The organism is Enterobacter sp. E1 (genome assembly GCF_016809815.1).
GTDB lineage: Bacteria > Pseudomonadota > Gammaproteobacteria > Enterobacterales > Enterobacteriaceae > Enterobacter > Enterobacter adelaidei.
In genome coordinates, this window is record NZ_JAFBJM010000007.1 from 114,217 (window position 1) to 169,364 (window position 55,148).

At 46.5% G+C, this 55,148-nt stretch carries 57 protein-coding genes, 1 tRNA gene and 1 pseudogene (1 of these 59 running past the window's edge); 26 read left to right on the top strand and 33 right to left on the bottom strand.

All coding sequences use genetic code 11. The features are described from left to right. Positions 1-862: the 5' portion of a trehalose operon repressor TreR gene (treR, locus tag JGF26_RS17375; protein WP_028016499.1), read on the bottom strand. The gene continues 86 nt to the left of window position 1, outside the view; 862 of the gene's 948 nt are visible here — the first part of the coding sequence; the start codon lies at positions 860-862; its stop codon lies beyond the left edge, outside the window. A 388-nt stretch (positions 863-1,250) separates the two neighbouring features. Here treR and mgtA point away from each other — a divergent pair, with 388 nt between their 5' ends. After that, positions 1,251-3,959 carry a magnesium-translocating P-type ATPase gene (gene mgtA / locus JGF26_RS17380; protein ID WP_134708452.1) on the top strand — a complete coding sequence of 903 codons (2,709 nt, stop codon included), beginning with the start codon at positions 1,251-1,253 and terminating at the stop codon, positions 3,957-3,959. 200 nt (positions 3,960-4,159) lie between these two features. Beyond that, positions 4,160-6,544, top strand: coding sequence for a family 20 glycosylhydrolase (locus JGF26_RS17385; RefSeq protein ID WP_134708453.1), 2,385 nt, complete (start codon positions 4,160-4,162; stop codon positions 6,542-6,544). Positions 6,545-6,593: 49 nt separating this feature from the next. On the opposite strand, the gene ridA is transcribed toward JGF26_RS17385, so the two are convergent. The 9 genes from ridA to arcA form a co-directional block, all read right to left on the bottom strand. Continuing rightward, on the bottom strand, positions 6,594-6,980 hold the full coding sequence (ridA, locus tag JGF26_RS17390; RefSeq protein WP_014068687.1) for a 2-iminobutanoate/2-iminopropanoate deaminase: 387 nt from the start codon (positions 6,978-6,980) through the stop codon (positions 6,594-6,596). A gap of 74 nt (positions 6,981-7,054) precedes the next feature. Next, entirely contained in the window at positions 7,055-7,516 is a 462-nt protein-coding gene (pyrI, locus tag JGF26_RS17395; RefSeq protein ID WP_028016502.1) for an aspartate carbamoyltransferase regulatory subunit, read from the bottom strand. 12 nt (positions 7,517-7,528) lie between these two features. After that, entirely contained in the window at positions 7,529-8,461 is a 933-nt protein-coding gene (gene pyrB, locus JGF26_RS17400; protein WP_025759900.1) for an aspartate carbamoyltransferase, read from the bottom strand. A gap of 34 nt (positions 8,462-8,495) precedes the next feature. Then, positions 8,496-8,600: a pyrBI operon leader peptide gene (locus JGF26_RS17405; protein ID WP_022646880.1), complete on the bottom strand. Its 105-nt coding sequence runs from the start codon at positions 8,598-8,600 to the stop codon at positions 8,496-8,498. A gap of 100 nt (positions 8,601-8,700) precedes the next feature. Then, positions 8,701-9,180 (bottom strand): ArgR family transcriptional regulator, encoded by a 480-nt coding sequence (locus JGF26_RS17410; RefSeq protein ID WP_028016503.1) that lies wholly within the window; start codon positions 9,178-9,180, stop codon positions 8,701-8,703. An 80-nt stretch (positions 9,181-9,260) separates the two neighbouring features. Beyond that, positions 9,261-10,664: a YfcC family protein gene (locus tag JGF26_RS17415; RefSeq protein WP_028016504.1), complete on the bottom strand. Its 1,404-nt coding sequence runs from the start codon at positions 10,662-10,664 to the stop codon at positions 9,261-9,263. 46 nt (positions 10,665-10,710) lie between these two features. Next, complete coding sequence (gene argF / locus JGF26_RS17420) at positions 10,711-11,715, bottom strand: ornithine carbamoyltransferase (RefSeq protein WP_028016505.1); 1,005 nt, start codon at positions 11,713-11,715, stop codon at positions 10,711-10,713. A 25-nt stretch (positions 11,716-11,740) separates the two neighbouring features. Continuing rightward, positions 11,741-12,652, bottom strand: coding sequence for a carbamate kinase (arcC, locus tag JGF26_RS17425; RefSeq protein ID WP_134708454.1), 912 nt, complete (start codon positions 12,650-12,652; stop codon positions 11,741-11,743). Between the two features lie 10 nt (positions 12,653-12,662). Beyond that, the gene (gene arcA, locus JGF26_RS17430; RefSeq protein ID WP_008501384.1) at positions 12,663-13,883 is read right to left on the bottom strand and encodes an arginine deiminase; all 1,221 of its coding nucleotides are present in this window, start codon (positions 13,881-13,883) and stop codon (positions 12,663-12,665) included. Between the two features lie 675 nt (positions 13,884-14,558). On the opposite strand from arcA, the gene JGF26_RS17435 reads away from it, so the two are divergent. Next, entirely contained in the window at positions 14,559-15,011 is a 453-nt protein-coding gene (locus JGF26_RS17435) for a YhcH/YjgK/YiaL family protein (RefSeq protein WP_134708455.1), read from the top strand. Between the two features lie 95 nt (positions 15,012-15,106). On the opposite strand, the gene JGF26_RS17440 is transcribed toward JGF26_RS17435, so the two are convergent. The 4 genes from JGF26_RS17440 to JGF26_RS22455 all read right to left on the bottom strand — a co-directional run bounded on the left by JGF26_RS17440 (position 15,107) and on the right by JGF26_RS22455 (position 17,253). Beyond that, entirely contained in the window at positions 15,107-15,559 is a 453-nt protein-coding gene (locus JGF26_RS17440) for a DUF3828 domain-containing protein (RefSeq protein ID WP_028016508.1), read from the bottom strand. A gap of 1 nt (position 15,560) precedes the next feature. Beyond that, a complete protein-coding gene (locus JGF26_RS17445; RefSeq protein ID WP_028016509.1) occupies positions 15,561-15,923 on the bottom strand; it encodes a hypothetical protein in 363 nt (120 codons plus the stop codon). Positions 15,924-16,183: 260 nt separating this feature from the next. Next, a complete protein-coding gene (gene argF / locus JGF26_RS17450; protein WP_134708456.1) occupies positions 16,184-17,188 on the bottom strand; it encodes an ornithine carbamoyltransferase in 1,005 nt (334 codons plus the stop codon). Continuing rightward, positions 17,158-17,253 carry a hypothetical protein gene (locus JGF26_RS22455; protein WP_213014347.1) on the bottom strand — a complete coding sequence of 32 codons (96 nt, stop codon included), beginning with the start codon at positions 17,251-17,253 and terminating at the stop codon, positions 17,158-17,160. The genes argF (JGF26_RS17450) and JGF26_RS22455 overlap by 31 nt, the downstream gene beginning before the upstream one ends. A gap of 99 nt (positions 17,254-17,352) precedes the next feature. Here JGF26_RS22455 and rraB point away from each other — a divergent pair, with 99 nt between their 5' ends. The 5 genes from rraB to JGF26_RS17475 all read left to right on the top strand — a co-directional run bounded on the left by rraB (position 17,353) and on the right by JGF26_RS17475 (position 20,988). Further along, on the top strand, positions 17,353-17,778 hold the full coding sequence (gene rraB / locus JGF26_RS17455; RefSeq protein ID WP_025759886.1) for a ribonuclease E inhibitor RraB: 426 nt from the start codon (positions 17,353-17,355) through the stop codon (positions 17,776-17,778). A 45-nt stretch (positions 17,779-17,823) separates the two neighbouring features. Then, complete coding sequence (gene miaE / locus JGF26_RS17460) at positions 17,824-18,582, top strand: tRNA isopentenyl-2-thiomethyl-A-37 hydroxylase MiaE (RefSeq protein ID WP_134708457.1); 759 nt, start codon at positions 17,824-17,826, stop codon at positions 18,580-18,582. 30 nt (positions 18,583-18,612) lie between these two features. Then, entirely contained in the window at positions 18,613-19,344 is a 732-nt protein-coding gene (locus JGF26_RS17465; protein WP_134708458.1) for a topoisomerase II, read from the top strand. A 106-nt stretch (positions 19,345-19,450) separates the two neighbouring features. Beyond that, positions 19,451-19,535 (top strand) — tRNA-Leu (locus tag JGF26_RS17470). 187 nt (positions 19,536-19,722) lie between these two features. Then, positions 19,723-20,988, top strand: coding sequence for an integrase arm-type DNA-binding domain-containing protein (locus JGF26_RS17475; protein WP_134708459.1), 1,266 nt, complete (start codon positions 19,723-19,725; stop codon positions 20,986-20,988). 530 nt (positions 20,989-21,518) lie between these two features. On the opposite strand, the gene JGF26_RS17480 is transcribed toward JGF26_RS17475, so the two are convergent. Next, positions 21,519-21,944 carry a helix-turn-helix domain-containing protein gene (locus JGF26_RS17480; RefSeq protein WP_134708461.1) on the bottom strand — a complete coding sequence of 142 codons (426 nt, stop codon included), beginning with the start codon at positions 21,942-21,944 and terminating at the stop codon, positions 21,519-21,521. Between the two features lie 166 nt (positions 21,945-22,110). Here JGF26_RS17480 and JGF26_RS17485 point away from each other — a divergent pair, with 166 nt between their 5' ends. The 3 genes from JGF26_RS17485 to JGF26_RS17495 all read left to right on the top strand — a co-directional run bounded on the left by JGF26_RS17485 (position 22,111) and on the right by JGF26_RS17495 (position 23,689). After that, the gene (locus tag JGF26_RS17485; RefSeq protein ID WP_134708462.1) at positions 22,111-22,335 is read left to right on the top strand and encodes a helix-turn-helix domain-containing protein; all 225 of its coding nucleotides are present in this window, start codon (positions 22,111-22,113) and stop codon (positions 22,333-22,335) included. Between the two features lie 225 nt (positions 22,336-22,560). Beyond that, positions 22,561-22,704, top strand: coding sequence for a hypothetical protein (locus JGF26_RS17490; RefSeq protein ID WP_167587211.1), 144 nt, complete (start codon positions 22,561-22,563; stop codon positions 22,702-22,704). Positions 22,705-22,870: 166 nt separating this feature from the next. After that, positions 22,871-23,689 (top strand): hypothetical protein, encoded by an 819-nt coding sequence (locus JGF26_RS17495; protein WP_134708463.1) that lies wholly within the window; start codon positions 22,871-22,873, stop codon positions 23,687-23,689. 184 nt (positions 23,690-23,873) lie between these two features. Here JGF26_RS17495 and tssD read toward each other — a convergent pair whose 3' ends face one another. Genes tssD through JGF26_RS17510 form a run of 3 tightly spaced genes read right to left on the bottom strand, consistent with a single transcriptional unit; the run spans position 23,874 to position 25,159 of the window. Next, on the bottom strand, positions 23,874-24,359 hold the full coding sequence (gene tssD, locus JGF26_RS17500; RefSeq protein ID WP_134708464.1) for a type VI secretion system tube protein TssD: 486 nt from the start codon (positions 24,357-24,359) through the stop codon (positions 23,874-23,876). 21 nt (positions 24,360-24,380) lie between these two features. Continuing rightward, positions 24,381-24,707 carry a DUF1493 family protein gene (locus tag JGF26_RS17505; RefSeq protein WP_134708465.1) on the bottom strand — a complete coding sequence of 109 codons (327 nt, stop codon included), beginning with the start codon at positions 24,705-24,707 and terminating at the stop codon, positions 24,381-24,383. Continuing rightward, the gene (locus JGF26_RS17510; RefSeq protein ID WP_134708466.1) at positions 24,701-25,159 is read right to left on the bottom strand and encodes an STM2901 family protein; all 459 of its coding nucleotides are present in this window, start codon (positions 25,157-25,159) and stop codon (positions 24,701-24,703) included. Before JGF26_RS17510 ends, JGF26_RS17505 begins: the two co-directional genes overlap by 7 nt. A gap of 301 nt (positions 25,160-25,460) precedes the next feature. On the opposite strand from JGF26_RS17510, the gene JGF26_RS17515 reads away from it, so the two are divergent. The 4 genes from JGF26_RS17515 to JGF26_RS17530 are packed head-to-tail and all read left to right on the top strand — an operon-like array spanning position 25,461 to position 32,442. After that, positions 25,461-28,133, top strand: coding sequence for a DNA methyltransferase (locus JGF26_RS17515; protein ID WP_134708467.1), 2,673 nt, complete (start codon positions 25,461-25,463; stop codon positions 28,131-28,133). A 40-nt stretch (positions 28,134-28,173) separates the two neighbouring features. Further along, positions 28,174-30,189 (top strand): DEAD/DEAH box helicase, encoded by a 2,016-nt coding sequence (locus JGF26_RS22580; RefSeq protein WP_203250373.1) that lies wholly within the window; start codon positions 28,174-28,176, stop codon positions 30,187-30,189. Between the two features lie 3 nt (positions 30,190-30,192). Then, positions 30,193-31,455, top strand: a complete 1,263-nt coding sequence (locus JGF26_RS17525; RefSeq protein WP_134708469.1) for a GIY-YIG nuclease family protein — start codon at positions 30,193-30,195, stop codon at positions 31,453-31,455. A 36-nt stretch (positions 31,456-31,491) separates the two neighbouring features. Beyond that, positions 31,492-32,442, top strand: a complete 951-nt coding sequence (locus JGF26_RS17530; protein WP_134708470.1) for a DUF5655 domain-containing protein — start codon at positions 31,492-31,494, stop codon at positions 32,440-32,442. 19 nt (positions 32,443-32,461) lie between these two features. Here JGF26_RS17530 and JGF26_RS17535 read toward each other — a convergent pair whose 3' ends face one another. Further along, entirely contained in the window at positions 32,462-32,641 is a 180-nt protein-coding gene (locus JGF26_RS17535) for a hypothetical protein (protein ID WP_134708471.1), read from the bottom strand. Positions 32,642-33,087: 446 nt separating this feature from the next. On the opposite strand from JGF26_RS17535, the gene JGF26_RS17540 reads away from it, so the two are divergent. Continuing rightward, positions 33,088-34,734: a YfjI family protein gene (locus JGF26_RS17540; protein WP_134708472.1), complete on the top strand. Its 1,647-nt coding sequence runs from the start codon at positions 33,088-33,090 to the stop codon at positions 34,732-34,734. A gap of 491 nt (positions 34,735-35,225) precedes the next feature. Here JGF26_RS17540 and JGF26_RS17545 read toward each other — a convergent pair whose 3' ends face one another. The 6 genes and pseudogenes from JGF26_RS17545 to JGF26_RS17570 all read right to left on the bottom strand — a co-directional run bounded on the left by JGF26_RS17545 (position 35,226) and on the right by JGF26_RS17570 (position 40,854). Beyond that, entirely contained in the window at positions 35,226-35,456 is a 231-nt protein-coding gene (locus JGF26_RS17545) for an AlpA family phage regulatory protein (protein WP_134708473.1), read from the bottom strand. A 328-nt stretch (positions 35,457-35,784) separates the two neighbouring features. Beyond that, positions 35,785-36,426 (bottom strand): inovirus Gp2 family protein, encoded by a 642-nt coding sequence (locus JGF26_RS17550; RefSeq protein WP_134708474.1) that lies wholly within the window; start codon positions 36,424-36,426, stop codon positions 35,785-35,787. Between the two features lie 2,033 nt (positions 36,427-38,459). Further along, positions 38,460-38,984, bottom strand: coding sequence for a hypothetical protein (locus JGF26_RS17555; RefSeq protein ID WP_134708475.1), 525 nt, complete (start codon positions 38,982-38,984; stop codon positions 38,460-38,462). Positions 38,985-38,998: 14 nt separating this feature from the next. Beyond that, positions 38,999-39,823 (bottom strand): ParA family protein, encoded by an 825-nt coding sequence (locus JGF26_RS17560; protein ID WP_134708476.1) that lies wholly within the window; start codon positions 39,821-39,823, stop codon positions 38,999-39,001. Between the two features lie 34 nt (positions 39,824-39,857). Continuing rightward, positions 39,858-40,238: pseudogene (locus JGF26_RS17565) on the bottom strand (replication initiation protein); the annotation flags it as partial. Between the two features lie 358 nt (positions 40,239-40,596). Next, positions 40,597-40,854: a hypothetical protein gene (locus JGF26_RS17570; protein ID WP_134708477.1), complete on the bottom strand. Its 258-nt coding sequence runs from the start codon at positions 40,852-40,854 to the stop codon at positions 40,597-40,599. Positions 40,855-41,312: 458 nt separating this feature from the next. Between JGF26_RS17570 and JGF26_RS17575 the strand changes: the two genes are divergently transcribed. The 8 genes from JGF26_RS17575 (at position 41,313) to JGF26_RS17610 (ending at position 45,549) form a co-directional block, all read left to right on the top strand. Further along, positions 41,313-41,552: a DUF905 family protein gene (locus JGF26_RS17575; protein WP_134708478.1), complete on the top strand. Its 240-nt coding sequence runs from the start codon at positions 41,313-41,315 to the stop codon at positions 41,550-41,552. A gap of 81 nt (positions 41,553-41,633) precedes the next feature. Continuing rightward, complete coding sequence (locus JGF26_RS17580) at positions 41,634-42,452, top strand: DUF932 domain-containing protein (protein WP_134708479.1); 819 nt, start codon at positions 41,634-41,636, stop codon at positions 42,450-42,452. A 134-nt stretch (positions 42,453-42,586) separates the two neighbouring features. Further along, positions 42,587-43,051, top strand: a complete 465-nt coding sequence (locus tag JGF26_RS17585) for an antirestriction protein (protein ID WP_134708494.1) — start codon at positions 42,587-42,589, stop codon at positions 43,049-43,051. A 13-nt stretch (positions 43,052-43,064) separates the two neighbouring features. Next, positions 43,065-43,544, top strand: coding sequence for a DNA repair protein RadC (radC, locus tag JGF26_RS17590; RefSeq protein WP_134708480.1), 480 nt, complete (start codon positions 43,065-43,067; stop codon positions 43,542-43,544). An 8-nt stretch (positions 43,545-43,552) separates the two neighbouring features. Then, on the top strand, positions 43,553-43,774 hold the full coding sequence (locus JGF26_RS17595) for a DUF987 family protein (RefSeq protein WP_134708481.1): 222 nt from the start codon (positions 43,553-43,555) through the stop codon (positions 43,772-43,774). Between the two features lie 32 nt (positions 43,775-43,806). Beyond that, positions 43,807-44,139, top strand: coding sequence for a type IV toxin-antitoxin system YeeU family antitoxin (locus JGF26_RS17600; protein ID WP_134708482.1), 333 nt, complete (start codon positions 43,807-43,809; stop codon positions 44,137-44,139). 65 nt (positions 44,140-44,204) lie between these two features. Next, the gene (locus tag JGF26_RS17605; RefSeq protein WP_134708483.1) at positions 44,205-44,528 is read left to right on the top strand and encodes a TA system toxin CbtA family protein; all 324 of its coding nucleotides are present in this window, start codon (positions 44,205-44,207) and stop codon (positions 44,526-44,528) included. Between the two features lie 241 nt (positions 44,529-44,769). Continuing rightward, positions 44,770-45,549, top strand: coding sequence for a hypothetical protein (locus JGF26_RS17610; protein WP_167587213.1), 780 nt, complete (start codon positions 44,770-44,772; stop codon positions 45,547-45,549). A gap of 422 nt (positions 45,550-45,971) precedes the next feature. On the opposite strand, the gene JGF26_RS17615 is transcribed toward JGF26_RS17610, so the two are convergent. Next, on the bottom strand, positions 45,972-46,844 hold the full coding sequence (locus JGF26_RS17615; RefSeq protein WP_134708485.1) for a hypothetical protein: 873 nt from the start codon (positions 46,842-46,844) through the stop codon (positions 45,972-45,974). Beyond that, a complete protein-coding gene (locus tag JGF26_RS17620) occupies positions 46,834-47,601 on the bottom strand; it encodes a HipA family kinase (protein ID WP_134708486.1) in 768 nt (255 codons plus the stop codon). The genes JGF26_RS17615 and JGF26_RS17620 overlap by 11 nt, the downstream gene beginning before the upstream one ends. A gap of 262 nt (positions 47,602-47,863) precedes the next feature. On the opposite strand from JGF26_RS17620, the gene JGF26_RS17625 reads away from it, so the two are divergent. Next, positions 47,864-48,655 (top strand): helix-turn-helix transcriptional regulator, encoded by a 792-nt coding sequence (locus tag JGF26_RS17625; RefSeq protein ID WP_134708487.1) that lies wholly within the window; start codon positions 47,864-47,866, stop codon positions 48,653-48,655. A gap of 691 nt (positions 48,656-49,346) precedes the next feature. Here the strand turns inward: JGF26_RS17625 and JGF26_RS17630 are convergent. The 4 genes from JGF26_RS17630 to JGF26_RS17645 form a co-directional block, all read right to left on the bottom strand. After that, positions 49,347-50,477, bottom strand: coding sequence for a beta family protein (locus tag JGF26_RS17630; RefSeq protein ID WP_134708488.1), 1,131 nt, complete (start codon positions 50,475-50,477; stop codon positions 49,347-49,349). A gap of 16 nt (positions 50,478-50,493) precedes the next feature. Next, positions 50,494-51,705, bottom strand: coding sequence for an ImmA/IrrE family metallo-endopeptidase (locus JGF26_RS17635; protein WP_134708489.1), 1,212 nt, complete (start codon positions 51,703-51,705; stop codon positions 50,494-50,496). Further along, the gene (locus JGF26_RS17640) at positions 51,705-51,965 is read right to left on the bottom strand and encodes a type II toxin-antitoxin system HigB family toxin (protein WP_134708490.1); all 261 of its coding nucleotides are present in this window, start codon (positions 51,963-51,965) and stop codon (positions 51,705-51,707) included. The genes JGF26_RS17635 and JGF26_RS17640 overlap by 1 nt, the downstream gene beginning before the upstream one ends. A gap of 893 nt (positions 51,966-52,858) precedes the next feature. Further along, positions 52,859-53,728: a phosphorothioated DNA-binding restriction endonuclease gene (locus JGF26_RS17645; protein ID WP_134708492.1), complete on the bottom strand. Its 870-nt coding sequence runs from the start codon at positions 53,726-53,728 to the stop codon at positions 52,859-52,861. 301 nt (positions 53,729-54,029) lie between these two features. Between JGF26_RS17645 and JGF26_RS17650 the strand changes: the two genes are divergently transcribed. After that, complete coding sequence (locus JGF26_RS17650; protein WP_134708493.1) at positions 54,030-54,503, top strand: SymE family type I addiction module toxin; 474 nt, start codon at positions 54,030-54,032, stop codon at positions 54,501-54,503. A gap of 73 nt (positions 54,504-54,576) precedes the next feature. Here the strand turns inward: JGF26_RS17650 and JGF26_RS17655 are convergent, their stop codons facing one another. Both JGF26_RS17655 and JGF26_RS22465 read right to left on the bottom strand, forming a co-directional pair. After that, positions 54,577-54,837, bottom strand: a complete 261-nt coding sequence (locus JGF26_RS17655; RefSeq protein ID WP_229255527.1) for a hypothetical protein — start codon at positions 54,835-54,837, stop codon at positions 54,577-54,579. Beyond that, on the bottom strand, positions 54,783-55,007 hold the full coding sequence (locus JGF26_RS22465) for a DUF6392 family protein (RefSeq protein ID WP_238934291.1): 225 nt from the start codon (positions 55,005-55,007) through the stop codon (positions 54,783-54,785). The genes JGF26_RS17655 and JGF26_RS22465 overlap by 55 nt, the downstream gene beginning before the upstream one ends. Positions 55,008-55,148: the final 141 nt, after the last annotated feature.

Genomic DNA, 55,148 nt, shown 5'->3' on the forward strand with positions numbered 1-55,148 from the left:
CGGACTCGGCGTAGCCCGGGTCGACTGTAATAATTTCCGGGTGCAGAAACTTCATCAGCGGCGTGCTGCCGACGCTCGCGACCTGCAGATCGTCGATGCCCTGTTCCTGCAAATATTTGCTCGCACCCAGCGCCAGGGTATCCGTGGCACACACCAGCGCGGTGGTCTGCGGCGTCAGGACGCTGGCGACCTGCTCGTAGCCCTGCTTCATCCCCAGCCCCGGCAGGGAGGCCACGGCAGAGAGGTTGTGCTTTTTGCAAAATGCCAGGTAGGCTTCGTGGCGACGCTTGCCGGTAGTGACGTCCGCGTGCGGCACGCCGAGGAAACTAATGTGGCGATGACCTTTATCGAATAGTCGCTGCATCAGGGTGATAATCGCGCCTTCGTCGTCATAACAAACGGAGGCAAAACCGTTGGCATCGCGCGCCAACAGCACCAGCGAAGGTTGCCAGGGTTTCAGTATCTCTTCCTGAATGCCGGTAAAACCAAACAGCACCACGCCGTCAATGTTGCGTCGCTGAAGCATCCCCAGATGCTCTTCAACCAGTTGGGGAGAGAACTGGCTCTCCATCATGATCGGATCGTAGCCTTGTTCATAGAAGGCGGGCAGCATGGTCTGAACGGCGAGGTTTTCCGACAGTGAATCCAGACGCGAAACAATAATGGCCACCACCTTGTCACTCTGTCCCCGCATGGCACGCGCAGAGCGGGAAGGGGAAAAACCGTGCTGATTCATCACCGCCTCAACGCGCTCGCGAGTGCGCTCGCTGACGCCACTTTCGTTGTTCAGCACGCGCGACACGGTGGATTTCCCCACGCCGCTTAAACGCGCGATGTCTTTAATCGTAAGGCGGTTCTGCATGCTGTATTCCCTGTAACAACAACAAAGTGGTTAATTGAGCCTAATGACTGAGCACAATTTCGCTATGGGCAAAGTCTGGTTTACGTTCGGTTTATTTGCAGGGGGGTATAATACCGCCCGAATCATCACAAAGGGTACGCTTAAATCCTTATACTGCGCGGCGACACCCTGTTTTTTACTTACCGGAGGCTTCATGGATCCCGATCCCACACCTCTCCTGAACGGGAGAAGACGTTCTTTCCGGTAAGCCAGCCTTTTGCTGTCTCACCGGCGTGAGGCAGCAACGTCATAAACGTTCCTGCTTAAAAAATTAAGTGCCTGCCAGGTACGGCCTTGCCACGCCTGAAGGAAATGCTGCGTCCGCGTTTGCGGATGTGGAGGAATGACTATGTTGAAAAATATTACCCGGCAACTACAGGCCCTGTTAAGCCGCCACCTGCCACATCGCCTGGTTCAGCGCGACCCGCTGCCCAATGCCAAAAACATGGCTGGCGCGGCGATCCCCGCTTCTCTGACCGAGCGCTGCCTGAATGTGGCAGCAATGGATGAAAACGAAGTCTGGCGCGCCTTTGGCGGACACCCGGAAGGGCTGAATGCGGCCGAAGTGGAAAAAATCCGCGCCTTGCATGGCGATAACCAGATCCCGGCGCAAAAACCGTCTCCGTGGTGGGTGCATCTGTGGCTCTGCTACCGCAACCCCTTCAACCTGCTGCTGACCGTGCTCGGCATCATCTCTTATGCCACGGAAGATCTGTTTGCCGCAGGCGTGATTGCCCTGATGGTGGGGATCTCCACGCTGCTGAACTTTATTCAGGAAGCCCGTTCCACCAAAGCGGCGGATGCCCTGAAGGCGATGGTCAGTAACACCGCGACAGTCTCGCGCGTGATTAACGATCTCGGCGAAAACGCCTGGGTGGAACTGCCCATCGACCAGCTGGTGCCGGGCGATCTGGTGAAGCTTGCCGCAGGGGATATGATCCCGGCGGATTTACGCATCATCCAGGCACGCGATCTGTTCGTCGCGCAGGCCTCCCTGACCGGGGAATCCCTGCCTGTAGAAAAGGTGGCGCGCAGCCGTGACCCGCAGCAGATGAACCCGCTCGAGTGCGATACCCTGTGCTTTATGGGCACCACGGTGGTGAGCGGCACCGCGCAGGCGATTGTCACTGCTACCGGGGGCAACACCTGGTTTGGTCAGCTTGCCGGGCGCGTCAGCGAGCAGGAGAGTGAACCCAATGCCTTCCAGAAAGGGATTGGTCGCGTCAGCATGCTGCTGATCCGCTTTATGATGGTGATGACGCCGATCGTACTGCTGATCAACGGCTATACCAAAGGCGACTGGTGGGAAGCGGCGCTGTTTGCGCTCTCCGTGGCCGTCGGCTTAACGCCGGAAATGCTGCCGATGATTGTGACCTCTACGCTGGCGCGTGGGGCGGTGAAGCTCTCTAAACAGAAAGTGATCGTTAAACACCTCGACGCCATTCAAAACTTTGGCGCGATGGACATTCTCTGCACCGATAAAACCGGCACCCTGACGCAGGACAAAATCGTGCTGGAGAACCACACCGATATCTCCGGTAAAACCAGCGAGCGTGTCCTGCACAGCGCGTGGCTGAACAGCCACTACCAGACCGGGCTGAAAAACCTGCTCGACGTCGCGGTGCTGGAAGGGGTGGATGAAGAGTCTGCCCGCACGCTCTCTGGCCGCTGGCAGAAGGTGGATGAGATCCCGTTCGACTTCGAGCGCCGCCGTATGTCGGTGGTGGTGAGCGAGCAGGCGGATGTCCATCAGCTGATCTGCAAAGGCGCGCTGCAGGAGATCCTGAATGTGTCAACGCAGGTGCGCTATAACGGTGACATCGTGCCGCTGGACGACACCATGCTGCGCCGCATCAAGCGCGTCACCGACAACCTGAACCGCCAGGGGCTGCGCGTGGTGGCGGTAGCGAGCAAGTTCCTGCCAGCCCGCGAGGGGGATTATCAGCGTATTGACGAATCCGATCTGATCCTCGAGGGCTACATCGCCTTCCTCGATCCGCCGAAAGAGACCACCGCACCGGCGCTGAAAGCGCTGAAGGCGAGCGGGATTACCGTGAAAATCCTCACCGGGGACAGCGAACTGGTGGCGGCGAAAGTGTGCCACGAAGTGGGGCTGGACGCGGGTGATGTGGTGGTGGGGAGCGATATTGAGCATCTCTCCGACGACGAACTGGCAAAACTGGCGCAGCACACCACGCTGTTTGCCCGCCTGACGCCGATGCACAAAGAACGTATTGTCACCCTGCTGCGTCGTGAAGGTCACGTGGTAGGCTTTATGGGCGATGGCATCAACGATGCACCCGCCCTGCGAGCAGCGGATATTGGCATCTCCGTGGATGGTGCGGTGGATATTGCCCGTGAAGCGGCCGACATCATTCTGCTGGAAAAGAGCCTGATGGTGCTGGAGGAAGGGGTTATCGAAGGGCGTCGTACTTTTGCGAATATGCTCAAGTACATCAAAATGACCGCCAGCTCCAACTTCGGAAACGTCTTCAGCGTGCTGGTGGCGAGTGCATTTTTGCCGTTCCTGCCAATGTTGCCGCTGCATCTGCTGATCCAAAACCTGATGTACGATGTGTCTCAGGTGGCGATCCCGTTTGATAACGTGGACGATGAACAGATCCAGAAGCCACAGCGCTGGAACCCGGCCGATCTGGGGCGCTTTATGTTGTTCTTTGGCCCGATCAGCTCCATCTTTGACATCCTGACCTTCTGCCTGATGTGGTTTGTGTTCCATGCCAACACGCCGGAACACCAGACGCTGTTCCAGTCTGGCTGGTTTGTGGTGGGGCTGCTGTCGCAGACGCTGATTGTGCATATGATCCGCACGCGCCGCATTCCGTTCATCCAGAGCCGTGCCGCGTGGCCGCTGATTGTGATGACGGGGATTGTGATGGCGCTTGGGATCGCGCTGCCGTTCTCGCCGCTGGCGAGCTACCTGCAGCTGCAGGCGCTGCCGCTGAGCTACTTCCCATGGCTGGTGGCGATCCTTGCGGGTTACATGGTACTGACGCAGATGGTGAAAGGATTCTACAGCCGTCGGTATGGATGGCAGTAACGGCAAGCCCGGTGGCACTGCGCTTACCGGGCCTACGATCCGAACGTAGGCCGGGTAAGGCGAAGCCGCCACCCGGCAGCTGGCTTTCCTCTCAAATTCAACAACCTGTGATCTCCGTCGGCGCATTCGCTTGACGACAAATTGAGCGCATGTTAACAGAATGTTTTGCCTTTATTTGGCCCGTCAGATAAGGAACATTCATGTTACGGTACAGTCTCTTAACCGCCGGGCTGATGCTCGGCTTCTCTGCGTTTGCCGCCCCGGCAGGCGATCTCCCCCTGATGCCCTGGCCTGCAAAGGTCGAACGCCCGACAACCCAGGGCACGCTGGTGCTCAGCAACAACGTTTCCATTAGCGTCAGCGGGGACGATCTCGGTGACGCCGTCAACCGCCTTCGCCAGCGCATCGCTCTGCAAACGGGCTGGACGCTCCAGCCGCAGGCTGAAAAGCCGGAAAAACCGACTATCCGCATTGCCATCGCCAGAAAGGTCAAGCCACAACCACTGCCGGACAGCGACGAAAGCTATAAGCTCACGGTGGATGCCAGCGGCGTCGATATCTCCGCCAACACCCGTTTCGGCGCATTGCGCGCCATGGAAACCCTGCTCCAGCTGATGCAGAACGGCGCGGAAAACACCTCGCTGCCGTGGGTTGCCATTGAAGATTCGCCACGCTTCCCGTGGCGCGGGCTGCTGCTCGATTCGGCGCGTCACTTTGTTCCGCTGCCGGATATCAAGCGCCAGATCGACGGTATGGCTGCCGCAAAACTTAACGTATTGCACTGGCATCTGACCGACGATCAGGGCTGGCGCTTCAGCTCGACGCGCTATCCAAAGCTCACTCAGCTTGCCAGCGACGGGCTGTTTTACACGCCTGAGCAGATGCGTGAGGTCGTTCGCTATGCGACCGAGCGCGGTATTCGCGTGGTGCCAGAGATCGACATGCCGGGCCACGCGTCGGCCATTGCCGTGGCTTACCCGGAACTGATGAGTGCGCCGGGGCCATACAAAATGGAGCGTAACTGGGGCGTGCTCAAGCCGGTACTGGATCCCACTAAAGACGCAACCTATGCCTTTGCTGATGCGATGGTCAGCGAACTGGCAGCGATCTTCCCCGATCCGTATCTGCATATCGGTGGTGATGAGGTGGATGACAGCCAGTGGAAAGCGAACCCGACCATTCAACAGTTTATGCGCGACCACAAACTGGCGGACAGCCACGCATTGCAGGCGTATTTCAACCGCAAGCTGGAAACGATCCTTGAAAAACATCACCGCCAGATGGTCGGCTGGGACGAGATCTACCACCCGGATCTGCCAAAAAGCATTCTGATCCAGTCCTGGCAGGGGCAGGACGCGCTGGGGCAGGTGGCACAAAGCGGCTACAAAGGTATTCTCTCGACGGGCTTCTATCTCGACCAGCCTCAGTCCACGGCCTATCACTATCGCAATGAAATCGTCCCACAGGGATTAAACGGTGTGGATGTGATTGCCGACACCGACAGCGTCCAGAGCTGGGCCTTCTCCATGCCGCGTCTGAAAGGTAAACCGGTAGAAGGGAGCTTCACCCTGGTGAAAGGGGAATCTGGCTGGCGTGGGTTTATTGATTTCGCCGGGAAATCCCGCCGCGCGGTGCAGGATATTGAATGGCGTGATGACAGCCAGGTGACGTTTACCGTCGATACCTGGATGGGCGAAACGCGGCCGGTTGTCTCCGTTGAAAACGATAAGCTGAGCGGCTATTTCCTCGTGGGGAATACGCGCTACCCGATTAGCGGCACGCGTCTGGACGACGTGCCGAAAGGCATTCCACCTGTCGTGCCGGACGTAGCGAATCAGGCCAACCTGCTCGGCGGTGAAGCCGCGCTGTGGGCGGAAAACGTGGTGGCGCCGGTGCTGGATATCCGCCTGTGGCCGCGTACTTTTGCAGTGGCGGAGCGGCTGTGGTCCGCGCAGGACGTCAACGATGTCGACAACATGTATACCCGTCTGCAGGCAATGGACAGCTGGTCGACGGTATCGGTCGGGTTGCAGCAGCATACCCAGCAGCAGGTGCAGTTCACGCGGCTGGCGAACAATGCCGACACCTTGCCGCTGCAAATCCTCGCCCAGGCGGTAGAGCCGGCACAGTATTACACGCGTCAGCATCTGAAGTTCCAGGCCGGAAACTATCATCAGTTTGAGCCGCTTAACCGGTTCGCCGATGCGCTGAACGCCGAAAGTTCCACCGTGCGCCAGATGAACAAATGGGCTGACCGTCTGGTCAGCGATGCAGAAGACACGGAAAGTGCTGACGCGCTGCGTCACGTCTTCAACCGCTGGCAGAGCAACACCAGCGATGCGCTGGCATTAAGCGAAAATAGCTACCAGCTGAAGGCGATAAAACCGGTTATCCAGGAGGTGGACAAGCTTGCCTCCATTGGTCTGAGGTTGACGGATCTGGTGGCCCGTCAGGGGACGCTGGATGATAAAGAGATCGCGTCGATTCAACGCGAGCTGGATAACGCGGCGAAAGTTCAGGATGAAGTGGTGATTGCGGCGGTTTATCCGCTGGAGACGCTGCTGCGCGCGACGCGCAATCAATAGCGGGCAACAAAAAAGGCAGCCAGGCTGCCTTTTTTATCGCAAAAGCGAATTAGCGACGAACGGCAATCGCTTCAATTTCGATTTTCACGTCTTTTGGCAGACGTGCAACTTCCACGCAGGAGCGCGCCGGGAATGTCGCGTTGTGCTCGGTGAAGAAGGCTTCGTAAGTGGCGTTAACGGTCGCGAAATCGTTAAGATCTTTCACGAAAACGGTGGTTTTCACGATATCGCCAACTTTCAGACCGGCAGATTCCACAATTGCCTGCACGTTCTCCAGCGACTGACGCGCCTGTGCCGCCACGTCTTCCGGCACAGCGCCGGTTTTCGGGTTCACCGGGATCTGGCCAGAGGTAATAATCATGCTACCCAGATCAACGCCCTGAACGTATGGGCCGATAGCCGCTGGTGCATTTTCCGTCGCGAGTACTTTGGTCATGATTTCTCCAGAATAACAGCTGATTAAATGTTCCCGGCCATTATAGGGAGGCCGGGATCCTTTACCAACCTCAATTAGTTGGCCAGCACCACATAATGAGAAAACTCTTTTTCGCAGTATTTGCATTTGAGTGCGATGTCATCAGCGCGTTTTTTCACTGCAAAACTGGAAGAAACCGGCTCAGCATGACTGATGCAGTTGCTGTTCGGGCAGACCAGCACGCTTTCGATGCGCTCCGGCAGGCTCGGACGGGATTTGCCGACCACTTCATATTCGTCGATGCGGTTGACGGTGGCGTCCGGCGCATACAGGGACAGCTGGTTCACCTGCTCGTCAGTCAGGAAGGTGTTCTCAATCTTGATCAGATCCTTACGACCCATTTCGCCCGACGGCAGGTTCAGGCCGATGGTGATGCGCTGGTCGGTTTCGGTCAGTTTGAACAGCGTCAGCAGCTTAAAGCCTACCTGTGCAGGGATGTGGTCAATCACGGTGCCACGCTTGATGGCTTCAACCTGGAGTTTGTTATCGTGTGTCATTGTCGTTTCCCCTTACAGAGCCAATTCGCGATTCAGAACCAGTGCCAGTAACGCCTGGCGAGCGAAAATGCCGTTCCCGGCCTGCTGGAAATACCAGGCGTGCGGCGTTTTATCCACGTCGGTGGTGATTTCATCAATACGCGGCAGCGGGTGCAGCACCTTCATGTTGTCGCGCGCGCCCTCAAGGTCGCTGGCGCGCAGCACGAACTGCGCCTTCACGTTGGCGTATTCGGACGGATCCAGACGCTCTTTCTGCACGCGGGTCATATACAGAATATCGACGTGGCTCATCACCTCTTCGATGCTCGCATGCAGGCTCCACTGAATGCCTTTCTCGTCCAGCATGTCGAGAATGTACTGCGGCATCGCCAGCGCGTCCGGGGCGATGAAGAAGAAACGGTTGCCGTTAAACTTCGCCAGCGCCTGGGTCAGCGAGTGGACGGTACGGCCATATTTCAGGTCGCCGACCATCGCGATGTTCAGGTTTTCAAGCGTGCCCTGGGTTTCCTGAATGGTGAACAGATCCAGCAGGGTCTGCGTCGGGTGCTGGTTGGCACCGTCACCGGCGTTCAGCACCGGAATGCCACCGGAAAACTCGGTCGCCAGACGCGCCGCCCCTTCTTGCGGATGGCGCATGACAATCGCGTCTACGTAAGTACTGATAACTGAAATGGTATCCGCCAGCGTTTCGCCTTTTTTACCCAGCGACGTGTTGCTGCTGTCAGAGAAGCCGACCACGCTTGCCCCCAGGCGGTGCATGGACGTTTCAAAGGAGAGGCGCGTACGGGTAGAGGCTTCGAAGAAGCAGCTCGCAATCACCTTGTGCTTCAGCAGCTCCGGTTGCGGATTAGCTTTCAGTTTTGCCGCGGTTTCCAGAACCAGTTCCAGCTCTTCGCGGCTGAGGTCGTTTATGGAAATGATGTGTTTTTGATAAAGCGGATTCATGTTTATCTCCTGACGCCGGGCAAAAAAAAGCCCCTCAAATGAGGGGCTCTGGGAATAGGTTTAGCAACGGGAAGAAAAACGGCAGGCCAGCGTCTGATTTCAGACGCGGTAAGACGTTATGTCGTACACGCTTGACCATGCTTCCTCCCGGCAAATTGTCGGGCATTATACGCACCCCGATTTTCGGATCAAGCGATTTAATGCACGCTTTACTCAATGCAAACGGTTCTTTGTGAATATTAATTCGTTCTGAGTAAATAATTAATTTGCTTATGCACCAGCGCGGTACGCTTCACCACCCTGGGAGCGACCCAGACGATACTGCTGCCAGCCACCACGCCTAAAATTTCCGGTAACTGGTGGTAATCCAGAATACGCGCCACCGCGCGGCCATATCCGGCGACAGTATGAATGAGGATAAACTCGCTATTGTGCTCCACGCTCACCACCATTTCAGAAACGGTACGCGCGGCATCGGGGGCAGGGCGCAGCTGGGGATTCAACGAATAAATCTTTAGCCCTTTGGCATTTCGAATTTTTATGACGCCGAGCAATTTCAGCAGACGCGAAACGGTCGACTGGCTGATGCTGTCAAACCCTCTCTCCTGCAAATCGCGGCGAATTTCTTCCTGTGAAAGATAGCTCTTTTCGGCGATCAGACGCTGGCACACCGTTAGCTGCAGTTGTTCTTTGGGAGAGTACGCTTCGTAATCCATCATGTTTCCCATATTAGTTCCTGAAATAACCGGTGGCACTGCACCGATCCGTAAGCCGGATAAGCGCAGCGCCATCCGGCAAATCACAACAAGGCACCCAGGCTTAGCGCCACCATAATCACCACCGTCAGGATCGCCAGCAGCGGCGCAACCCATTTCAGGTAGCGCACGTAAGGCACACGGGCGATAGCCAGCCCGCCCATCACCACCGCTGAGGTTGGCGTGACCAGGTTAACGATGCCGGAGGCCGACTGGTAAGCCGTAACTACCAGGTCGCGGTTGACGTTAGCGAAATCGGCTAGCGGTGCCATGATCGGCATCGTCAGTACGGCCAGGCCGGATGAAGAAGGCACAAGAAACGACAGAACAACTTCCAGCCAGTACATCACGTTGATAAACGCCACCGTGGACAACCCGCTGACCAGACCTTCCGCGCTGTGCAAAATGGTGTGGGTAATCATGCCCTTATCCATGATGACTACGATACCGCGCGCAATGCCGATAATCAGCGCGACACCCAGCAAATCTCGCGCACCGTTGATAAACGTCGACGTCAGCTCCTCTTCGCTCATGCGGGCGATAAGCCCCACGATGATGGCGCTGGCGAGAAACACCGCCGAGATCTCTGCCATCCACCACCCCAGCACCGCCACACCGTAGATCATCACCGCGAAGGCGAGGGCGAAGATCACCAGAATGATTTTGCGCACCGGGGTAAATTCCAGCGATTGTTCACCCTTGTTGCCGAGGAAATGGGCGCGGTTCTCTTCCTGTTTGTCTGCGACGATAGAGAGAGACGGATCCTGACGAACCTTACGGGCGTAGCGCATCACCCATGCCACGCAGATGACCCAGCCGATCACCAGCAGCGCCACGCGCAGGGCAATACCGTGGGTGAAGGGGATCCCGGCGGCGTTGGCGGCGATCACCGTGGCAAACGGGTTAATGGTGGAACCGAGCGTGCCGATCCCTGCCCCGAGCAGCACGGTAGAGGCGGCAACCACCGGATCAAAACGGGCGGCCAGCATGACGGGCACCAGCAAGGTATAGAAAGGCAGTGACTCTTCGGCCATGCCGTAGATCGTGCCGCCTGCGGCAAACAACGCCATCAGGATCGGGATCATCCACTCTTCGCGTCCGCGCAGGCGGGTCGTCACACGTTCGATCCCGGCGTCAATCGCCCCGGTTTTGGTGACGATCCCGAGGAATCCCCCGATGATCAGGATAAACAGCGCCACGTCGATCGCCCCGGCCTGACCGGAAACGGGATCGTACAGCCCGGCGATGGGGGCCATCAGGACGGAAACCAGCCCCTGCGGGTGCGCCGCCACGTGCGCGTACGTTCCGGCAATCGGGACTTCTTTGCCAAGGGTTTCATTCATCGCCATCTGGTACTGACCGGCCGGAACAACCCAGCTCAGCGCCGCCACAACGGCAATCAGAAAAAAGAGAATGGTGTAAGCGGAGGGAAACTTGAACTTGCCCATGATGTTCTCCTGAACCCGGCGCACCCCGTGGCGCGCCGGGCGGTGATTAGTCGCCGAGTGTCGCCACCATGACCGCTTTAATGGTGTGCATGCGGTTTTCTGCTTCGTCAAAGACGATAGAGTTCGGTGATTCAAAGACCTCTTCCGTCACCTCAAGCCCTTTCAGGCCGTAAGCCATCTCAATTTCACGGCCCACTTTGGTGTGCTCGTTGTGGAACGCCGGCAGGCAGTGCATGAACTTGACGTTCGGGTTGCCAGTGGCTTTCATCACCTGAGCGTTAATCTGGTAAGGCTTCATCAGACTGACGCGCTCGGCCCATGCCTCTTTCGGCTCGCCCATGGAGACCCACACGTCGGTGTAGAGGAAATCGGTCCCCTGAACGCCTTCTTCCACGTCGTCGGTGAGGGTGATGCGCGCGCCAGTCTCTTTGGCGATGGCGCGGCACTGCTCAACCAGCCCCGCCTCCGGCCAGAAAGATTTCGGTGCCACGAGGCGGATATCCATCCCCATCTTGGCCGCGCCAACCATCAGAGAGTTGCCCATGTTGTTCCGCGCGTCACCCAGATAGGCAAAGCTCAGCTCCGGCAGGGTTTTCCCTGGCGCATGCTCCAGCATGGTCATCAGGTCAGCGAGGATTTGGGTCGGGTGAAACTCGTCGGTCAGACCGTTCCACACCGGTACGCCAGCGTACTCGCCCAGCTCCTCGACAATCGCCTGGCCGTAGCCGCGATACTCAATGCCGTCGTACATGCGGCCCAGCACGCGGGCGGTGTCTTTCATCGACTCTTTATGGCCGATCTGCGATCCGCTTGGGCCGAGATAAGTGACCTGTGCGCCCTGGTCAAACGCGCCGACTTCAAAGGCACAGCGGGTGCGGGTGGAGGTTTTTTCAAAGATCAGGGCGATGTTTTTCCCGACCAGGGTTTGCTTTTCACGTCCGGCTTTTTTGGCGGCCTTGAGTTCGATGGCAAGGTCGATCAGGAACTGGATTTCTGCCGGGGTATAGTCCAGCAGTTTCAGGAAGTTGCGGTTTTTCAGGTTGATGGTCATGGGTAAATCCTTTTTGAAATTTGAATTAGTTGCGAATCAACGTGCCTTTCTCGCCCGCGAGGATCTCCGCGCCGTCAGCCAGCGCGCCGATCCCGGCAATCCCGTTGCAGGTTTCAACAAACTCGCGGCAGGCGGCCACTTTTGGTCCCATCGATCCGGCGTCGAACTGCATGCCTCTGAGCAGTTCCGGTGTTACCTGTGCCAGCGGACGCTGGGTCGGTTTGCCCCAGTCGAGATACACCGCGTCGGCATCGGTCAGGATCAGCAGGGCATCGGCTTCGATCTGGCGCGCCAGCAGCGCGGCAGAGAGGTCTTTGTCGATCACCGCCTCAATGCCGTGATAGCCGTTGGCGTTTTCCACCACCGGAACCCCGCCGCCGCCGTTGCAGATCACCAGGTGATCGCGCTGGATAAGCGCCGTAATCGCGTCGCTCTCGACGATGCGTTTGGGTTGCGGGGAGGGAACGACGCGGCGGAAGTAGCTGCCGTCGGCCTTAAACACCCAGCCTTTTTCCGCGGCCAGCGTTTTCGCCTGAGCTTCGCTGTAAACCGGGCCGATATATTTGGTCGGGTTGCGGAACGCTGGGTCGGCGGCATCCACCTCTACCTGGGTGAGCAGCACGCTCACTTCGCGCTGAGGAAGATTGTTTTTCAGCGCCTGCTGGAGCATGTAGCCGATCATCCCCTGACTTTCGGCGCCGAGAACGTCCAGCGGGTAGGGCGTGACTTTGTCATAGGCGCTGTTCTGCAGCGCCAGTAGCCCGACCTGCGGGCCGTTGCCGTGCACCAGCACCACGCGCCACTGCTCCGTCAGCCCGGCGATGGTGCGGGCGGCCTGCTCGATGTTCTGGCGCTGGATCTCCGCTTCCAGCGGTTCGCCGCGTTTCAGTAACGCGTTACCGCCAAGCGCCACAACCAGAGTGAGTTTTCGTTCCATGATGACTCCTTTAAATTCCGTCACGTTCCAGTGGGCAGCTCATGCAGCGCGCGCCGCCGCGACCACGTCCGAGTTCGTCACCTGGGATCGGCAGCACGGTGATGCCCGCTTTGTCGTATTTCTCGTTGGTCCAGACGTTGCGCTCGTAGCCAATCACCACGCCCGGGCGGATGGTCAGAACATTATTGGCGTCGTTCCACTGTTCACGTTCGGCCTCAAAGGCATCGCCGCCGGTGGTGATCAGGCGCACCTGGTTAATGCCGAGGGCTTTTTCGATGGCGTGGAGCAGGTCGGTTTCCTGAGTACGCAGCAGACCGCCGCGTCCGTCCGGGGTGAGCGTCCAGCACTGGGCATCTTTGCGCACCACTTCCGGGTAGACGGAGAAGGTGTCCACGTCGATGTGGGTCATCACGGTGTCGAGGTGCATGCAGGAGCGGTGTTTTGGCAATTCAACGGCGATCACGCGCTCGGCCTGGCGGTGTTTGAACAGGCTATTAGCAAGGAATTCCACACCCTGTGGCGTTGTGCGCTCTGACATGCCGATTAATACCGCGCCGCGTCCAATCACTAATACGTCACCACCTTCTAATGTCGCGTGATCGTAATTAATATTCTCGTCGCCGAAATATTTAATAAAATCACCGTCGGCAAACGCAGGATGCCAGCGATATATGGCCCGCAGGTTATTGGTTTCACGCTGGCGAGCCGGTTTGGCCATTGGGTTAATGGACACGCCGTTATAAATCCAGCAGGAAGTATCGCGGGTAAATAAATGGTTAGGCAGCGGCTTCATAATAAAATCATTCGCCGTGTGGGTATCCACCACCATATTTTTAATGGCTGCCGGAATTTCACCGTAGGTTAATCCGCCGCTTAACCGGCGCGCCAGTTCACGGTGCGGCATATCCGCCAGCCAGCCGCGCACATCACCTGCAAAGGTTGGCCCGAGGCGGTAGTCAGAGATTTGGGTTTCGAGAAGCCAGGCTTTTGCTTCTGCAATATCAAGCGTTTGAGTGAGAAGGTCGGTCAACAGCAGGACTTCCACACCCTGCTCGCGCAGTGTGTTTGCGAAAATATCATGCTCTTCACCCGCCCGTTCAACCGAGAGCACATCATCGAAGAGTAATTCCTGACAGTTCGACGGCGTTAAACGTTTCAGACTTAAATTTGGACGGTGCAGCATAACGCTACGCAATTGACCAATTTCAGAACCGACATAATGCTTTTCCATAATTATTCCTTTAACTGTTTTTCAGAATAAAAAGGGCATGCGCCATGTGATGTAATTATTTCCATGGCGGCTAAGCTCAATTGATTTCGAGGTTCATACTAGGCGGTTAAATAATCCGTATTGTGATATTGCTCACGTGAAACCGGATATTAAGCGGTTTGTTTTCATTTGCATGATTCGCATCAGATAATGATTAATTGGATATAATTGTCGGGTGAATAGCTAAGCAGGATACGCTGGGGTTATTTGGAGTTGTTATTATTTTGTGGAATTTAATAATTTGAGATGTTTTGTTATCTAGTTGATTTTAAATGAATAAAAATCATTAATGGAATGGCTATGCAATATTTGCAATTAACTATTTTCAACTTAATGAAAATCAATAAATAATTATGGGATTTAATAGCAAATTATCAAAATGATAAAGTGTGAGCCCGGAGAGAGTTTTGTTGTTAACGCCATACGATCAGTGAGTTAGCTATAGGGCGAGACAACGAAAATCTGAGGTTATGCATAACGACTGCATAAATGCCTGAGAGGGCTTAACAGCAAATTAACACATTTCCCGATAAACATGCGCTGGCGCAAAACCTGTCGTGAAAGCGGTGGTATGGCAGTGAGAATTCTCGTATAAAAGATGAAAGTGAAACGATGTTTTATATTGAGGGTTTGTTTATGATTATCGGCAACATCCACCATCTGCAATCCTGGCTCCCTGACGAATTGCGCCAGGCCATTGAGCACGTTAAAGCCCACGTCACCGACGCCACTCCGCTGGGCAAGCACGATATCGACGGTAACAACCTGTTTTATCTGCTCTCGGAAGACATGACCCAGCCGTTCGCCGAGCGCCGCGCCGAGTACCACGCGCGCTATCTGGATATTCAGATCGTGATGAAGGGGCAAGAAGGGATGACCTTCAGTACTCTGCCGCACGGCACACCGGACACAGACTGGCTGGCGGATAAAGACATCGCGTTTCTGCCGGAAGGTGAGCAGGAGAAAACGGTGGTGCTGAGCGAAGGGGATTTTGTGGTGTTCTGGCCGGGCGAAGTGCATAAACCGCTGTGCGCGGTGGGGGCACCTGCTAAGGTGCGTAAAGTCGTTGTGAAGATTCTGGTGGAGTAAGACCCTCACCCAGGGTTTTGTACGCCGGGTAAGCGCAGCGCCACCCGGCAAGAAGATCGTACCGAATCAGTATTATTGTCAGTACGTCGTTTGGCTCATTTCGTGGTAGCCAGATTTCTTGAAAAATCCGCATTTGAAACCGACTGTACCTTCCATAAGTTGTTTTCTTTAACCATGCAGTCTATGACTACGTGGTCCTGCTTTTTACCGAATGCAATGTATACGTTGACACAGACTGGATCGGTATCCCCAGCTATGGCTGTTACATTCTGCGGCCAGTCATCGCCGACGTATTGCGCTTTTAAAAATATATCTGCCTCGTAAAACTCTTCGTCTGCATAGCGAGGATCCTGCGCGTGACGGAGTTTTTTCATTGTTGATGCTGTGACATATTTATCTATTTCGTTTCCATCAGTGATCGGAAATGCATCTTTGTTGATTTGATTAACGTACCAGCTGTTAAATTTAACCGCACGCTCAATCGGATCAGAATGACCAGCCATCGCAGAGAAAGAAAATATGAAGAGAAGCGGTAAGATATTTTTCATATCAGTAGTGCCTGTAAAGGGTGATTTTTGGCTGTATCTTCCGATATGTCGGACCGGGATAAAGGCTGTTCTGTTTAAAGTCTGAATACCAGGTACCCGATCCGTCGTAGATACATGCATGCCCGTTCTGATGCGCACCAGGTAATGCGTCAATGACTGCAACATCACCTTCAATAGGGGTGCCGTACACCTTACTGAATCCTGCCTTCTCAAGTGATCGCCAGAAGTTTTTTGCATCAGCGCCATCAATCTTCAATCCTCCGGCACGGATAGCAGCAGCAACGGCGCGAGCGCAGTAACCGGTACTTTTATGATGTGAGTGGCTGCGGGCATATGACACAGCTTCGTGCTTATTCCATGACATAAATAATCCTTATTAACGAAATGCAGCAATAAGGAAATATTACGCCTTTAATATACAATGTTTTGTAATAGATAATGAGTTAATATTAACCATTATCTATCCAATAAATAATGGCTAATAAAATCATAAATACATATTATGGTTGATGTGTATCTCTGGGAAGTGTCAGGAAAATAAATTTTTATGCCAATAGACTGGAAATGATTATCTGCTGAAAATTAATTCAGCAGATAATCACCATTTCAAAGTGAGAGAGAGGATCACTCCCCAAGCGTCGCCACCATCACCGCCTTAATCGTATGCATCCGGTTTTCTGCCTGGTCGAACACGATGCTCGCCGACGACTCAAACACCTCGTCCGTCACTTCCATCCCGCCGTGCAGGTCGAACTCTTTCGCCATCTGTTTGCCGAGCGTAGTCTGGTCGTCATGGAACGCCGGCAGACAGTGCAGGAACTTCACGTTCGGGTTGCCGGTCAGCGCCATCATCTGGCTATTAACCTGATAGCTCCGCAGCAACGCAATACGCTCCGCCCACTTCTCTTTGGCTTCGCCCATCGACACCCATACGTCGGTGTAGATAAAGTCCGCGCCCTTCACGCCCGCCGCCACATCTTCCGTCAGGGTGACTTTCCCGCCGTTCTTCGCGGCCAGCGCGCTGCACTCTGCCACCAGGCTCTCTTCCGGCCAGCAGGCTTTTGGGGCCACCAGACGCAGATCCAACCCGGTCAGCGCCGCGGCTTCGAGCATCGAGTTGCCCATGTTGTTGCGCGCATCTCCTGCATAAACCAGCGTCATCTCGTTAAACGCTTTGCCCGGCAGGTGCTCCTGCATGGTCAGCAGGTCCGCCAGCAGCTGCGTCGGGTGGAACTCGTTGGTCAGCCCGTTCCACACCGGCACGCCCGCATACTGTGCCAGGGTTTCAACCACTTCCTGACCGTGACCACGATACTGAATGCCGTCGTACATCCGTCCGAGCACGCGTGCGGTATCTTTAATTGATTCTTTATGCCCAATCTGGCTGCCGCTCGGCCCTAAATACGTGACGCGCGCGCCCTGGTCAAATGCGGCAACTTCGAAAGAGCATCGTGTACGGGTTGAGTCTTTTTCGAAGATGAGCGCGATGTTTTTACCGGTAAGCTTTTGTACTTCCTTGCCATTTTTTTTATCGGCTTTGAGTTGTGCGGCAAGAGTCAGCAGAGAAGTGAACTGTGCAGGGGTAAAGTCGAGCAATTTCAGAAAGTGTTTCTTGTACAAATCAGACATTTTATCCTCACATGGCGAACGCCACTTATTGAATTAAAATTCACTTTATATGTGTAATTATTCATTTGCAACCCCGTTTAACAAATCTTTCTCACAAAGGTGGAGGCAAACACGTCCGTGTGTGAAAATAGAAGTATCTGCCGCACTTTAAAGAGGATTGAGCCATGGCAAACCCGGAACACCTGGAAGAGCAACGCGAAGAGACGCGTCTGATTATTGAAGAGCTGCTGGAAGACGGTAGCGATCCGGACGCGCTGTACACCATCGAGCACCATTTCTCTGCGGATGATTTCGACGCGCTGGAAAAAATGGCGGTGGAAGCCTTCAAACTGGGTTACGAAGTGACCGAGCCGGAAGAGCTGGAAGTGGAAGAGGGCGACACCGTCATCTGCTGCGACATCCTGAGCGAAGGCGCGCTGAAGGCGGAGCTGATCGACGCGCAGGTAGAACAGCTGATGAACCTGGCCGAGAAGTTCGACGTGGAATACGACGGCTGGGGAACCTACTTCGAAGATCCGAACGGTGAAGACGGCGAAGAAGGCGACGACGAAGATTATATCGACGAAGACGACGACGGCGTGCGTCACTAATAGCGTTCAAGCGGCAGTGCATGCTGCCGCTTTCAAGGTTTAAACATGGATTACCCGCAGATACTCGCCCCCGTACTCAACTTCCTCCAGTGCCCGACCCCGCAAGCATGGATTGATCAAGCCCGCGACCCGGCGAACCTGCCGCTGCTGCTCACCGACCACATGGTGTGCGAGCTCAAGGCCGCCCAGACCGCGCTGCTGCTGGTGCGTAAATACGTCGCCGACGAAAGCGGTGCCGACGCGCTGCTCGACTGGCTCAAACCCTACGAACAATTCACCTTCCGCGACGGCCCGGAGCCGGACTTCATCGCCCTGCACAAGCAGATTGGCAAAAGCGTGATGCCCAAAACTGACGACCCGTGGGGCCAGGCGCTTATCGACAGCATGGTGTTGCTGATTAAAGAAGAGCTGCACCACTTCTGGCAGGTGCGCGAGGCGATGCTGGCACGCGACATTCCGTACGTCAAAATTACCGCCAGCCGCTACGCCAAAGGAATGCTGAAAGAAGTACGCACTCACGAACCGCTGACGCTGATCGACAAGCTTATCTGCGGCGCGTACATCGAAGCCCGCTCCTGCGAGCGCTTCGCCGCGCTGGCCCCGTTCCTCGACGATGATTTGCAGAAGTTCTACCTCTCGCTGCTGCGCTCGGAAGCGCGCCATTATCAGGACTACCTGACGCTGGCCCAGCAGGTGAGCGATAACGATATCTCACCGCGTATAAAGCTTTTTGGCGAAATTGAAGCCACACTTATCTCGACACCGGACAACGAGTTTCGCTTCCACAGTGGCGTGCCGGTGTAAACCGGCATAGCTAAAGGATAAGGATGCGAGATGAATAAAACGTGGACCCGTATTGTCATTGTCGTCATCGCGGCCGCCGCCGTGGCGTTCTGGGTGTACTTCGACAAACAGCGTATGCAGCGCACCCCGGAACAGCAGCTTGATACCACCCTCAACACGATGCCCGCCTGGCAGGTCATCAAAGAACAAGAACCCGCGTTCCAGAAACGCATTCGCGAGCAGATCCTCACCATGCAGAAAGCGGGCGAGTCTGAACAGCACATTATCGACGTCATCCAGCCGCAGATTTTGACCCTGCAGATGTCACGCCTGCAGCATGCCCCGGACGCCAACGTGGTGGAATATATGAAGGTCAACATGGAGCAGACTGCCGCCATCCAGAAGGTGAGTGACGACGCCTGTTTCCGCTTCCTGTACCCGGCGGTGAAAGGCGGCGTCAACCCGATGCGCGTGCTGGATCAACAGATGATGGCCCGCCGTATGCAGGCCGACGCCGACATGATGCGCGCAGCCTACGGCAAAAACAGCCACACCGTGACCCCGGCCGAACGCGAGGCGGCAGTCGAGGATGTGCGGCCTATTATGAAGGAACTTGCCGATAAGTACGGCGAGGACATCCAGCTGCTGGAGATGCCTGAGAAGGCGGTGGGTAAAGAGAAGCTCTCCTGCGATATGGTGCAGGAGATGTGGGCGAAGGTGCTGGCGCTGCCGGAGCAGAAGGCGGCAAGGGTGATTCGGCTGGCGGTTTCGGAGCTGGATTGATGAAGGGCGCTGGTTTTTTGGGCACTTAGCGCGGGTTTAGCGCGTCGCCGCTTGCATGGCGGCGCGCGACAGGTATAATCCACAACGTTTCCGCATCCCCTTCAGTGCCGAAGTGGCGAAATCGGTAGACGCAGTTGATTCAAAATCAACCGTAGAAATACGTGCCGGTTCGAGTCCGGCCTTCGGCACCAACAGTATGTAAATGGACCTCAACTGAGGTCTTTTTTTATGCCTAAAATCCAGCACTTACCCGCCTTTCTCGCTATTTTAAGTCTCTCAAGGTCAACCGACTTCAACCCACAGCAACCGATAAATGTTGGTACATGCGTTGGTATTCTCGGTTCGATATTATTTGTACCAACAAATAGGGGGTGACCAATGGCACTAACAGATACAAGAATCAGGACAATTAAACCTACCGATAAACAGGTGAAGTTAACTGACGGTCATGGGATGCACTTGTTAGTACATCCTAATGGCTCTAAGTATTGGCGATTGCAGTACCGTTTTGGTGGTAAGCAGAAAATGCTCGCACTTGGGATCTACCCCGAAGTGTCGTTAGCAGAAGCACGTCAACGTCGTGATACGGCCAGAAAGTTGATTGTTGATGGTATCGATCCTGGCGAAAAGAAGAAGGCAGACAAAGTAGAGCGAACCGAATCGGTTACTTTCGAAAGTGTGGCGAGGGACTGGCATAAATCCAATATTAACTGGTCTGAATCTCACAGTGATCGTGTGCTCAAGAGTCTGGAAGACAATCTCTTCTCTTCTATAGGTAAGCGAAACATTGCCGAACTAAAAACTCGTGATTTACTTGCTCCTATCAAAGCAGTGGAAGCTTCAGGGCGGCTTGAAGTCGCTTCACGCCTACAACAACGATCCACTGCCATTATGCGCTACGCAGTGCAGAACGGTATTATTGATTACAATCCAGCGCAGGACATGGCAGGGGCTATCGCATCAGGTAACCGGGCTCACCGTCCAGCTCTGGAGCTAAAAGACATCCCAGATCTACTTCAGCGTATTGATAGTTATAAAGGAAGGGATTTAACAAAGCTTGCTGTAGAGCTAACACTATTGATCTTCATTCGTTCAAGTGAGCTGCGTTTTGCCCGCTGGTCTGAAATCGATTTTGAAACGGCTATGTGGACAATCCCGGCAGAAAGAACACCGATAGAAAACGTTAAGCATTCTCATCGAGGTTCAAAAATGCGTACGCCTCATCTTGTACCACTAAGTGAACAGGCATTAGCGATACTTGAAAAGATACAGAAAATCAGTGGGAATCGTGAATTAATTTTTATTGGTGATCATGATCCCAGCAAGCCGATGAGTGAAAATACAGTCAACAAGGCGTTACGTGTAATGGGTTACGACACTAAAGTTGACGTATGCGGGCATGGCTTTCGCACAATGGCCTGTAGTTCATTGATCGAGTCTGGACTGTGGTCCAGAGATGCAGTCGAACGGCAGATGAGCCATATGGAACGAAACTCTGTTCGCGCTGCTTACATCCATAAGGCCGAGCACCTGGATGAGCGTAAGTTGATGTTGCAATGGTGGGCTGATTACCTAGATGCACTACGAGTCAGGAAGATTACCCCATTTGATTACGCTAAGTTGCAAGCATCATCACCTGCATGAAGCACATTCGATGGGGCGTAAATTATATGGGTTTATCCGTTTTCGATTTCTCATCCGCTGATAGCCGAGTGTAAGTAGTACAGAAATCATTTCGATAACAGTAAGTCCGGTTTAAAAACTAACTATGTATTATCAATAACAGGCCCTTCTGTTCACGCAGAAGGGCTTTTTTTATATCTAAATCAAGGAGAAAGTTATGAAGTGTCCTGACTGTGGGTCTACAAGAGTTCAGCGTAGTGATATTGGCAAGAAAATTGGCTGTGGTGTTGGCGCTGTTGCTGGAGGGATCACAGGGGTTATCAGTAGCAGAGAAGGGGTTGAGGCTGGGGTAGCTATTGGCTCTGCAATATTGCCAGGGATCGGTACGATAGCAGGTGGTGTATTAGGCTTACTGATAGGGGTGGGCAGTGGCGCGGTTATTGGAGGGCTAGCTGGTGAAGCCGTTGATGACCATTTATTCAATACATATTGCTGTGATGTTTGTGGGGGCCAGTTTGAAGGGAGGATCTCATAGGGATCACTCTTCCTTGCTATTTTTCAGAATCAGCCAGTATTTGGTCTATGCCTTTGCGATGGAAATATCTGAGTAGTTTTTGCACCTCATCAGGCTCTAAAGCATCAAGGATCATCAACCATGATTGCTGTTGTGCGGTGAGGTCGGAAGGTTGAATGGTTGCTTTGTGGGCAAAATGCGGCTGTTCAGTATATTCAGGAATGTCGTGCTCCCTATCAGTGGATATTTTTGGGTCCATCCCTTCTCCAGATATTAACCAGCCAATACTTACGTTCTCATGATGAGCGATCTGGGCCAGAAGATCAGCTTTAGGCGTAGAGCCTCGGGTAAGCAGGTTTTTTAGTGTTGAGTAGTTTATACCCCAAACCCGCGCAGCTTCGCGTTTTGAACGGCTTCCAATCAGTGACAGTAGCCGATTTGTTAGCTCTGAAGTTTTTGTCATTCGCAGTTAATCTCCTTTGCGTTCTCTATAGACTGATTTACGTCATAAAAAGACCCAAAATGATCCACTTTGTAACTATGAATGGATTCATTTGGGTCGTATAATCAATTTATGGAGTAACCAATGAGGTTAACTCCTTGAGCTAACTCATTAGGATAATGAAGTTATGATTGAAAATGAAGTGAAACCTAAAAACTGGCACCGTATTGATATTGTGGCAGCTTTGCACAAAAAAGGTTTAACGATCAAAGGACTATCTGTACAGGCAGGATTAAGCCCTCATACATTAAAGAATGCCCTTATTCGTCCTTATCCAAAAGGAGAGAGAATTATTGCAGAGGCATTAAATATAGAACCATGCGAAATCTGGCCTGATCGCTATTCAAGATAAATAAGGAGGAATAATTATGACGTGTGTGAATTACTTATCTAAGGATAAATTGTGCTGAAAAAATTAGCTAAATTTTATTTCACAGGTATGGCTGTGTTTGCCATTCTGATCATTGTAGGTACTGTTATTTTATTTAACATCTAAATCTCGTTGATTTCCAAATAATGACATTAAGTAGTGAAAAATTATTTGGTTTACAATCAATCTTCATAAAAAGGAATTGTCATGATCTTATTAATATGGTTAATAGGTGCGGTAATAGTTGGTATGCTAGGAAAAGGTAAAGGAAGTTCATTCATTTTGTGGTTTATTCTTGGTGTTGTATTAGACCCTATATTAGCAATGATTCTATTGTTTGCTACTAAATAGTAAAGTTTTAATTATAAATGCTTTAAAGAATTTTATAAACATCAGATAATTCATTGGTCGTTATATGCATCATCAGAATATCGTAATGACAATAAATAAAATTGTATTCATAGCTATTGCACAACGCTAAATATGCATGGATATCCCCCCCCCTTAAGGATATATTATGAATAAATTAATATCACTACTTGTATGCCTTGCGTTTACAGGTGCAGCCAGTGCAGGCACTATTTTTAGCTGTGATCTTAGTAATAAACATAACGTGAGTATAGACTCAAGTAATCAGCTTGGCCTTGCTTATGATTATGGTAAGATCGATGCTACGAAATCTGATTTAACTCTGGATAATAAAAGTGCCAGCTATGGCACCTATCTTGGCCCATCATGGTCATATCAATATTTTAGGTTTGCTCGTGGTGATTATTCCTATGTCGTCTATGACAGGGATGGACGAACTCAAGGATTAGCAGTATATCAAGGTAAAAAGCTTCTGATGAATAAGAAGTGTACAGGCAATATAGAGCATGATGAAACTGGCTATACTGCTGCCAGTAACCAAATCAAACATGATCCTGATGATAACGTTTTAGACTTCATGCCTGAAGATACATCGCCTCCATCAAATAGCCCTTCCTCTTCTCAAGATCAACAACAAGAGACACAGAACCAACAACCAAGTCAACCCCCTTCACAGTCACCAGTGCAGGTCCAAATCGGTGAATCTCAAGATTCATATGGAACAACTTTTCGTACAGTTGATGTAACAGCAACAATGGATAATTTAGTTGTTAATAATGTAATGGTTAATAGAGGACATTGCGCAAGCACTATCAATAATCCAAAGAATCCTTATAAATTATTGTTTGGGAAAACACAAAGATATAAATATATTCTGCAATCAATATCTATGATAACTTCTTGCAATGTTATCGAAATCATTGTTAAAACTAATCAGGGTGACTGGACATTTACGCCTAATCAATAATAGATTTTTAATTTTAATACCACTCTCATGAGAGTGGTATTAAACCATGTGATTTTTATTTTTAGATGAAAAGTCAGGAAGGAATTATTACTTTTCAAAGAATATAGCATTGCAATTACATTCAAATAATGATGACTATTATGAATCAAAGGATAATATCGGGGGCTGTTACTCCCCCATCAAATTATGCCGTAGGGCGTTCGTTCCATGCATCATGAGCTAACAAATTGCCATCCTTATATAAATGTGTGATTTTTTCGTAGTTCAGGGCTACTTCTTCCATGTGGCCCGTTCCGGGGCATCCTCGCGTATCATGCATTACAGGACTGACGGAAATAACTTTCACATTTTCCAGAGTAATTCGGTAATATTCGACCTCTTGCCCTGCATCATTAATATGATAAAATCTGAACTCTGCGGATTTGAGCGTCTGCCCGGTGGCCGCAGCTTTAAAAAGATATGGGGAAGAGCAATCGAGTTCTTTGGTAAACTGGAAAGGCGAATGTTGACGTGTGCCGGTAACTTTCCCTGTCATCGGGTCAGTAGGGATGTTTAAACTGTGGTACAACCCTCGTAGCTCTATGCTTCCTTCTCGATCTTTTACATCGGAAGAACCACGAATCATTGCACCACCGTCATCAGTCAAAAATAAATGTACAGGTACAGCCATTTTAAAGCTCCTTGCTTGCAATTAGTCGTACAACCATTTCCCGGCTTTTGCCGATTCAATTAACATACCCACGGTAAAATCAGGAATATCAATTATTTGTTTTTTAAATGGATTCCAGGATAGCGGCACGTCAGGGTAATAAGTTTCAAGTTTAAAGTTTCCCTTGTCAGTGTTAAACACTGTGAAAAATTCATCCATTAACTCTTCTGCGTCATCAACATCAAGTCGTACATCAAAGTGAATATTTGATTCAGCAGTGTATGTGTCATATTTCTTTTTTCTAAACATATACACGCCGCTATGACGAGTAACCAGGTCAATGACACGTTGTGCAATGTCTTCTACCATATCTTATCGTTGCCCCGAGCTATGAGGTTGTAATCGCGTATAGAGCAGTAGGTGATTTTTGACACATCGGCAAGTAAAATTACCTCACCTACAAGGGGGATCGTCCGACCAACGAAAGTACCAATCTTTCTGACCATCCGCCGCTTTACTGTCCACGGTGTGTAGCCACCGATCCAGGTTGGTAGCTTAATACCAAAGGGAAACATCTTATTTCCGAAAACCTTTCTTATTCCCTTTGATAACTTTGAAGTACCTTCAACGGCATCACGTGGCTTTGTTCGTGTGGTCTGGTCATTCATTCCTGCAAGAAGACCCACTAAAGCTCCAACATCATCAATACCAAAATGCTCTGCTGTGGTTTCACAAAAAATCATGAAAAGAAGCCCAGCAGCGGTAAGGTTTGATCTTCCTGCGTAGAAGTATGTTCCATTAAGTTCCTCTACCGTATCCACTTCTTCAATCCCTTGTTTTTTATGAGTGAATTACCATCATAATGGTCGCTTATCAATCCATCTATCTTAACTTGCTGATTTAATGTAACAAAAATAATTAAAATTATGTCAGAACATAGATGATGCTGTCGTGAAAGCATACGTTAAGTGGCTGGATTGGTGCCTGTTACTCCTCAAGAGGAGCTGATGTTTTATTTTTTGATACAACCGAGGTAACGCATTGGAACTACTTGATAAAATTCTCTTCGGGTAGAATGAGTACATCATCCTTTGCGGATACTGTGGTTTTTAAGGAATAACAATGGCTGTTAATCAGGCGAAGATTCTTGAGAATCTTGAACAACTTGTTGAAAATACTGAGCAAAACGAATTTATCTACGGCTTTTTAACCGCCTTTGAGTTCCCTAAAGCGACCCTGAGTCAGATTCGGCAAGGGGGGGCGCGTAATGTTGCGAAAGAGCCAGGACACGTTGGGTTAAAAAATAAGCTCTATTATCAGCCAGTGACTGATAGCGATGATATCGAATCTGCTTTTGAGCAACGTATTGCCGATACGGCTGTTGCAAAGAATAAGATCCGCTTTGTTCTAATGACAAATTTTGTTCGCTTTTTAGCCTGGGACACACTGACGAAGGAGCGTCTCGATATTGAGTTTAAAGAGTTACCACGCAACTACGGTTTTTTCTTACCGCTGGTCGGGCTGGAGAAGGCTATTCTTAATAGCGAAAACCCGGCTGATGTGAAAGCCGCAGAGAAGATGGGAAAGCTGTTTGATCTTATCAAGGAGCGTAATGATTTAAGCAAAGCAGAAGATATTCATGCACTTAATGTCTTCCTTACTCGCTTGTTGTTTTGCTTTTTTGCCGAGGATACTGGAATCTTCGAAAAAGGTCAGTTCACTTCGGCAGTTAAGAGCTACACCGTCGAAGATGGCAGTGATTTAGATCAGCTTCTGACAGACCTGTTTGCCGTGATGAACAGCAAACCGAATAGCAAATTACGCCTGTCACTTCCCATTCATTTAACTGCATTCCCTTATGTCAATGGTGGCTTATTCGCCAGTGATGAGCCTGTTCCAGAGTTGGGGTTGAAGGGCAGGCGTATTTTACTTGAATGCGGTGCAATGGACTGGAGTGCGATTAACCCTGACATCTTTGGCAGTATGTTCCAGGCCGTGATTGATGTTGAGCAGCGTAGTCGTTTAGGCCAGCATTACACTTCATACAGCAACATCATGAAGGTCATACAACCACTATTTCTTGAACCATTGCGTTCAGAGCTGGAAAAACAACGCACAAATACTAATGGTCTTAAGCGGTTACTCCTCAGGCTGGGGGAGATGAAGATTTTCGATCCTGCATGTGGCTCAGGGAATTTCTTGATTGTTGCCTATAAAGAACTGCGTCTTTTGGAAATGGATGTAATCCGGACACTATTGCAGCGTGACCCACAATCGATCTTTATGAGTGGTATCCATCTTGACCAGTTCTATGGCATTGAGATTGATGATTTTGCTTGTGAGATAGCGCGCCTATCCCTCTGGCTTGCTGAGCATCAGCTAAATAAACAGTGGGAAGAAGATATTGGTTCAGCACCACCAGCACTACCGTTACGTTCATCCGGTAAAATTTGGAGTGGCAACAGTCTGCAAACGGATTGGCAAACAGTGTGTCCAAAGGGCGCTGATGATGAAGTTTATGTCATTGGTAATCCGCCATTTTTAGGTAGGGTAGGCCGTTCAAATGCTCAGCGCGATGATATGCAGGCAGTGTTTACCGGTTTCAAAACATTAGGTGGTCTGGATTTTGTCGCTTGTTGGTTCTGGAAAGGGGCCCAATATATCCAGAACAGCCGGGCAGAGTTGGCGCTGGTTGCGACCAACTCACTTTGCCAAGGGGAACAGGTTGCCACTCTTTGGCCTCCCATATTTGCACTTGGGCTGAATATTCATATGGCATATCCAACCTTTACGTGGGCCAATAATGCCCGTGATAAGGCAGCAGTGCATGTGGTGATTATTGGCTTATCCGGACAAAGCAAAGTACGTCAACTCTTCCAGCAAGTCGATGGCAAGTGGCACAGTAAGCTGGTAAGTAATATCAGCCCCTATCTATTGGAAGGTGGAAATGTTGTTGCTGCACTGACAACAAAGCCAATATCTGATGGTGTCTCATCTTTGCTATTTGGCAATATGCCAAATGATGGTGGTTATTTGCTAATGAATAGGGCTGAGCGCGATGTCCTGCTAAAACAAGAACCACAGGCTGCCCGTTGGATTAAAAAGGTATTGGGTGCTGATGAATTTCTCAATGGCAAAGAGCGCTATTGTCTGTGGTTGGTGAACATCACTGATGCTGAGCTTCAATCTATGCCACTGGTTTGTAGTCGTGTAAAAAAAGTAGCTGAAAAGCGGAGACAAAGTCCCGACAAAGGAACCCAAAAACTCGCTGAGCGACCACATCAATTTAGGGATTTAAATAACCCCGATAATTACATTCTGATACCCAGCGTATCATCAGAACGGCGCATGTATGTCCCTATTGGTTTTTTTGAAGCTGATGTCATTTCAACCAACCTGAACTTTATTCTCCCGAATGGCACTTTATACGAATTTGCCATCCTGACTTCACTAATGCACAACGACTGGATGAGACTGGTCGCAGGGCGTTTAAAAAGTGATTATCGCTATTCTGCAAAAGTGGTTTACAACACCTTCCCTTGGCCGAATGTCACTGATACGCAGCGTAAGTCGCTTATTGTATTGGCAAAAACAGTGTTACTGACTCGGGAAAATTACCCAGAAAATACTCTAGCTGAGTTGTATGACCCGTTAAAGATGCCTATGGACCTGCTGGAGGCTCATCAGGCACTGGATAAGGCCGTTGACCGTCTCTACCGCGACAAACCATTCAAGGACGCTACTGAGCGTTTGAGTTGCCTGTTAGAGCGCTATGAATCGCTGACTAAAGCATAAGAGTTAGCTCTGCCAGCCAGGGCATATAGAGGATTGCATTGTGGAAAATATTTTACAGGTTACTTACGGACAGACCGGGCAAAGTGCGCGTCTTAATGATCTTGGTATGCGGGAAATGCAGGCACGAGCCTTTGAGCAGCGGAACAACCCTTATCTGCTTATCAAAGCTCCGCCAGCTTCTGGTAAATCAAGAGCATTAATGTTTCTTGCTCTGGATAAGCTCGTCAATCAGGGGTTACGTAAAGCAATAGTCGCCGTACCTGAAATGTCCATCGGTGGTTCGTTTAAAGATACTGAACTTACAAAGTACGGTTTCTTTGCCGACTGGAAAGTGAAACCTGAAAATAATCTGTGCATTGGCGGCGGTGAGGCCGGTAAGGTTGAAGCCTTTAAACGATTTATGGCGAGCCCTGACGACATTCTGGTTTGCACTCACGCCACGCTGCGCTTTGCTTTCGATAAGCTGAACATTGAATCATTTAACGACTGTCTGGTGGCTATAGATGAGTTCCATCATGTCTCAGCGGATGAAAACAACCGTCTGGGCAATCTGATTGATGCATTGATGCAAGGCTCTAATGCGCAGATTATTGCGATGACCGGCTCTTATTTTCGAGGGGATACCGTACCCATCCTGCAACCCGAAGATGAAGCCCAGTTCACGAAAGTGACCTATACCTACTACGAACAGCTTAATGGATATCAGTATTTAAAATCTTTAGGTATTGGCTACCATTTTTATCAGGGGCCATACATCAAGGCACTACCCTCAGTGCTGGATGCCAGCAAGAAAACCATCATTCATATCCCCAATGTTAATTCCGGCGAATCCACAAAAGATAAACATGCCGAGGTTGATGCCATCCTGGATGCGCTGGGTGAGGTGCAACAGCAAGAACCAGATACTGGTATCTATCGGGTAAAACGTAAAGGTGATGGAAAATTATTACGTGTGGCAAATTTGGTTGATGATAACCCGTCGGAAAGACCTAAAGTTCAGGCGTATTTGCGTAACATTCAGTCTGCTGACGATATGGATATCATCATTGCATTGGGTATGGCGAAAGAAGGGTTTGACTGGCCTTTCTGTGAACATGTACTGACAATTGGTTATCGCAGTTCGATGACAGAGATTGTGCAAATTATTGGGCGTGCAACACGAGATTGTGAAGGTAAAACTCACGCACAGTTTACCAACCTTATAGCTCAGCCTGATGCTCAAGATGATGACGTTAAAGTATCGGTAAACAACATGCTTAAAGCCATCACCACCTCGTTGCTGATGGAGCAAATCATGGCTCCAAATATTCAATTTAAGCCACGATCTCAATGGACTGGTGAACCGTTACCTGCCAATACGGTTCTGGTTGATGATCATGCATTACCGGTATCAGACAAGGTGCTGACAATCCTTAACGGCGGTAAAAACGAGATTCTTGCAGCGCTAATGGCGAATGAGCAGGTGGTTAAAGAGGCTATTACTGAGTCAACACCGCCTGAGGTGATCACTCAGGTAGTGTTACCATCGGTGATACAAACGCTTCACCCTGACCTGACTGAATACGAACTGGAACAAGTGCGTAGTGGTATTTTGCAGAGTCTTTTTGTGGGTCAATGCGGTGGTCTTATTGATGAAGCTGATTTACCGCCGGATGCCATAATCGATAACAGCCCCGGCCAGCGTACCGGTAGTTCGAATGACTCGTTAAATGTTAACCATCAGTTTTTAAAAATGGGTGATAAATTCATCAACATTGAAAATCTGAATATTGACTTAATTGATGCAGTGAATCCCTTCCATGGTGCTTACGAGATTTTGTCAAAATCAGTCACCGCGACGATGCTAAAAGCCATTCAGGAAGCAGTCAGAGCGAATCAGGCACAGGTATCAGAGGAAGAAGCGGTGATGCTTTGGCCCAGAATTAAAGCTTTTGCCAGTGAATATCAGCGGGAGCCATCACTGAATGCCAGTGATGCGATAGAGGTTCGTTATGCTGAAGTATTGGCCTATATCCGAAAAATGAAACAGCAGCGCATTGTGCGACAGGAACCGTAATTTATGCTCAGGCTTTCTCCTGTTCAGCCTCGTCAAAAGGCGACCATTGACGATATTTTTTCCGAAGCTGATGATCTGGGCTTACTGGTGGTTGAACCACTGAAAATATATTCACCTACCGGTAACCTGTCTGTCAGTCGATTAGAAGAGATTAATGCCTTTTATGTTGTTCACGGCCATCCTCCTCTAACCGATTCGGAGGAATTTAAAGAAACGTTGCTTGCTCAACGTCTGAGAGCTCTCAGGGATAACAAACAATATCATGAGATGTTGCAGCCGTTTGATATCCACGGTTTGCTTGAGGGGGGAAACACCGGGAATATCCTTGAACCATCAGAATCATTACCAGTTCCCCCAGTCGTGGTTGATAAATCTGAGCTGGTCACCTCACTGGAAGATATCTTTGCAGATGACGATGATGGATTGCTCTCATTTTCTGCACCCGATATTTTCACTTTAAAACATGTCCCTACTGAAAAGAAAACACAGCCAGATGAGATTGCAAAACGGCAACCTTGCCCAGATTTCCATCGCTTCGCTCCATTGTTTGAGACGGTCCAAAATGGCCTGAAAACGGGAGCATTTTCATTTGTTCGCTTCCGCCATGAGTTAAAAATTTATGAAGGTGATTTTTTTATTCTCAATGGAGTTATGGGGTATGTAGACAAAGTTGGTGAGCGATTAGAGGAATATGGTCCCTGGAATGCCCGTTTGCATCTGGTATTCGAAAACGGGACTGAGATGAATATGCTTTTCCTTTCACTTACGCATGGTCTGGTACGAGACACAGAAGGCCGCAAAATTATTCTGAACGGACAACATGTGCGGCCAGATGAGACGCCGGTTCCGACTGGATATGTCTATGTCCTTGCCACTCATAGCAACCAGCCAGCTCTTCAATGTTTTAAACCTGATTTGTATAAAATTGGCTTTACCGAAGGAACTATTGAAGAACGTATTAAGCATGCTGAAAAAGATAAAACCTTCCTAGAAGCCCCAGTTCGGATAGTCATGACCACACAATGTTTCAACATCAACACCCACAAACTTGAAGCGCTGATTCATGGTTTTTTAGGGAAGCAACGGCTCAATATCACGTTACGAGGCCTGGATGGGCAGATCTATCATCCTCGCGAATGGTTCCATGCACCTTTAGCGACTGTGCTGTCGGTGATCAAGTACATTCTTGATGGCACTATCTCGCAATATCGAATGGATAATACGACAGGAAAGATAGTGGCGAAGCAGGATGACAAACATCAATAAATTTTTTTGTACAATCCAAACCAGTAGAGATTCTCAATGAGCGATATTCAGCTATTCCGTTACGGTACTTCCGGTGTCCAGGAGCTCTCTGGGAAAGCCGTAACGGTCGAGAAAGAGCTTCAGACATTGATTGAAGCACACATGGAAGCGTTTCTCGGTGTACGCTTTTTGGCTTCTGAGTACAGTACCGGTAAAACGCATCGTGGGCGTATTGACTCTTTAGGGCTCGATGAAAATAACTGCCCCGTTATCATCGAGTACAAACGCCACAGTAATGAGAACGTGATCAATCAGGGGTTGTTCTACCTCGATTGGTTGTTGGATCATCAGGCAGAATTTCGCTGGCTGGTGATGGACAAATTGGGTAAATCTACTGCAGAGAAAATAGACTGGTCAGGGACCCGCTTACTTTGTATTGCAGCAGACTTCAATAAATATGATGAACATGCCGTACAGCAGATTAACCGTAATATTAGTCTGATCCGCTATAAGCTCTTTGCCAGTGATTTACTTATGTTTGAACTCGTCAATGCGACCACAGAAAAAAACACATCAATACCAGTATTAGTCGCTACAGGAAATAGCGCGCCAGAGAAAAGCGTTGGGGTTACAACGTCAGAACGGAATGACCACCACCGAAATCGTATTGCGATGGCATCGCCAGGTTTGCTCATGTTCTACAATGAGATTTGTGATTACGTTGAATCTTTAGGCGATGATGTTCAACGCAAGGAACTCAAGTTTTATACTGCTTTTCAGAAAATTAAAAATTTTGTTAGCTTACAGGTCTGGGCTCCGCAAAGAGATCCACAGTTGCGTCTTTATCTTAAGTTGAACCCGCAGCAAGTTGATCTGACACCTGGCTTTATCAGTGATGTCACGAATAAAGGCCACTGGGGGACAGGTGATGTGGAGATTATTGTGCGTACTAAAGATGAGCTGGATAAGTCTAAGGTCATGATAGAAAAGGCTTATCAGGAAAATTAAGGTAACTTCAAACATGAAGCTATCCTGCTGGCTTACTCTCATCCATGATGCTTTTGGTAACCTGCAAGAAGGCAACGGCACTACTAATCGTAAAGATAGCATTGGTAATCAGGCTATCACCAACAAAGATTGCAATCACAAAACCTGCTGTAAGGCTGTGCTTGGTAATCTGGACCGTGTTTAGGATGGAATTCATCATGAAGTGAAGTCCATGAAAATCCAGAAGATCGATTCATCAGATAGTAGGCTTTGTTAATACCCTCAAATTCTTCCTGAACCGCATTCTGAGCAGTTTGTAGCGTCAATGATTGGTATGGGGCAGCATTTACAGATAAAGCCTTCGGTGAGGCTTGTGGCTCGTCTGGTAATGCTATTTATTCCTTATAATACAACTAATTAGCTTATTAAGATGATTATTCTCCAATCTTGTAGAGTCTGTGTTGCAGGATATACAGTGTTACTCACCAACGTAATTCTTACTGCGCTGCATAGGTGCAATTCATGCTGAAATGGGAGTAAAACGTGATTCAGGTTCATTTATAGCCTTGTTTTGTTACGGATATTTTCTGGCATCTTGAAGTGAGTAGCTTTCGGTGGAACGATTGGTGTCATGTTTGATACCCGTCGGAAGCGGAAATATTGATTATGGCTATACATACAGGCAGTGAAAATCCCAATGAATTACTCCCTCACCATTTTTCTCCCCCACGTCAGCAAAAGCAAATTTCATATCCTGTTAATGCTTTCCCCCCTGTAATCAGAGATGTTATCAAAACTCTTTACGAAGATACTCAAATACCCATTGAACTCATTGGGAGCACCGTTTTGGCTGCGGCGGCATTGGCCTTACAACCTGTTCTGGGGGTGATGCCTCCATATAGCAGTGAGCCTGAGCCTTGTTCACTGTATGTTTTATCCATGGCTAAAAGTGGCGAAGGTAAATCGACTTTAAGTCGATTAATTATGAAACCGTTTCATGAATTTTCAGAGATGATGAAAAAGGAATATGATAAGAAATTAAGTGATTATAAAAAAGAATACCGAATCTGGAATGTACGGCGTAAGGTATTAGAGAAGAGTTTTTATGATGCAGTTAAGCATAATAACTATGAAGTTGAAGAATTTTTATTACAAGACCATCTCGATGCTGAACCTCAAAAACCAAATAGATTTAATTTAATTTATGAGGATGCAACACCTAAGGCTATTATTGAGGGGCTTGGCGAACATCCTTACGCAGGTATCATCTCTGATGAGGCCATTACTTTCTTCACGGGATATACTAAAAATAATCTTGGTTTACTCAATAAAGCATGGAGTGGAGATGCTTATACACTAAAGCGTGCGAAAGAAGAGGAAATTGATGTTAAACCATTTCTGACTCTCTCTCTCATGGTTCAGCCCGGAGTGTTCTTTAAATACCTTGAAAAACATTCTGATATTGCAGCATCGAGTGGTTTTCTCTCACGGTTTTTATTCTCATCAACTCAAAGTACAATTGGATTGCGTCGGAATAATGTTAGCAATAATACATCAGAACATGCAGTATCAGAATTACATAAAAAATTTCACAGTATCCTTGCACACCATAAAGACAAGTTTTACGACGAAACAATACCAAAGAAAATATTAGAACTTTCCAGTGAAGCCAGACGGCTATTTCAGGATAAATATAACACATATCAGGGGTATATGGTTGACGGTCAAAAGTGGTCACATATGTGCTCTATAGGTTCAAAAGCTGGTAGTAATGCATTACGGATTGCAGCAATTATTCATGGCATGAGCAATAAATCTGATACAGCTATTGATTATGAAACGTTAAACAAAGGATTTTCTATTGCTGAATGGTATTTAGAACAGGCAGATATGATATTTTATCCTATGTCACCAGAATATTTATTTGTATGTGATGTTTATGAATTATTTGAGTGGATAAAAAATCATTTCGCTAATCCTACTAAAAAAGACTACGGGTTTGGAGTATTGGATGGAGAACTTAAACCTTTTGATCCATTTCCTAAACGAGATATAGAAACAAACGGACCTTACAGACTACGCAGGATAAATAAACTAGAACCAGTACTTCGGCAACTTATTGGCTTTGGATTAATTACTATAATTAAATATGATAATGGTAAGGGGCATTTTATCTATCCTAACCGTTTAGGACAGTATGGTATCATCCCGGTCGGAAATGAAAATAAAATACGTTTCAAGGTTGTTTTATCAAGTACTGATGTTAAACCTAAAAATGGGCGTTTTGATATGTCCAGATTTAACTGGAGCTAAGTAACGAAATTGTTAATCGGCATTTTAAATACCACGCGTGGAAATGGGAATGAGTTTCATTATTTTTATAGTGGTGATTTTTTTAAAATATAAAATGCTTAAAACGTTGCTACAGTTGCCACTGTAGCAACTGTAGCAACTGTAGCAATCAAATGGAAATGATGAAATTTAAAAAAATGAGATAAAAGTATCTGGTATGGTTTTTTGAAGCAATGAAGAACGGTTACGCATGTAATTATAAATGGTTGAATGTTGATTTTTTTTTGCCAATTCTTATTGAGTTATATAAGCATTGGCCTGTAAATGATTTAAATTAATCACACTATTTTTTGATAATCCATCAACATTCCATAAAAAATGTAATAGTGGTTTTGTGTACTAATTAATGCAATCCTTTGCATTTATATTAAATGGCATCAAGTAGCACCATGCAGAACAGCTTGCCTCTTGATTGTAGATATCATCCACTTTGTCACTTTATTTATTGGCTATTATACTTGATCACCGCGAGATTCTTTTATTCTTGCCAGTAGCCAAGCTTTTACTTCACTTTCTAACCAACGGGAACTACGGCCTTGCTTTATAGGTTTAGGGAATAACCCGTTGTCCATCAGTTTGTAGAACCATTGAGTAGATAATCCAGTAAATGCAACAATAGTTTTCATATCAATCATCCTATCGTTAATCAGGTCAATGTCATCTAGGGTATTGATGTTGCTCATGATAGTTGTCTCTCTTTAAAGGTTAAGGGAGACAGGAACCAATATTTACGCAGCTAATCTGGTAGATGTCAGTTCTCTGTCATAAGCTATACCCACAGTAATGAATTAATTTAAGGTGCCTATATAGGCATGGTAAAAATATTAAAATTCCTCTATCGCACCACCATTGTTGTTTATGTATATTTAATTAGACATATTAGTGCCACTAGAAACGCTTGCGACACATCCTAAGCAGTTTTGTTTTATATTTTGATAAAGAGTAGGGCTGATATATTTAATTGTGTAGAGATGCTTGCAGGAGTTATACTAATTATGATGCATTTAACACTTATCCCTGACTATAACCAAAATTACGCTGACCATCATCTTTGTTCTTCGTTTCTTCTTTGGCAAAGTAACTGACACGATAAATAAGATCATCATAAGAGTCTTTGAAGTCCTGACTGGTTTCACTTAGGTAGTAACATGGATTCTCAGGGAAATAAACTAATGAGGTAGTGGATATATCTTCATCAATAGTTATACCCAAAGCACTATACCAGGCATCTTTTATCATGGCTGATAGATTCCCTGTGCTTTTTTTATAATCACCAAGGAAAGCATAAGTATCTTGATTAAGGAGAAGGAGCACATGATAGTGAGTGTTACTCGTGGTGGGTGAAAGTTCCCGGGTCCATATATAACGTAAGGTAGTCGGATGTACTCGTTTATGAGCCTTGGCTTTAGCTTTGAGATCGGATTTAATCTTGGCTTTCAGTGATGCAATAAACCTGGTTATAACAGCAGCATCAATTTTAGCGAAGTCATATGGATCAATCATTCCATCCAGATTTGTAGTGCAAGGTACATGGAGATCAACTCTTATAGCAAATATTCTGGAGTGGCAGACTAATGCTTTGGCTATGGTATGTTTAATTCTATTCAGGTGGTATTCATTTAGTTTACCGTGTGATTCGATATATTCACTCATTTTAAATCCTTACTATGTGGTTGGTAATATGACATTTCAGTGTTAGTAATAATTTAATTAGGAATTGTTTTGTCGTTGCTATGGTTAACTTCATTTCACTGATGAATTAGTATGTGTTTGAATTTATTATTAGGTGAATGTTATATATTTATCTATGAGGTATTGGTAGTATGTAATATGGGTTGTTATTATTTATATGCATTAGTTGCTATCTGTATTCATTACTATTTATATTTATTAGAAGTAAACATGGATTATAATTACATTATCATTTAGTATTGTTTATACAGTGGTGTTTACTATATTACATAAACCGACACGCTAAATAGTGATTTACTCAATATTGCAATAAAAGAAGAGAAATTAAAAACTGATTAAATAGGTAATGATTACGTACATATAATTACTCTTGAGTTATCACTAATAAATAGTAATTATAATTGACCTGTTTAGTGGTTTCTGAGAATGAGAGCAATATTAGATAAGGAATGTAATAATATTATTGTTGAACTAAATACAATGATGATCACTGTTCTTTTGTTATGAAATACTCTGACAGGACTACAGGAGAAGTCCGCTCTGTGCTGTGAGTTCAACCATTGGATGTGTAAGTACCCCGCATAATCGGGCCCTTCACTTTTAGAGAACCTCCGGCATGACTGTTTATGTTCTTGGAGAAGATCGCCATGCGTAAAGCCCCATAATCGTATGCACAATTTCGTATTCGTACTTCCGCTGTTCGCTCATAGCTGTCCGTCATGCCAGCTCAGAAAACAGGCTTAACGTAGGATATTTTCCGTTTTCCAAGCGGCCCCCCTTGTAATTCAGGGCGAATTTATCCTGCGGCAGTAACGGCAGGGAAACGTGACAATAACCCTCAGTAGCTAGGGCAGCAGGAGTGCCCTATTCCGGCAACCGGCCAGAACCCATACGGCACGGTTCTTTTCAGACAGTTAGCGAGTCGCTAAGTTTGTGGCAGATTGAGGTTGACATCCTGCATCCAGACAACCATAACCAGTCCACAGAGGCAGCTCTATATTTAAGCGCACGCCCCTAATGGGGTCAGTTCGGTTATTGTACGGTAAGCCTGTTTTTTGAACAGACTTACCTATAGCCCTAAGGTGTACTCCCGCGCTATACGCCGTTTCCCGTGGATTTTCTTTAATCGGATAACCTAAATGCAATACAGCAAGCGCGATGACTCAAATGCGATAGCCGCTAACGCTAAATCAACCCCTTACGCACCACTATTGGTTAAATAGTGCGCTTAACGTACAAAAATTTCCGATCTCCAAACTGATCACATATAGGTTGTTTAGTGCCACCTCTTAGGGAGTGGCTTCCATGAGATGTCTGCGCTCGGTGGGGCTGAGTACATGTAATACTGCATCTCTATTACCTAGATTGAACTTGAAGAATCTATCGCGGTAAAGATGTGTGTAAATAATAAGGAAGCACGTCAATAGTTTCTTTGAGAAATTAATAAACTCAATGCACTTACCTTCATCAAACTTAGGTATGCTATTTAACGCACTAATGTTAGCCATGTTCGACGCATTTGCTGTGTGTGTGTAGGCGCACAAATCAGAATAAATAGATGTTATATCGGTGTATCTATCTTTCAGCCTAAGTGTGCTAAACAATGAGATGCTTCTAGTTTTCTCAAAAACAGAGAATACACTTTTATCCTCAATGATGCTTTCACACTCAGGATAAGCTATCGACTTTGAAAAATTTTCTATCGAACTTCTTAGAGACATATTGGCTTGCTTATACATACCATGAGCAAGTAGGAGAATAGATGCACCTATATCAGAACAGGTTTCATTAACTCTATTCAAAACTTCAGAATTAATTCCGATAGCTTGGTTTAATGTAAGTTCCGAAGAAAAAACCAACAACGAAAAATATCCTTTATGAACCATTTTTAGGTTTCTTAAAAAGTCACTATTACTAGAAACGCTTTCTAGAGAATAGCATCTTAAAAAATCAACAAGAAGTTTAAAGTCGTCATTAGTTAGTCGAGACAAAGATCACCCCCTATCATAAAGATGACGAATAAGACGATTCCAGTCATAGTTGTCATTCATTAATTTCTTTTCTATTTTTATATTGCTAATAACGCGGTCATCACTAGTCAATCGGTATATAAATTCACCGATATCGGAGACTTTGGCTAGTGTATTTTCATCTTGGATTGAGCAAATGATAGTGCCTATTATTTCATCTCTGGAACGTTTCTCAGGAAATTTAACTTCAATGCCAATAAGAGCAGCAAAATCAGATAAATCCTTGTTTTTTATAAAAAGTTCGCGATCCATCAGCAGCGCAGGCAATGCACCAATAAGGAAGGATTTCTCTTTAACAGAGTTATTCCTTAACTTGCTATCATAGCGATATTTAGAATAGAAAGACTCTTCTTTTTTCGAGTTTTCAACATTATTGATATATTCAATTAATTTTTTTGCATCAATGTTCTTATATTTGTTAGCAACCCAAGAGAACTCCTCAATGAAATTCATGAGCGTCTTAAGATCTTTACTAGTTAGTTTGTCCATGAATCAATGCCCCCTTAGCTTGCTTTCTCTTTCAACTCATCAACGACTCTGACAAGTTTCATATGTAATGCTCTATCTTTCAATTTTAATATGTGAACAGCTGAAGTCTGCCCTTTAGAAATCGCGGTCCTCTTAGGTATGAATGATCTAAAGATTAAATTTCGCCACTTATCACTACCTTCTAAAAACTCCATTGTTTTTCTATAAGTAACTGTGTTTTCCTCAACCAAATTTAAAACAAGTCCTAAACATTTTATTTTCAGAGCAAAGTTTTTCTTTTTATCTTCAATGATACTTTCTAAAAGATCAATTCCCGTGATGGATAACGGTTCTGGTTTTACTGGTATGATATAAAAATCAGAAGCTATTAAAGCGCTATACATCCAGATTGATGGCGTAGGGGGGGTGTCCACTAACACATAATCGTAAGATCCCCTTACTGATTCTAAATACCTACGTAATTTAAACTCTAAACCACTACCAGCTGAAACCTCAATTCGGTGAAGTTCTAAACTACCCGGTAATAGATCTAAATTATTGTCTATTTTAATTGGTTTTATATCTTCAATTTCTTTAGGCTTAACTATCGACGATCCATTAATCGAGTTGACAACAACCCTTTCTGGATTAAAAACCGTACAGATTGTGTCACCGCCACTTTCCATGTGCTTGATATAAGCCTCGGGGGTTAATACGCATTGTGTAGCGTTAAATTGAGGGTCCATGTCGATTATGAGGACTCTTTTTTCATTCCTCTCGGATAAGCAATGAGCCACATTTATGGCTACCGTAGATTTACCAACACCACCTTTCATATTAATAAAACTAATAACCTTCATACTATCCCTTTCTTTTTATACCTAAAATAGGTTCGACGACTATTTTCCAGTGACCATGGTTCGGATTCTTGCAGATTAGTCTCGAATACCCCGCGTCAGCCTCTAATTTTTTACGTAGCGCATTCTCCACGGCGGTGTAGCACAGCGGCTTCATAATTCCGTCCAGTGCGGTGCGAATAGAGGTTTTTAGCGCGTGCAGCAGATGCGCCTGTCCGTTGTCGGGGTTGGTCAGCGTGGGCGCGGGGGCGTTGCAATCGACGTCGATTCCCAACCAGAACATGGCATGAGGCTGGTTGAACTGGATGTATTTCGCCGGAATGGCGCATTCTTTACCGGCAATACGGACGCCGAAATGCAGATCGTCCGAAAAGTGCAGTAAGCGGTCATTGAAGAGTTCGAGTGCAGCGTTATGCAATGCGCCCTGCGCTTATGGCGGGCTGTTGTCTGGCACGGCTCATGTGCTAATATCCTTTCAAGGTTTCGTACTTGGCCTTGGTAGTCATGCTCATCCGCCAAGATAGCTCATGATTACCGGGGCTTTGTTTTTTCTGTTGCCGTTAAATTACACGGGAACGGCCTCGTCTGTCGAATCCTTCTGTCACAACGGCTTAGTGTACCGCCAGCTACTAATGGACGCAATTCGATAAGTCTGATTGCAGCATTAGCTAATTCTCTGCGATCAATCATTGGTGTTGATGTCACACCCATGAATGAAGTTATGGCTTCAGTCGAAGCGCTTCTAAAGTCAGTTAGTTTGAAAATAGGATCTGAGACTATACTTCCTCTAAGTATAATGCTGCTTGTTTAAGTCGTGAGATATGAGACATCGTATCAGTAGCCATACAGCTAAGCGCATCATTATTGGCTTTAACATCTTTCCGTACTTCCGGAAGAATTTTAATACAATACTCGCGATATCTGGTTAGCTCCCCCTCTAAGGTCAAATCAGATATACCTTGGTATAGCTGTGATGCCAATGCTCCATCTAAAAGCACTGAATCATTAAGATAATCATACGCATAACTGCCCATGTATTTTCTTCCATTCCGATGTAAAAAAATTAGACCTCAAGAAAGTATTCTTAACTAATTGTTATTAAAGAATTTTATTCCAATTACTTATTGGAAAGGCTGCATCCAAAAAAACAGCAACGTCCGCTCCTCGTTCATAGCTGTCAGTCAACGTAGTCGGAACAGAATTCAATCTTGATATCCATGGTCATGTAAAATCCAACCACCTGCTTTTTATCCTCAGTATGCACAGCGGCCCCTCTCAGCGTTACGCCAAACTCATTGAAAGAGAGTCAATTCGACCACCAGCTATAGGTGTTACTTTTGATGTTGTCAGCGCGTTAGTCACGGTACTCAGATTTAAATTGTATATTTTTTAATTTCTATATTACTCAGGTGAATAAATAATCTATTTTTTTTAATTCATCAAGATGCCCTGTGGTTAGCGCCACAGGGCTTTTTCTTTGTGGAGAGTTAAAATGTATCAACCCCAATCCGGCCTGCTTCCTGATGGCCCGTTTACGCGTTCTGATGCCGAAGCCATTGCTTCACTCTACAGTAATATCACTATTGAAGATGATCAGGGCACACACTTTCGACTGGTTATCCGCGATACCGACGGAAGCCTTATCTGGCGGGACTGGAACTTTGCCGCCGAAGCTGGAGTGATGCTTAATCGCTTTATCGACAGTGACGCTATTCCTCGTATTACACCTTGATTTAAATCTTATCCCACTCTATCGCCATGTCTCCTTCGGGAGGTGTGGATTTACCACTATTCCGCTAATAAGGAATTAGCTATGCGTTTAGCATCCCGATTTGGTCGCGTTAATCTGATCCGCCGCGACCGCCCACTAACTAATGAAGAGTTATTTACACATGTACCGAGTGTCTTCAGTGAAGAAAAGCATGAATCCCGCAGTGACCGATATACTTATATCCCCACCATTACCTTACTGGATAATCTTCAACGTGAAGGATTCCAGCCTTTCTTTGCTTGTCAGACCAAAGTACGTGATTTAAGCAAACGTGAGCATACCAAGCATATGCTTCGTTTAAGACGTGAAGGCCAGATAACGGGTAAACAGGTTCCCGAGATTATTCTGCTCAATTCCCATGATGGTTCAAGTTCGTATCAAATGTTGCCGGGGTTATTTCGTGCAGTTTGCCAGAATGGTTTGATCTGCGGAGAGTCATTTGGTGAGGTGCGTGTACCGCATAAGGGTAACGTCATTGAAAAGGTGATTGAAGGGGCTTATGAGGTATTGGGGATTTTCGATAAAGTCGAAGAAAAACGCGATGCCATGCAATCGTTATTACTCCCTCCACCAGCACAACAGGCATTAGCTTCGGCAGCGCTTACTTATCGTTTTGGCGAGGAGCATAAGCCTGTCACTGAATCACAGTTATTATCTCCCCGTCGCTGGCAGGATGAAGATAACGATTTATGGACGACATACCAAAGGATTCAGGAGAATTTAATTAAAGGTGGCTTATCCGGTCGTTCAGTGCAGGGTAAACGCAATCGTACCCGAGCCGTAAAAGGCATTGATGGCGATGTAAAACTCAATCGTGCTTTATGGGTTATGGCTGAAAGTATGCTGCAACTCGCTTCCTGATGTTATCACTTCCCTGTTATCTCTCAATTCAGACATCTTTTCTCATCAAACATCATAAGTCCTGTCGCCACGGCGACGGGGCTTATGGGTATATCTATTGCGTAAGGAATTTAATCATGACCGATAACATGAGCATGGCGGCTGCGTGCCATACCGATATTTCACCAGTAACCGCTATTCCATCATCCGGCGATTTATCCATTACCGCTACCCTCATACCCGATGAACAGCGGGTCAATTTCTGGCCCCGTCATTTTGGCAATGTCCGTCAGTGGGTGTTTATCGAACCACAGGTATTTTCATGGCTGGATTTATGGAGCACGGACTATCAGGGCGGTGTATGGGAGTTTCATTCTCTTTCTAATGGTGGGGCGTTTCTTACGCCACCTGAAAGCGACAACTATGTCTTGTTTAATGAAGGGAATGGTAACGAAGCGACACTGACTACCGAAGCAACCGGGATTGCCGTTTGCTTAATGGCCTGGAGTCATCATGCTTGCAGAACGCACTGTGAAGCCATGAGCGAACATTATTACCGTCTGCGTGATTATGCACTGGCACATCCCGAACGCAGCGCCATTATGTGTCTTATCGACTGAGAGGCTGATGATTATGTCTGACACGCTTTTACTACCGCCTCCCCGATTAACGCTTACAGCGCAACGCATCATCAAACGTGCATTGAATCATCTGGAGAAATACCTGCAAGAACCCGGAGTGACACTCACCAGCGCCATAGCAATGCGTGACTGGTTGCGGCTGAAATTAGCCGGGCAGGAGCGCGAAATCTTTATGGTTCTTCATCTTGATAACCAGCACCGGCTGATTGATTACGAAACTGTTTTTCTCGGCTCTATCAACCATATCGAAATACAACCTCGTGAGATTGTTAAATCTGCGCTTCGCCAAAACGCCGCTGCGGTGATACTGGTCCACAATCATCCCTCAGGCCATGCTGAACCCAGCAAAGCCGATAAACTCATCACGAAACAACTGGAGCTGGCTCTTTTAGTGGTAGGAATTCGTACCCTGGATCATCTGGTGGTGGGCCATAACGATATTGTCTCATTCGCTGAACGTGGCTGGCTGTGAGGTGCTGAATGAAGATTATAAGCAAACGCCAGGCAATGCACATTTATCGCCAACATCCTAATGCAAGGTTTTTTGCTTTCTGTAAAGGCCATTATCAATGGCATGGCAGTGTCTGCCATTACTACGGTCGTGAAGTTCAGAATATTGACGGAGTACTCGCTGTCTTTGTTGAACGTCGTCAGGATCGTTCTGGTCCTTATGCATCGTTACGCTGTGTGACGCTTAATTAATTCAATTCCGTTTTTCTCTCTGGAGTTTATCAATGCAGGAAAACAACACATCGCCTGTTCAGGCATGGGGCTTAAGACACGATATTACCCCATCATTGGGAGCACGGCTGGTACAGGAAGGTTGTCGGCTTCATTATCTGGCTGACAGATCGAATATTCAGGGATCATTTACGACAGAACAGGCTGCTGCACTTGAACAACAATTCCCACTGTTTATCGAGTATCTGGAATCGTTACTATGTACAGGAGAACTGAAACCCGCCCGGCAGCATCTGGCTAGCGTCAGCTTCGGTGGCTTTACCTGTGACGCTGATACTCGAGCCAGTTGTGGCTATGTTTATGTAACGATCTATCCCACAAAGTAAGCCAAACCATTATTGGCTCCTCTCTGAGTTTTATTGCCTTTATTCACCTCAAACAGGAATTTCTGATGCAACTGCAATCCACACCGCACACAGCGGCGACCTCCCCACGCCTGCCACCTGTTCAGGTCTGGCAGACACTGCTCACTTATTTGTTAAAACAGCATTACGGCTTGACACTGCAAGATACACCTTTCCATGATGATGACGTTATCCAGGAGCATATCAACGCAGGCATTCTGCTGTGTGATGCCGTCAATTTTTTAGTAGGGAAGTATGAACTGGTACGAATCGATCGTAAGGGCTTTAGCTGGCACGAACAAACGCCGTATCTACGGGCTGTAGATATACTTCGAGCGCGACAGGTGACTGGCTTGTTGAGACGTAACTGATTAACTAAATCTAATGAGTAGTCTTCCCAATTTACCTTTCTGAATATTTATTAATCGCATAATGCGTCAGCTACTTCCGGCTGGCGCGTTTGCTTGCGTGAAGAATCAATGCATTATTAGCAAAAAGTGTGAACAGAGAGTACACAGTCGCAAAGGTAACAAAAATCACTTGCTGCTTCTTTTTTAAACTGCGATTCTAATAAAATTACTGTCATATCAACATCATTTAATATTATACATTATGGATAAAGCAGAAATTCTGGAGAAAGGTTCTTGGGTTGAACTCAAAATTGACGAGTTTGCGCAAAAGGTGAAAGGAATTACACGAGACAAGTATCCTTCGTTGCGTTGTATCGCTTGTGAGAAACCAGTTCATGATAGTGGCTTAGTCACTCCTAACCCTGACTATAACCCTAGGTTCTCTCATTCAGCACCACCAAAAAATGGTGAGTTTTGTCCTCTGAGTTCAGAATCTCAGCGTTTTGGTGGTTTTCCCGGGAATGACAGAACAGCATCAACAGAAATCGCGGCATCCCGTCGCAATCGATTTATGCAGTTTGATAACCTTTGTCGGGCATGGATAGTTTGTAGATATTTACGTGGCGGTGATGGCAAGCTTGATCAAAATTCCTTCATCCGTCTGGTTAGGATCGCTGACAGCTTTGGTATCTGGCATTATAGCTACCTACCTGATTGGGGAATCCCTCTTCTTCTGATGCTGATGGATAATCATCCAACACCAAATGGTAAATCGGCTTTTTTCTATGCACTTAAAAAGGATCGACTCTGCAAAGGAGTGGAATGGCAAAATTTGAATGTGCGACTGGAAGCACACTGGGTAAGCAATGGTCAGCCCATAGTGCCTAGCAAAGATAAGAAACCTTCGTTTTTAACGTTGATACCCTTTAATGAAACTATTGTCGATGAAATTTTGAGCAAAGAAAAATTTTCGTGGTGTACTGAAGATACTCTTAAAAATATTCATGTTTTTAGTATTGAAGAGTTAGATAGTAGTGTTTAGCTGCAAAGGACTAAGCATTGTTATTCAAATTACTGCTGAGGCGAAACCTTGTTATTTTGCCGAGCAGTAGGTGCTTAACTAAGGCGAAACAAGTACCGCCTTTTTGGTTGTATGGAAAAAGAGACAACAAGTCTCCCAATCTCCTCTAACGAAGATCGCTCGTTTTCAAAACACGTCTATTACAGTCTTAAGCATTAATAAAAATCAATTGGTGGCATCTAAGAGGAGATGTTCAAGGAAAAATAGAAATATACTCAGACAGCTAATCTGCATCAATTTTAAAAACGTTGCTATTTCAGAGATGTGTATCGCTTGGAAGACACTAAATAATTATTATTTAGAGCTTGCCAACTGCTCTCACGCACCGCCAGAATTTTGGAGTTTGTCGCTGTATATGTTTTTAGGCATAGCTATAGTTAAAATTAAGCTGCAATGTTGATAATTCTTTGAGCTGCTTCCTTGGCATTCTGAACACCAATGAAATTAATTTTCTCTTTTAAAGCGAGTTCAGTTAGCTCTTCAACATGCCCTTTCATGGTAGCCACAGTCTTGGGGGGAATTGTTGGATCATCAAATGATGGTATGCCTACAATCACGTCCAGTGTTTCAGGTTTTAATATCATTCCAGAACGATTAAGTGATTCTAGGTCATAAACTTTTGCTTTAATTGAACTGATAGAAGCAGAAAGCCTGCTTGGAACCATCAATCCAAAATTTGAAGCATACATATCGTTATAAAAGCCAAATTTCGTATGAAGCTTAGCGCTAGACAGTTGCACACGGCTTCCAAAAAAATCGGCTAGTTTTGGGTTGAGCAATCTTGTTTCATCTGAGATTTTCGTTGCCCATTGCTCAGATTGTTTCTGATTTGGCAGATAATCTTCCTCATCACGAATTGCCTCAAGAGTTAGGGTGCCTAAGCTGGCCGTTAGTCTTACAGCTTGTTTAACTATCCCAGAAAGAGTGTCATCTAATGCTTTGGAATCGCGTGAAACTGAGAATCCTGATATGGGCGATGACCAACCAGACAAACTAAAGTGAGAGGATATGTAAGTTTGCAGTGAACTTTTAACCCAAATAATCATTTCTTTGATGGCATCAGATTTAGTGCCATAAATGGCCTCAAGAACTTCGTCTCTAATTGATTGGATTATATCAATTTTTCCATCATCACCTCTGACTACAATGATTGCATTTATCCTCTCGCCAGAACCTACGATGGGCTCAAAAGAAATCGACCACCACCTGCCTGCATAGGTAGGTTTTGTTGGAAATAATGAAAGGTCAATTGCCATCGAACATGTCCACTTGTGATATGCATAGCCTTGATTTTATCAGAGTTTCCATTGCTGACAATCTCTCCGTAAGAAAGGCCAGTATTTCGCTGATGATATTGCTCGGAACAAACTGTGATGAATGCGTGGAATCCATAATCTCTTGCAGATTCAAGGCGCGATACATTGGCGTTATAGCTTGAGATGTTGTTCTGTAATCACGGAATTTATCCATTTCTGATTTTATTGCGAAAAGAACTCTCAGGATGTTGTTGTCACTCGCTGGTGTATGAGATTGTAATCCTTGGGGCAAAGCCAGACCATGGTCGATGAATAAAAAATCATCACCACCGTCATAGAGAATATTTCCGACATTACGATCATGGTTGGCGATCCATTCATCAAATACACCGACATCTAAGGATGCTTTAAATTTCTGCAACTTTTCATAGGCATCTTGGCAAGCAATATGCCTGCGGAAGCTAGGGTATTCGGCATCTTCTGAACCAAACATTAAAGCATGCTGCCCAGCAGGAATTGCATCTAGGGTCGTACTATCAGCGAGAATCAGGAAGGGTTTAGGTATGGGGATACCAATAGCTCTACCTAGGATTGCGCAAAAAGCTTCGACACAGAGTTCGCGAGCATCAATAATTTTTGCAAAGACGACTACCGTATTGTTAGCTGTTCTGACATGCCCTTTCCACGTTTGATTAATGTTTTCATCACTAAAACGCGTTGCTCCGGGTAAAAGCGTTGCAATCTCGATTGTTTCCATAATCAATCCATTATGTTGCTTTCATTAAAGATTACACGGATAAATCTCGTTGCCATATCCTGACAAATGATCAGTGTTTTGCGAGTAAGCACGCAATATGCAAAGCAGCAATACTATGCTTTCTCTAACCAGCTTGTCCTGAATGATAAACATATCGTTTGTAAGGCTGGCATTATCGAATACAAAAATAAAACACATAAATGAGTTTAAAACACATTTATGTGTTTTAATGTGATGGGCGTTTTAAAAGTAAGGGATCAGTATGTCTCAGAATTTTGTTAAGCAGTTTCGTACTCAGCAGTCCATGACTCAACGAGAGCTGGCTGAAAGTGTTGGAACTAGCCAGCAGCAAATCCAGCGCATTGAGTCTGGAAAAATTGCAGCAAAACTTGGAATTGCACAGGCAATTTGTTCGATCCTGAACAAACCATTACATAGCGTATTCCCGGAAGCTGATAAGTCTCTTGCTGCATTTCGTAATAAGAGATACCGGGGTGATGAAGAGTTAGAATCAATTGCTGCCGATGGCATTGAAATGGATGGCTGTGAATGGATTGTTAAACTTTTCCTTCAGGGGCATGCAGAACCCCTATTCTTGCCAATATTGCCTGCTGATAAACGTCGGTTCTACTCTTATTTTTATGAAGAGGTTCAGCGAGATACAGAGCAATTTTTCGTCTTTGATTCCGAGAGTCATCGTTTTGCTCTTAATATACGTAACGTAGTTTTTCATCAGTTTCTGTTCGAGGCTCCGGGAATGTATGTGGACGACGCTAATGATGACGAAGATGATTACGCTAACGTCAGAATTACGTTAACAGACGGAAGGGGGGTTATCCCAATGTGTGTTGAGGCTGATGAAGCTGAGGACGAGGAAACAGATTATCTTGGTCAACTGGCCAGCGCATTTTCAGTACTAGAAAGCAACCCTGCTCCCGGTGAACGCCTTCAGATTACCGATGCAGATGGTGAAGACGCTTTTGTACGTGTAGGCTCTATTGCTATGTTGCAGGCATCACTGGATGCGCTATATCCCGTTGAAAACGATGACTGACAATTGGTGTCAAAATCCAGCAATTTAGAATGTTGGTACATGCGTTGGTATAATTAAATCTAATTTATGGAATATGTATGTTTATCAATAAATTAAAGCCACTGTTCGAGTCCGGCCTTCGCACCATAAAGATGCAAATCAAAGTCGCTTAAGGGCGGCTTTTTTTGTGTCCATATTCATCTAAATTTACTCATCTCCAAATGTAATAAAATCAAGTTTATTGGTGATAGATAACAATAGATATTGCGTGAACATGCTGCATATAAGTAGTCCTTTTCCGGCAGAGTTTGAAAAGCAGAATGTTAAACAGGACGCTTAACAATTCCCTGGCAATATTATCGTTACCACTTTCCCTTATGTGCATGAGCATGGTCCAGCTTGAGTGGTATAGCATCCGCGTGTCCAAAGCTACGGTTGAACGCTGCAAGATGGCAAGGCGTACAAAGATGCACTTTCCCATAGTTGCTGTCGGCATGTGCCCAATAGAGCAGGATCGTCTACCGGGGCGGGGTCAGTCCAAGAAGGCCGAAGATGTAGAGTTGAAAATGGTAGCAGAGGCGAGGAAATTTATCTGAGTTCAGCTAATCATAAAGAGGTCGATTATAGTGGCGATAGATATGTACACCATCGTTGTTGAGGCATTTAAAACTAATATAGAATCACGCCCAAATTAATGGGCGTGATTTTTTTGTTATATGATTGCTGTTTTTTTTGCTGCTCTAACTCTATTGAACTCAGTGATTTCTTCAACCACATAACTTATATGGTGGTTTGTGTCATGACTGACCCATTCAGTGTTACCACCCAATATCTCTTTTTTACTACATGCCAGAATACATTCATCACCCCAACTAAAGTCTGGGCCTAAATAATGTGGGGATTTTACTAATATTTCAGATAATCCATGAAGTTGCTTGTATTCTTCGTCTTTGTTTTTTGCGTAACCACGAACGACAAAGTATTTATCGTCAATGGTGTATCGGATTTTACCATTTGCATTAGGGGCTATAACATCATCTTTCGCTTTAGGGTTTCTGATACCATAATCAGAAAAAATAAGTGGTGACGTTGAATCGTCAACGAAAGATTTCCAGACGTGAATCTCGCGTCTTGTTACATAATCGGTTGAATTTTCATCTTTAACTGCTTTATTTATGAATGCGGGGAAGGAACCGCCTGAAATAATAATGCACGAAAATTCATAATCGGAAAATATATTTAACACATGCTTAACATGATCATTTAATGACTCAATTGATTTATTTGTAATGTCATCAAAATCAAGCATTATCATAACTTCTTTACTTGATAACCCAAGATCCTCCATGATTTTTTCAAGGGTACCAGTGAAATAATCGACATCGTAAGAATCATCGATAATAGAAGATGAATCAATTCTAATGCAATAGTTAGTCCCGTCAGGGATGTTTAAGTTTTTCAATGCTATTTGGTAATCTAAAATATCCCATCTATCGAATCCCACTACAGGATGAATAATCGCACCGCTTTTGGATAATTCTTTGTGAAGATAGCTTAGTACATGCTCACCAGTTTCAATATAACTGTCAGCTTTCCATTGCGTGATGTCAAAGAAAAAGGCATTAGATTGACATGAGGAAACGAGTTTTTTTGCCGTTCTTTTCAGATGATCCGTTAAAGGCTGTGTCGATTCCACGAGCCACTTTGGTTCTTTTTGTTTTCTTACTAAAATAGGAATCTCGAAAAATGGTGCTATTTTTTCGGAGTATGCAGCCTTCAGTTTTTTTAAAGCGGTGAATTCACCTTTTTTTGCTTTGAGAATAGGTACATATGTAGGGTACATAATAACTCTCCTGCGTTTAGTTATCGAAGGCCGGAACCAATAGTGCTTTTACTTCACCTTGACCAATCAATTCATTGAAAATTCTATAATTTCCGCTTTCACGCCGTATCCGACCTGCAATAATCGCAGGCGTAATTTTTAGCTCTCTTGAGAGGCTATCAATTGTCTCTTTAGATGGGGATGAATAAGCCTGGCTTCGCTTCCATGTTGACCTTGGTATAAATGCTTCCCTGGCAAGCCGATTTGCTTCTGACTCCTGTCTATCATCTGTGTTAGAGTCGATGTCATCCAAGAAGATCTCATTAGAATCAATGTGTTTCCATATGTGGGCAACTTCATGCAACAAAGTAAACCAAAAATTATCTAACCGATCATATCGTAAGCTCAAACCAATGATCGGCAACCCGTCAACGTCTTTTAGCGCAGCTCCATCAATCCTAGTTCCCTTTAGACATGGCTCAATCACTATCGCAATGCCATGTTTTTCAAGGAACTCAATTGCTAATAAAGGGCCTTTTTCGAACCAACTTAATTGGGCAAGATCACGCAAAAAGCTGGCTGATAAGACATCTGGATTGAAGATACCTAAGGAGTTCTTGCGTTTACGTGCCTGTTGGACCACTCTGCTGACCCATGCAAACAGCGCATATTTTGTAGCAGGTGAATAAGCATCACCAGAAAGCGTCCGTTTGAATGAAACGCTGCTACTTGCCTGCCAACCCACTTGATCAATAAAGTTCTTTATAATTTTTTCGGTATTTTTCTTAGTTCTATCAACTATATCTGGAAGCCAACCTCTGTTTATCATTTCCTTAACTGGAAATTTAGACCAGTCAATGTGATCTTCAGAAGAATGGTCATTACCAGCATTTATCCCAACTAACGTATCTGTGGAAATGCCCAGTCCAATAGAAAGCGCTTTGATCATTGACACCGTCAAAGGTCTTTTACGGGCAAGGATTTCTGAAACCCTGCTTCTTGTTCCCAGATAGGGTACAAGATCAACCTGCTTTAGACCTTTCTCATGCATTCTGAAAAGTATGGCATCAATGGGGTCAGGAGGTTCGATTGGATACTTAGAGTTCTCATATGCTTCCACAATAGTTATTAGCAATTCCAAGTCTTCATGCGCCTTAGAATGAATGGGGGGCATTTCCAGCATTAAAGAGTGAATCTTCTTTAAATACTCCTGATGCTGTTGCTCTGTTTTTATAACTTTGATATCCATTACATTACCTTTATTGAGGTAATAAGCACCAGTAACATGTTGAAATCAATGATGGTTTCAACAGCGATGTTGCTACCATCAACTTTGAATATGAAAGAGCGTCCATCAATACTGGAGGCGTTTGGAAACTGGTTCATAACATCATGGACTGATTTCCAAACCACCGAATCTAACTCTGCTGCCCATGCATTGATCCAAACAATACAATCTGGTGTGGTTTTCTTTAACTCATCCAGATGATTTCTTCCGCACAATCTCATAGTTTGTTCCTAATATGGGAACATCATAGTGTTCTCTGTTTGATGTGTCAACTTGTTCCCAAAAATGGAACCAAAGAAATTTCAGTGGTTACATTTTACCCCGTTACAGTAATTTTTTTCATGAATTTAATCAACAGAATAGCCATTTTTGCTTTTAGTGATTGTAACGTCTCATACTGCTCAAACCAGAAAATCACCCATCAATCGGTTAATTTTTCTACATGCTTCATCAATCTGAATCCGCTGTATTGTAGGTTTTCAAGCTTGTGATCTGTTCTGAGCTGATAGTTGACAACAAGCGCTTATGTTCTGCGCACCTTGTACCAGAAGCTGTCAATGCTAATATTGTGAAATCGAACAACTAGTGAGGGTCAGGAGAAATGATTGTAACTAGGGAAAGCATGAAACAATGGATCATTGAGTGTCTTCGGGAGCGAGGTGGTAGTGCTTGGCCGCGTGAAGTTTCAAAATACGTATGGGACAGTTATGAGGCGGAGCTTAGGGGGGCGGGCGATATGTTGTATACGTGGCAATATGACATTCGTTGGGCCGCTCAACAATTGAGAAACGAGGGTACTCTAAAACCAGTAAATAGACGCAGAGATTTGCCATGGGAACTAAGCATAGCAAAGTAAGGATTAATGTTCATTTCGCGGCCATATCTGACTTTGTTCTGAGTGGATGGGAATTGATACCGCTGAATAAATTTTCCCTATCTGCCAGAATCTTGCTTTGACGACTATATCGCTGTTCTTCTGGTAAGGCTTTATACCCACTAGTAATGTCTATTTTTTGATTTGTGGGTACAAGCGAGGATATAACTATTTATTTCTGCTTATAAACTACATGGATATCAGTATATTAGATCTGAAATTTGAGTCCAGCCTTCGCACTCAATCTTTAAACACCTCCTTCCTATGCCACTCCACAAACCCCTCCCTTGGATAATTCCCTTTCACCATCGGCAGCGCAATCTGCTTCCCAGCAAAATCCCAGAACAACCGCCCAACAATCCCGCTCCCATTTACTGCCTCGGACACCAGCACCCGCATACTCTCATCAAGCCCAATCGATCCTTTATCAAACGCCTTATGATGAATCGCACACAGCGCCAGTCCATTCGGGATCTCACACGGTCCGCCAAACTGCTTCCACTTAATATGTGCAGCTTCAAGTCCTACAGAGGCGTTATCATGCCGCATGTTGAACCCGCAAATAGCGCACTCATAGTTATATGCGCGCAACACCTGCTGGCGGAACAGCGGATCGCGAACCTTACGGATCTGCTGGATATCAAAACCCATCTCATCCGCGATCTCCTCCTGAATGCTCTCAGGAAAGTGCGCTTCAAGGATCTGCTGCGCCAGCGAGCCGATCATTTTTTTGTTCTTACTCAGTAACGCATAGTGTTCTTCATCAAACCCGCCTGCGACGTTATGTTCCACAAGTTCTTTAACGGGCGGTTGCTTACTGCCAGTGGTCGAACAGAACTCAGTATTCTTCAGATCCCAAAACCCATCCCCCTTAAGCCGCCAGAAAGGCATATTCGGATAATGCGCCTTCCGCTGTGGGCCAAAGCGCTCTAACAGGCTAAGAAGCTGCTCGTGTACCTCGGTTCCGTAATCAAACAGTCGCGCATGCCCCTGCTGATAGTTCGCCAGCACGTACAGAAGCAATAAAGGCTTATGCGGCGCACGCTGTTCGCCTTTGCGCCAAATGGTGATGTCGGCAATTGCCTGTTCGAGAGTTTTGCTGGAAGCCATCGCGTTACGGAAGAAGGTAAATAATTGCGATGATGCTCGCAAAACCCAGACCAATCAACCCGCAACTAACAAAAACATGACCTTACCGCACATAACTCTATTTCCTGAATCCCCCTCGCAAATTCCAAATTTACCCCACACCAAAACGCTGTGTTTATATTCAGCCCTGTATAATGAGCAGCAGAAATTACGCCGAACGGCGAAGGAAGTATCAAAGAATATTTAAAGAGAGAATTCGCGATATGAAGGTGCTGCAACACCCCCATACCGCTAACCACAACCAACTATAACGGAGTTGAAAATGGCTGCGACGAATTTTAAACCAGAGTTTACTGTTTGCAAAACAGAATCAGACGCTTTCACCGGCATGATTGAAAACCGCGAGCTGGTACGCAAAAACAGCGCCCGTCGCCTACACGGCAACCAGCCCAACGCGGCACCCATTCATCCCCGCGCGGAAACGCCGCAGGACAGTGCCGCCTGTTGCGAACTGTATGCACGCATAGATATGAAATACCTTCTTCTGGGCGGCGACTGGTTAACCCGTGCAGGCTTTATCAACGGCATGCCCGTGAAAATCCGCGCCATGAAAGACTGCATTGTGATTACGCCGCAGCATACAAGAGAATTATGGGGATGCCTGGAAGGTATGAGCGTGGTGAATATAAATAAACAGAAAGTCGCACAGTGGCTGAAGACCTTTCCAGGGGCGCTGAATGATACCGGTGATATACCGGCTGTTAAGCGTGGAACAGGGAAGGCGATGTCGGAGTAACCGTGCTTCCCATCTAATGTAACCCTTAAGTAATAAAACGGGCATGTCATCCCATGCCCGTTGTAAGTAAAAATCACTCGTGCTTTACCTGCTCTTTCACAGCTTTAACCAGCACAGCATGAAGTTCGCCAACGGTTAAATCGCGTATAACAGGTTCGGGTATGCCACGTACCCAGCGGATAAACCGACAGATGCCAAAAAAGTCTATACCTTCACCCGTAAACAGATACTCGTTCTCAGCAAGAGCGAACGTTTTCATATAGCCATCTTCTTCCGTGGCTAACTGAACGCCAAAAGCTTCTTCGCAGTCTTCCAGTAGGTCTTCGCCGGCCATACCACAAATATGTAAATCGGCCTCAATTTAAGGTTTATCACAACAAGGGCTTGAGCTTCTCTCAAAAAACTTAAATTGATGCCTTCTTTTGCCATTTCCAGGTGTTGGTTCATAGAGCCTGAATGTCCCTTTGGATATGTTTTCCATGAAATAAATCCTGCATCTACCAATTCGTTATGACTTTTTGACCTGCCCCCAGGATTAGATACAACCTTCAGTTAGTAATGTCGGTTGGTTTTTCTTCATATTTCCTGTTTCGCCAGTCCGTTGCGAATTCAGCTGGTGTCTGGTAATCCAGCGATGAATGGGGA

What these genes read in the sequence shown, in the direction of transcription:
- JGF26_RS17580 (WP_134708479.1), top strand. Translation starts at nt 41,634, where the DNA reads ATGCGTTTAGCATCCCGATTTGGTCGCGTTAATCTGATCCGCCGCGAC.
- JGF26_RS17415 (WP_028016504.1), bottom strand. Translation starts at nt 10,664, where the DNA reads ATGGGCAAGTTCAAGTTTCCCTCCGCTTACACCATTCTCTTTTTTCTG.
- JGF26_RS17480 (WP_134708461.1), bottom strand. Translation starts at nt 21,944, where the DNA reads ATGACAAAAACTTCAGAGCTAACAAATCGGCTACTGTCACTGATTGGA.
- JGF26_RS17405 (WP_022646880.1), bottom strand. Translation starts at nt 8,600, where the DNA reads ATGGTCAAGCGTGTACGACATAACGTCTTACCGCGTCTGAAATCAGAC.
- JGF26_RS17530 (WP_134708470.1), top strand. Translation starts at nt 31,492, where the DNA reads ATGAGCGATATTCAGCTATTCCGTTACGGTACTTCCGGTGTCCAGGAG.
- JGF26_RS17625 (WP_134708487.1), top strand. Translation starts at nt 47,864, where the DNA reads ATGTCTCAGAATTTTGTTAAGCAGTTTCGTACTCAGCAGTCCATGACT.
- ridA (WP_014068687.1), bottom strand. Translation starts at nt 6,980, where the DNA reads ATGACCAAAGTACTCGCGACGGAAAATGCACCAGCGGCTATCGGCCCA.
- JGF26_RS17550 (WP_134708474.1), bottom strand. Translation starts at nt 36,426, where the DNA reads ATGAGTGAATATATCGAATCACACGGTAAACTAAATGAATACCACCTG.
- JGF26_RS17495 (WP_134708463.1), top strand. Translation starts at nt 22,871, where the DNA reads ATGAATAAATTAATATCACTACTTGTATGCCTTGCGTTTACAGGTGCA.
- JGF26_RS17575 (WP_134708478.1), top strand. Translation starts at nt 41,313, where the DNA reads ATGTATCAACCCCAATCCGGCCTGCTTCCTGATGGCCCGTTTACGCGT.
- JGF26_RS17475 (WP_134708459.1), top strand. Translation starts at nt 19,723, where the DNA reads ATGGCACTAACAGATACAAGAATCAGGACAATTAAACCTACCGATAAA.
- JGF26_RS17525 (WP_134708469.1), top strand. Translation starts at nt 30,193, where the DNA reads ATGCTCAGGCTTTCTCCTGTTCAGCCTCGTCAAAAGGCGACCATTGAC.
- JGF26_RS17505 (WP_134708465.1), bottom strand. Translation starts at nt 24,707, where the DNA reads ATGGTAGAAGACATTGCACAACGTGTCATTGACCTGGTTACTCGTCAT.
- JGF26_RS17410 (WP_028016503.1), bottom strand. Translation starts at nt 9,180, where the DNA reads ATGATGGATTACGAAGCGTACTCTCCCAAAGAACAACTGCAGCTAACG.
- JGF26_RS17640 (WP_134708490.1), bottom strand. Translation starts at nt 51,965, where the DNA reads ATGAGATTGTGCGGAAGAAATCATCTGGATGAGTTAAAGAAAACCACA.
- JGF26_RS17630 (WP_134708488.1), bottom strand. Translation starts at nt 50,477, where the DNA reads ATGTACCCTACATATGTACCTATTCTCAAAGCAAAAAAAGGTGAATTC.
- miaE (WP_134708457.1), top strand. Translation starts at nt 17,824, where the DNA reads ATGGATTACCCGCAGATACTCGCCCCCGTACTCAACTTCCTCCAGTGC.
- JGF26_RS17605 (WP_134708483.1), top strand. Translation starts at nt 44,205, where the DNA reads ATGCAACTGCAATCCACACCGCACACAGCGGCGACCTCCCCACGCCTG.
- tssD (WP_134708464.1), bottom strand. Translation starts at nt 24,359, where the DNA reads ATGGCTGTACCTGTACATTTATTTTTGACTGATGACGGTGGTGCAATG.
- pyrI (WP_028016502.1), bottom strand. Translation starts at nt 7,516, where the DNA reads ATGACACACGATAACAAACTCCAGGTTGAAGCCATCAAGCGTGGCACC.
- JGF26_RS17560 (WP_134708476.1), bottom strand. Translation starts at nt 39,823, where the DNA reads ATGAAGGTTATTAGTTTTATTAATATGAAAGGTGGTGTTGGTAAATCT.
- JGF26_RS17615 (WP_134708485.1), bottom strand. Translation starts at nt 46,844, where the DNA reads ATGGCAATTGACCTTTCATTATTTCCAACAAAACCTACCTATGCAGGC.
- JGF26_RS17635 (WP_134708489.1), bottom strand. Translation starts at nt 51,705, where the DNA reads ATGGATATCAAAGTTATAAAAACAGAGCAACAGCATCAGGAGTATTTA.
- JGF26_RS22455 (WP_213014347.1), bottom strand. Translation starts at nt 17,253, where the DNA reads ATGAATAATTACACATATAAAGTGAATTTTAATTCAATAAGTGGCGTT.
- mgtA (WP_134708452.1), top strand. Translation starts at nt 1,251, where the DNA reads ATGTTGAAAAATATTACCCGGCAACTACAGGCCCTGTTAAGCCGCCAC.
- JGF26_RS17555 (WP_134708475.1), bottom strand. Translation starts at nt 38,984, where the DNA reads ATGGACAAACTAACTAGTAAAGATCTTAAGACGCTCATGAATTTCATT.
- arcC (WP_134708454.1), bottom strand. Translation starts at nt 12,652, where the DNA reads ATGGAACGAAAACTCACTCTGGTTGTGGCGCTTGGCGGTAACGCGTTA.
- JGF26_RS17445 (WP_028016509.1), bottom strand. Translation starts at nt 15,923, where the DNA reads ATGTCATGGAATAAGCACGAAGCTGTGTCATATGCCCGCAGCCACTCA.
- JGF26_RS17465 (WP_134708458.1), top strand. Translation starts at nt 18,613, where the DNA reads ATGAATAAAACGTGGACCCGTATTGTCATTGTCGTCATCGCGGCCGCC.
- JGF26_RS17535 (WP_134708471.1), bottom strand. Translation starts at nt 32,641, where the DNA reads ATGATGAATTCCATCCTAAACACGGTCCAGATTACCAAGCACAGCCTT.
- JGF26_RS17585 (WP_134708494.1), top strand. Translation starts at nt 42,587, where the DNA reads ATGGCGGCTGCGTGCCATACCGATATTTCACCAGTAACCGCTATTCCA.
- JGF26_RS17440 (WP_028016508.1), bottom strand. Translation starts at nt 15,559, where the DNA reads ATGAAAAATATCTTACCGCTTCTCTTCATATTTTCTTTCTCTGCGATG.
- JGF26_RS17655 (WP_229255527.1), bottom strand. Translation starts at nt 54,837, where the DNA reads ATGGCCGGCGAAGACCTACTGGAAGACTGCGAAGAAGCTTTTGGCGTT.
- JGF26_RS17645 (WP_134708492.1), bottom strand. Translation starts at nt 53,728, where the DNA reads ATGGCTTCCAGCAAAACTCTCGAACAGGCAATTGCCGACATCACCATT.
- JGF26_RS17485 (WP_134708462.1), top strand. Translation starts at nt 22,111, where the DNA reads ATGATTGAAAATGAAGTGAAACCTAAAAACTGGCACCGTATTGATATT.
- JGF26_RS17570 (WP_134708477.1), bottom strand. Translation starts at nt 40,854, where the DNA reads ATGGGCAGTTATGCGTATGATTATCTTAATGATTCAGTGCTTTTAGAT.
- JGF26_RS17435 (WP_134708455.1), top strand. Translation starts at nt 14,559, where the DNA reads ATGATTATCGGCAACATCCACCATCTGCAATCCTGGCTCCCTGACGAA.
- JGF26_RS17515 (WP_134708467.1), top strand. Translation starts at nt 25,461, where the DNA reads ATGGCTGTTAATCAGGCGAAGATTCTTGAGAATCTTGAACAACTTGTT.
- JGF26_RS17545 (WP_134708473.1), bottom strand. Translation starts at nt 35,456, where the DNA reads ATGAGCAACATCAATACCCTAGATGACATTGACCTGATTAACGATAGG.
- JGF26_RS17540 (WP_134708472.1), top strand. Translation starts at nt 33,088, where the DNA reads ATGGCTATACATACAGGCAGTGAAAATCCCAATGAATTACTCCCTCAC.
- argF (WP_028016505.1), bottom strand. Translation starts at nt 11,715, where the DNA reads ATGACCATCAACCTGAAAAACCGCAACTTCCTGAAACTGCTGGACTAT.
- JGF26_RS17620 (WP_134708486.1), bottom strand. Translation starts at nt 47,601, where the DNA reads ATGGAAACAATCGAGATTGCAACGCTTTTACCCGGAGCAACGCGTTTT.
- JGF26_RS17610 (WP_167587213.1), top strand. Translation starts at nt 44,770, where the DNA reads ATGGATAAAGCAGAAATTCTGGAGAAAGGTTCTTGGGTTGAACTCAAA.
- JGF26_RS17595 (WP_134708481.1), top strand. Translation starts at nt 43,553, where the DNA reads ATGAAGATTATAAGCAAACGCCAGGCAATGCACATTTATCGCCAACAT.
- arcA (WP_008501384.1), bottom strand. Translation starts at nt 13,883, where the DNA reads ATGGAAAAGCATTATGTCGGTTCTGAAATTGGTCAATTGCGTAGCGTT.
- radC (WP_134708480.1), top strand. Translation starts at nt 43,065, where the DNA reads ATGTCTGACACGCTTTTACTACCGCCTCCCCGATTAACGCTTACAGCG.
- JGF26_RS17385 (WP_134708453.1), top strand. Translation starts at nt 4,160, where the DNA reads ATGTTACGGTACAGTCTCTTAACCGCCGGGCTGATGCTCGGCTTCTCT.
- rraB (WP_025759886.1), top strand. Translation starts at nt 17,353, where the DNA reads ATGGCAAACCCGGAACACCTGGAAGAGCAACGCGAAGAGACGCGTCTG.
- JGF26_RS17650 (WP_134708493.1), top strand. Translation starts at nt 54,030, where the DNA reads ATGGCTGCGACGAATTTTAAACCAGAGTTTACTGTTTGCAAAACAGAA.
- pyrB (WP_025759900.1), bottom strand. Translation starts at nt 8,461, where the DNA reads ATGAATCCGCTTTATCAAAAACACATCATTTCCATAAACGACCTCAGC.
- argF (WP_134708456.1), bottom strand. Translation starts at nt 17,188, where the DNA reads ATGTCTGATTTGTACAAGAAACACTTTCTGAAATTGCTCGACTTTACC.
- JGF26_RS17490 (WP_167587211.1), top strand. Translation starts at nt 22,561, where the DNA reads ATGATCTTATTAATATGGTTAATAGGTGCGGTAATAGTTGGTATGCTA.
- JGF26_RS17600 (WP_134708482.1), top strand. Translation starts at nt 43,807, where the DNA reads ATGCAGGAAAACAACACATCGCCTGTTCAGGCATGGGGCTTAAGACAC.